Source organism: Streptomyces sp. NPDC015220, from assembly GCF_043079345.1.
Taxonomy (GTDB): Bacteria; Actinomycetota; Actinomycetes; order Streptomycetales; family Streptomycetaceae; genus Streptomyces.
Genome location: NZ_JBIBUK010000021.1, coordinates 1 through 56,327, shown reverse-complemented (window position 1 = coordinate 56,327; position 56,327 = coordinate 1). Strand labels below are relative to the sequence as shown.

General features: G+C 72.7%; 53 protein-coding genes and 1 riboswitch (1 of these 54 running past the window's edge). Of the genes, 26 read left to right on the top strand and 27 right to left on the bottom strand.

The window, feature by feature from the left end:
- The 5 genes from cobN to ACF061_RS30550 all read right to left on the bottom strand — a co-directional run.
- On the bottom strand, positions 1-2,449 hold the 5' portion of the coding sequence (gene cobN / locus ACF061_RS30570) for a cobaltochelatase subunit CobN (RefSeq protein WP_392270246.1). 1,205 nt of this gene lie to the left of the window's left edge; 2,449 of the gene's 3,654 nt are visible here — the first part of the coding sequence; it begins with the start codon at positions 2,447-2,449; its stop codon lies beyond the left edge, outside the window.
- On the bottom strand, positions 2,446-3,978 hold the full coding sequence (locus tag ACF061_RS30565) for a cobyric acid synthase (RefSeq protein WP_392270245.1): 1,533 nt from the start codon (positions 3,976-3,978) through the stop codon (positions 2,446-2,448). Before ACF061_RS30565 ends, cobN begins: the two co-directional genes overlap by 4 nt.
- Positions 3,975-4,928, bottom strand: coding sequence for a cobalamin biosynthesis protein (locus tag ACF061_RS30560; RefSeq protein ID WP_392270244.1), 954 nt, complete (start codon positions 4,926-4,928; stop codon positions 3,975-3,977). The genes ACF061_RS30565 and ACF061_RS30560 overlap by 4 nt, the downstream gene beginning before the upstream one ends.
- 120 nt (positions 4,929-5,048) lie before the next feature.
- A riboswitch (cobalamin riboswitch) is annotated at positions 5,049-5,125 on the bottom strand.
- Positions 5,126-5,342: 217 nt separating this feature from the next.
- Positions 5,343-5,573: a hypothetical protein gene (locus tag ACF061_RS30555; RefSeq protein WP_392270243.1), complete on the bottom strand. Its 231-nt coding sequence runs from the start codon at positions 5,571-5,573 to the stop codon at positions 5,343-5,345.
- 34 nt (positions 5,574-5,607) lie between these two features.
- Complete coding sequence (locus ACF061_RS30550) at positions 5,608-6,933, bottom strand: anion permease (protein WP_392270242.1); 1,326 nt, start codon at positions 6,931-6,933, stop codon at positions 5,608-5,610.
- Between the two features lie 132 nt (positions 6,934-7,065).
- On the opposite strand from ACF061_RS30550, the gene ACF061_RS30545 reads away from it, so the two are divergent.
- The 6 genes from ACF061_RS30545 (at position 7,066) to ACF061_RS30520 (ending at position 14,576) form a co-directional block, all read left to right on the top strand.
- Positions 7,066-7,767 carry a class II aldolase/adducin family protein gene (locus tag ACF061_RS30545; RefSeq protein ID WP_392270241.1) on the top strand — a complete coding sequence of 234 codons (702 nt, stop codon included), beginning with the start codon at positions 7,066-7,068 and terminating at the stop codon, positions 7,765-7,767.
- A 176-nt stretch (positions 7,768-7,943) separates the two neighbouring features.
- On the top strand, positions 7,944-9,071 hold the full coding sequence (locus ACF061_RS30540) for an alpha/beta hydrolase (RefSeq protein ID WP_392270240.1): 1,128 nt from the start codon (positions 7,944-7,946) through the stop codon (positions 9,069-9,071).
- Positions 9,072-9,726: 655 nt separating this feature from the next.
- Positions 9,727-11,016 carry a hypothetical protein gene (locus ACF061_RS30535; protein ID WP_392270239.1) on the top strand — a complete coding sequence of 430 codons (1,290 nt, stop codon included), beginning with the start codon at positions 9,727-9,729 and terminating at the stop codon, positions 11,014-11,016.
- A gap of 338 nt (positions 11,017-11,354) precedes the next feature.
- Positions 11,355-12,953 (top strand): ABC-F family ATP-binding cassette domain-containing protein, encoded by a 1,599-nt coding sequence (locus ACF061_RS30530; RefSeq protein ID WP_392270238.1) that lies wholly within the window; start codon positions 11,355-11,357, stop codon positions 12,951-12,953.
- 456 nt (positions 12,954-13,409) lie between these two features.
- Positions 13,410-13,631, top strand: a complete 222-nt coding sequence (locus ACF061_RS30525; RefSeq protein ID WP_018567695.1) for a helix-turn-helix domain-containing protein — start codon at positions 13,410-13,412, stop codon at positions 13,629-13,631.
- Positions 13,632-13,760: 129 nt separating this feature from the next.
- Positions 13,761-14,576 (top strand): enoyl-CoA hydratase/isomerase family protein, encoded by an 816-nt coding sequence (locus ACF061_RS30520; RefSeq protein ID WP_392270237.1) that lies wholly within the window; start codon positions 13,761-13,763, stop codon positions 14,574-14,576.
- A gap of 92 nt (positions 14,577-14,668) precedes the next feature.
- On the opposite strand, the gene ACF061_RS30515 is transcribed toward ACF061_RS30520, so the two are convergent.
- From ACF061_RS30515 to ACF061_RS30500, 4 genes are all read right to left on the bottom strand, one after another.
- A complete protein-coding gene (locus tag ACF061_RS30515; RefSeq protein ID WP_392270236.1) occupies positions 14,669-15,424 on the bottom strand; it encodes an SDR family oxidoreductase in 756 nt (251 codons plus the stop codon).
- Positions 15,425-15,516: 92 nt separating this feature from the next.
- A complete protein-coding gene (locus ACF061_RS30510) occupies positions 15,517-16,344 on the bottom strand; it encodes an SURF1 family protein (protein ID WP_392270235.1) in 828 nt (275 codons plus the stop codon).
- 49 nt (positions 16,345-16,393) lie between these two features.
- Positions 16,394-16,627, bottom strand: coding sequence for a hypothetical protein (locus ACF061_RS30505; RefSeq protein WP_392270234.1), 234 nt, complete (start codon positions 16,625-16,627; stop codon positions 16,394-16,396).
- Between the two features lie 78 nt (positions 16,628-16,705).
- On the bottom strand, positions 16,706-17,686 hold the full coding sequence (locus ACF061_RS30500; protein ID WP_392270233.1) for a DEDDh family exonuclease: 981 nt from the start codon (positions 17,684-17,686) through the stop codon (positions 16,706-16,708).
- Between the two features lie 413 nt (positions 17,687-18,099).
- Here ACF061_RS30500 and ACF061_RS30495 point away from each other — a divergent pair, with 413 nt between their 5' ends.
- A complete protein-coding gene (locus ACF061_RS30495) occupies positions 18,100-18,810 on the top strand; it encodes a VIT family protein (RefSeq protein ID WP_392270232.1) in 711 nt (236 codons plus the stop codon).
- Between the two features lie 153 nt (positions 18,811-18,963).
- Here ACF061_RS30495 and ACF061_RS30490 read toward each other — a convergent pair whose 3' ends face one another.
- The 3 genes from ACF061_RS30490 to ACF061_RS30480 all read right to left on the bottom strand — a co-directional run bounded on the left by ACF061_RS30490 (position 18,964) and on the right by ACF061_RS30480 (position 23,329).
- Positions 18,964-19,974, bottom strand: a complete 1,011-nt coding sequence (locus ACF061_RS30490) for a CopD family protein (protein WP_392270231.1) — start codon at positions 19,972-19,974, stop codon at positions 18,964-18,966.
- Between the two features lie 149 nt (positions 19,975-20,123).
- On the bottom strand, positions 20,124-21,509 hold the full coding sequence (locus tag ACF061_RS30485; protein WP_392270230.1) for a CoA transferase: 1,386 nt from the start codon (positions 21,507-21,509) through the stop codon (positions 20,124-20,126).
- A gap of 272 nt (positions 21,510-21,781) precedes the next feature.
- Positions 21,782-23,329 (bottom strand): S8 family serine peptidase, encoded by a 1,548-nt coding sequence (locus tag ACF061_RS30480; protein WP_392270229.1) that lies wholly within the window; start codon positions 23,327-23,329, stop codon positions 21,782-21,784.
- A gap of 263 nt (positions 23,330-23,592) precedes the next feature.
- Here ACF061_RS30480 and ACF061_RS30475 point away from each other — a divergent pair, with 263 nt between their 5' ends.
- From ACF061_RS30475 to moaA, 3 genes are all read left to right on the top strand, one after another.
- Positions 23,593-23,949, top strand: coding sequence for a DUF485 domain-containing protein (locus ACF061_RS30475; RefSeq protein ID WP_392270228.1), 357 nt, complete (start codon positions 23,593-23,595; stop codon positions 23,947-23,949).
- Positions 23,946-25,583, top strand: a complete 1,638-nt coding sequence (locus ACF061_RS30470; protein WP_392270227.1) for a cation acetate symporter — start codon at positions 23,946-23,948, stop codon at positions 25,581-25,583. Before ACF061_RS30475 ends, ACF061_RS30470 begins: the two co-directional genes overlap by 4 nt.
- Before the next feature lie 156 nt (positions 25,584-25,739).
- On the top strand, positions 25,740-26,729 hold the full coding sequence (gene moaA / locus ACF061_RS30465) for a GTP 3',8-cyclase MoaA (RefSeq protein ID WP_392270226.1): 990 nt from the start codon (positions 25,740-25,742) through the stop codon (positions 26,727-26,729).
- Positions 26,730-26,795: 66 nt separating this feature from the next.
- Here moaA and ACF061_RS30460 read toward each other — a convergent pair whose 3' ends face one another.
- Positions 26,796-27,026, bottom strand: a complete 231-nt coding sequence (locus ACF061_RS30460) for a hypothetical protein (RefSeq protein WP_392270225.1) — start codon at positions 27,024-27,026, stop codon at positions 26,796-26,798.
- Positions 27,027-27,280: 254 nt separating this feature from the next.
- Positions 27,281-27,685: a DUF3099 domain-containing protein gene (locus ACF061_RS30455; protein WP_392270224.1), complete on the bottom strand. Its 405-nt coding sequence runs from the start codon at positions 27,683-27,685 to the stop codon at positions 27,281-27,283.
- Positions 27,686-28,030: 345 nt separating this feature from the next.
- On the opposite strand from ACF061_RS30455, the gene ACF061_RS30450 reads away from it, so the two are divergent.
- Positions 28,031-28,309: a GlsB/YeaQ/YmgE family stress response membrane protein gene (locus ACF061_RS30450; protein WP_392270223.1), complete on the top strand. Its 279-nt coding sequence runs from the start codon at positions 28,031-28,033 to the stop codon at positions 28,307-28,309.
- Positions 28,310-28,373: 64 nt separating this feature from the next.
- Here the strand turns inward: ACF061_RS30450 and tyrS are convergent, their stop codons facing one another.
- From tyrS to ACF061_RS30420, 6 genes are all read right to left on the bottom strand, one after another.
- Positions 28,374-29,642: a tyrosine--tRNA ligase gene (tyrS, locus tag ACF061_RS30445; protein WP_392270222.1), complete on the bottom strand. Its 1,269-nt coding sequence runs from the start codon at positions 29,640-29,642 to the stop codon at positions 28,374-28,376.
- Between the two features lie 65 nt (positions 29,643-29,707).
- On the bottom strand, positions 29,708-31,102 hold the full coding sequence (locus tag ACF061_RS30440) for a metallopeptidase TldD-related protein (RefSeq protein WP_392270221.1): 1,395 nt from the start codon (positions 31,100-31,102) through the stop codon (positions 29,708-29,710).
- Positions 31,099-32,622 (bottom strand): TldD/PmbA family protein, encoded by a 1,524-nt coding sequence (locus ACF061_RS30435; protein ID WP_392270220.1) that lies wholly within the window; start codon positions 32,620-32,622, stop codon positions 31,099-31,101. The genes ACF061_RS30440 and ACF061_RS30435 overlap by 4 nt, the downstream gene beginning before the upstream one ends.
- Before the next feature lie 239 nt (positions 32,623-32,861).
- On the bottom strand, positions 32,862-33,059 hold the full coding sequence (locus tag ACF061_RS30430; protein WP_392270219.1) for a DUF397 domain-containing protein: 198 nt from the start codon (positions 33,057-33,059) through the stop codon (positions 32,862-32,864).
- A 362-nt stretch (positions 33,060-33,421) separates the two neighbouring features.
- Positions 33,422-33,619 (bottom strand): DUF397 domain-containing protein, encoded by a 198-nt coding sequence (locus ACF061_RS30425; RefSeq protein WP_392270218.1) that lies wholly within the window; start codon positions 33,617-33,619, stop codon positions 33,422-33,424.
- A complete protein-coding gene (locus ACF061_RS30420; protein ID WP_392270217.1) occupies positions 33,616-34,476 on the bottom strand; it encodes a helix-turn-helix domain-containing protein in 861 nt (286 codons plus the stop codon). Before ACF061_RS30420 ends, ACF061_RS30425 begins: the two co-directional genes overlap by 4 nt.
- Positions 34,477-34,643: 167 nt before the next feature.
- Here ACF061_RS30420 and ACF061_RS30415 point away from each other — a divergent pair, with 167 nt between their 5' ends.
- The 4 genes from ACF061_RS30415 to fabI all read left to right on the top strand — a co-directional run bounded on the left by ACF061_RS30415 (position 34,644) and on the right by fabI (position 37,013).
- Positions 34,644-35,117, top strand: a complete 474-nt coding sequence (locus ACF061_RS30415) for an ATP-binding protein (RefSeq protein ID WP_392270216.1) — start codon at positions 34,644-34,646, stop codon at positions 35,115-35,117.
- The gene (locus tag ACF061_RS30410) at positions 35,117-35,368 is read left to right on the top strand and encodes a hypothetical protein (protein ID WP_392270215.1); all 252 of its coding nucleotides are present in this window, start codon (positions 35,117-35,119) and stop codon (positions 35,366-35,368) included. Before ACF061_RS30415 ends, ACF061_RS30410 begins: the two co-directional genes overlap by 1 nt.
- Before the next feature lie 167 nt (positions 35,369-35,535).
- Complete coding sequence (gene fabG / locus ACF061_RS30405) at positions 35,536-36,240, top strand: 3-oxoacyl-[acyl-carrier-protein] reductase (RefSeq protein ID WP_392270214.1); 705 nt, start codon at positions 35,536-35,538, stop codon at positions 36,238-36,240.
- 5 nt (positions 36,241-36,245) lie between these two features.
- Positions 36,246-37,013, top strand: a complete 768-nt coding sequence (gene fabI / locus ACF061_RS30400) for an enoyl-ACP reductase FabI (RefSeq protein WP_392270213.1) — start codon at positions 36,246-36,248, stop codon at positions 37,011-37,013.
- Positions 37,014-37,328: 315 nt separating this feature from the next.
- Here fabI and ACF061_RS30395 read toward each other — a convergent pair whose 3' ends face one another.
- Positions 37,329-38,027: a FadR/GntR family transcriptional regulator gene (locus ACF061_RS30395; RefSeq protein ID WP_392270212.1), complete on the bottom strand. Its 699-nt coding sequence runs from the start codon at positions 38,025-38,027 to the stop codon at positions 37,329-37,331.
- Between the two features lie 91 nt (positions 38,028-38,118).
- Between ACF061_RS30395 and ACF061_RS30390 the strand changes: the two genes are divergently transcribed.
- The 4 genes from ACF061_RS30390 to ACF061_RS30375 all read left to right on the top strand — a co-directional run bounded on the left by ACF061_RS30390 (position 38,119) and on the right by ACF061_RS30375 (position 40,743).
- Positions 38,119-39,507, top strand: a complete 1,389-nt coding sequence (locus ACF061_RS30390; protein ID WP_392270211.1) for a CynX/NimT family MFS transporter — start codon at positions 38,119-38,121, stop codon at positions 39,505-39,507.
- 47 nt (positions 39,508-39,554) lie between these two features.
- Positions 39,555-39,674 carry an SGM_5486 family transporter-associated protein gene (locus tag ACF061_RS30385; protein WP_392270210.1) on the top strand — a complete coding sequence of 40 codons (120 nt, stop codon included), beginning with the start codon at positions 39,555-39,557 and terminating at the stop codon, positions 39,672-39,674.
- A gap of 238 nt (positions 39,675-39,912) precedes the next feature.
- Positions 39,913-40,119, top strand: a complete 207-nt coding sequence (locus ACF061_RS30380; RefSeq protein ID WP_392270209.1) for a hypothetical protein — start codon at positions 39,913-39,915, stop codon at positions 40,117-40,119.
- Positions 40,120-40,224: 105 nt separating this feature from the next.
- Entirely contained in the window at positions 40,225-40,743 is a 519-nt protein-coding gene (locus tag ACF061_RS30375; RefSeq protein ID WP_392270208.1) for a SixA phosphatase family protein, read from the top strand.
- Positions 40,744-40,830: 87 nt separating this feature from the next.
- Here ACF061_RS30375 and serB read toward each other — a convergent pair whose 3' ends face one another.
- Positions 40,831-42,039, bottom strand: coding sequence for a phosphoserine phosphatase SerB (gene serB / locus ACF061_RS30370; RefSeq protein ID WP_392270207.1), 1,209 nt, complete (start codon positions 42,037-42,039; stop codon positions 40,831-40,833).
- 1,547 nt (positions 42,040-43,586) lie between these two features.
- Between serB and ACF061_RS30365 the strand changes: the two genes are divergently transcribed.
- Positions 43,587-46,097 carry an FHA domain-containing protein gene (locus tag ACF061_RS30365; protein ID WP_392270206.1) on the top strand — a complete coding sequence of 837 codons (2,511 nt, stop codon included), beginning with the start codon at positions 43,587-43,589 and terminating at the stop codon, positions 46,095-46,097.
- Between the two features lie 125 nt (positions 46,098-46,222).
- Here the strand turns inward: ACF061_RS30365 and ACF061_RS30360 are convergent, their stop codons facing one another.
- Positions 46,223-46,957, bottom strand: coding sequence for a transglycosylase SLT domain-containing protein (locus ACF061_RS30360; protein ID WP_392270205.1), 735 nt, complete (start codon positions 46,955-46,957; stop codon positions 46,223-46,225).
- Between the two features lie 686 nt (positions 46,958-47,643).
- Between ACF061_RS30360 and ACF061_RS30355 the strand changes: the two genes are divergently transcribed.
- Both ACF061_RS30355 and ACF061_RS30350 read left to right on the top strand, forming a co-directional pair.
- Complete coding sequence (locus ACF061_RS30355) at positions 47,644-48,789, top strand: GAF domain-containing sensor histidine kinase (RefSeq protein WP_392270204.1); 1,146 nt, start codon at positions 47,644-47,646, stop codon at positions 48,787-48,789.
- Complete coding sequence (locus tag ACF061_RS30350; protein WP_392270203.1) at positions 48,782-49,423, top strand: response regulator; 642 nt, start codon at positions 48,782-48,784, stop codon at positions 49,421-49,423. Before ACF061_RS30355 ends, ACF061_RS30350 begins: the two co-directional genes overlap by 8 nt.
- Positions 49,424-49,541: 118 nt before the next feature.
- Here ACF061_RS30350 and ACF061_RS30345 read toward each other — a convergent pair whose 3' ends face one another.
- Complete coding sequence (locus ACF061_RS30345; protein ID WP_392270202.1) at positions 49,542-50,330, bottom strand: hypothetical protein; 789 nt, start codon at positions 50,328-50,330, stop codon at positions 49,542-49,544.
- A gap of 153 nt (positions 50,331-50,483) precedes the next feature.
- On the opposite strand from ACF061_RS30345, the gene ACF061_RS30340 reads away from it, so the two are divergent.
- The 3 genes from ACF061_RS30340 to ACF061_RS30330 all read left to right on the top strand — a co-directional run bounded on the left by ACF061_RS30340 (position 50,484) and on the right by ACF061_RS30330 (position 52,958).
- A complete protein-coding gene (locus ACF061_RS30340) occupies positions 50,484-51,281 on the top strand; it encodes an ABC transporter ATP-binding protein (protein WP_392270201.1) in 798 nt (265 codons plus the stop codon).
- 163 nt (positions 51,282-51,444) lie between these two features.
- Entirely contained in the window at positions 51,445-51,876 is a 432-nt protein-coding gene (locus tag ACF061_RS30335; RefSeq protein ID WP_392270200.1) for an NfeD family protein, read from the top strand.
- 125 nt (positions 51,877-52,001) lie between these two features.
- On the top strand, positions 52,002-52,958 hold the full coding sequence (locus tag ACF061_RS30330; RefSeq protein ID WP_392270199.1) for an SPFH domain-containing protein: 957 nt from the start codon (positions 52,002-52,004) through the stop codon (positions 52,956-52,958).
- A 160-nt stretch (positions 52,959-53,118) separates the two neighbouring features.
- Here ACF061_RS30330 and ACF061_RS30325 read toward each other — a convergent pair whose 3' ends face one another.
- From ACF061_RS30325 to ACF061_RS30315, 3 genes are all read right to left on the bottom strand, one after another.
- Positions 53,119-53,625: an HNH endonuclease gene (locus ACF061_RS30325; protein WP_392270198.1), complete on the bottom strand. Its 507-nt coding sequence runs from the start codon at positions 53,623-53,625 to the stop codon at positions 53,119-53,121.
- A 165-nt stretch (positions 53,626-53,790) separates the two neighbouring features.
- Positions 53,791-54,330, bottom strand: a complete 540-nt coding sequence (locus ACF061_RS30320; RefSeq protein WP_392270197.1) for a YbhB/YbcL family Raf kinase inhibitor-like protein — start codon at positions 54,328-54,330, stop codon at positions 53,791-53,793.
- Positions 54,331-54,392: 62 nt separating this feature from the next.
- Entirely contained in the window at positions 54,393-55,175 is a 783-nt protein-coding gene (locus tag ACF061_RS30315; protein WP_392270196.1) for a sporulation protein, read from the bottom strand.
- Positions 55,176-55,316: 141 nt separating this feature from the next.
- Between ACF061_RS30315 and ACF061_RS30310 the strand changes: the two genes are divergently transcribed.
- A complete protein-coding gene (locus ACF061_RS30310; RefSeq protein WP_392270195.1) occupies positions 55,317-55,967 on the top strand; it encodes a DNA-3-methyladenine glycosylase in 651 nt (216 codons plus the stop codon).
- Positions 55,968-56,327: the final 360 nt, after the last annotated feature.

Sequence of the window (56,327 nt, the reverse complement as noted above, 5' to 3'; positions counted from 1 at the left end):
CCAGGCCGCGGGTGGGCGAGCCGGAGGGCCCGGCCGGGACGTAACCGCCGTCCAGCGCACGCAGGACGTGCCCGATCTCGTCCGTCGTCCGGGCCAGCCGGGGCACGACCTCGGCGCAGGCGAACTCCAGCACGGCGACCGCGGCCGGGAGTTCACGGCCCAGCACCTCCCGCACCAGGGCCGCGCTCGCGTCCGTCGCCCAGCCGCGCGCCTCCAGTCCCTCCGCGAGCCGCCGGCACAGCTGCTCCAGCAGGTCGATCACGTCCGCCGCCGTACGGGCCGGACCGTCCACCAGGCCGGTCAGCTCCGCCGGCGCCTTCACCTGCGCCCCCGGCTCGGCCAGCAGCTCCTTCTCCACCAGTCCGAAGTGCTCGGCGAGCGTCGCCCGCAGCCCCGGCAGCGCGTCGGCCCGCCCGCCCCACACCTGGGAGGCGCGCAGCACCGCGAGGACCAGGTTCACCCGCGGTTCGCCGACCGGACCGCCGCCCAGGACGTGCAGACCGTCCCTGATCTGCACGTCCTTGATCTCGCACAGATAGCCGTCGATGTGCATGACGAACTCGTCGAACTCGTCGTCGTCCGGCTGCTCGGCCACGTGCAGGTCATGGTGGAGCTCGGCGGCCTTGACCAGGGTCCAGATCTGGGCCCGCACGGCCGGGGCCTTGGCCGGGTCCAGGTCGGAGACGAGCGCGTACTCGTCGAGCAGCTGCTCCAGCTTGGCCAGGTCGCCGTAGGTGTCGGCGCGCGCCATCGGCGGGACGAGGTGGTCGACGACCGTGGCGTGGCCGCGCCGCTTGGCCTGGGTGCCTTCGCCGGGGTCGTTGACGATGAAGGGGTAGACCAGAGGCAGGTCGCCGAGGACCGCGTCCGGGGCGCATCCCCCGCTGAGGCCGAGTCCCTTGCCCGGCAGCCACTCCATCGTGCCGTGCTTGCCCATGTGCACGATCGCGTCGGCGCCGAAGCTGTTCTCCAGCCACCGGTAGGCCGCCAGGTAGTGGTGCGAGGGCGGCATGTCCGGGTCGTGGTAGATCGCGATCGGGTTCTCGCCGAAGCCGCGCGGCGGCTGGATCATCACGACGACGTTCCCGAACCGCAGGGAGGCGAGCACGATGTCCTCGCCGTCGACGTACAGCGAGCCCGGCGGCTCGCCCCACGCCTCGGTCATCGCCGCCCGCAGGCCGGGGTCCAGCCTCTCGAACCAGGACCGGTAGTCGGCGAGCGGCACCCGCGCCGGGGCGGCGGCGAGCTGTTCCTCCGTCAGCCACTCCACGTCGTGGCCGCCGGCCGCGATCAGCCGGTGGATCAGCTCGTCGCCGCCGGAGGGGTACTCGGTCAGCGAGTACCCCGCCTCCCGCAGCGCGTCCAGGACCCGCACCGCGGAGGCGGGGGTGTCCAGGCCGACGGCGTTGCCGACCCGCGAGTGCTTGGTCGGGTAGGCGGTGAAGACCAGCGCGATCCGCTTCTCCGCGTTGGGCTTGTGCCTCAACCGGGCGTGCCGTACGGCGATTCCGGCGACCCGCGAGGCCCGCTCGGGGTCCGCCACGTACACCGGGACGTCGTCCGGCCCCTGCTCCTTGAAGGAGAACGGGACGGTGATCAGCCGGCCGTCGAACTCGGGGATGGCGACCTGCATCGCCGCGTCCATGGGGGACAGCGCGGCGTCGGACGCCTCCCAGGCGTCCCGCGAGGAGGTCAGGCAGAGCCCCTGGAGGACGGGCACGTCCAGGTCCGCGAGCGCGCCGACGTCCCACGCCTCCTCGTCACCGCCGGCGGACGCCCGCGAGGCGTGCGTGCCGCCGGCGGCGAGGACGGTGGCGACCAGCGCGTCGGCCCGGGACAGCAGCTCGAAGAGCGCCGGGTCGGCGCCGCGCAGCGAACCGCAGTACACGGGCAGCGCGTTGGCGCCGTGCGCCTCGATCGCGTCGCACAGGGTGTCCACGAAGGCGGTGTTGCCGCTCAGTTGGTGGGCGCGGTAGAAGAGCACGCCGACCGTCGGGCGGCCGGGCACGAGGGCACGCTCGCCGTGGACGCCGTACTCCGGCATCCGCCGCGGTTCCTCGAAGCCCTCGCCGGTCAGCAGCACCGTGTCGGACAGGAACCGGGCCAGCTCGGTGAGGTTGGCGGGGCCGCCCTCGACGAGGTAGCGCAGGGCCTCGGCCACCACGCCCGCCGGGACGGAGGAGTCGGCCATCAGCTCCGCGTCCGGCACGGCCTCGCCGCCCAGCAGGACGGTCGGCACGCCGGACGCCTTCAGCGCGGCGAGCCCGTCCTCCCAGGCGCGCTTGCCGCCGAGCAGGCGTACGACGGCGATGTCGGCGCCGGCCAGCAGCGCGGGCAGCTCGCCGGCCACGTCCACCCGGGTCGGGTTGCCGATCCGGTAGGAGGCGCCGGAGGCCCGGGCCGCCAGCAGATCGGTGTCGGCGGTCGACAACAACAACACTGTGCTCATGCGGGCGCTCCCGGTGGAATGAAGGGCAGTCCTCGTGGCGCGCCGGACTCGATGAGCCGCCACAGCGCGTCCGTGTCCGCGTGCTGTTCGATCAGGTCGCCGAGCCGGTCGAGCTGCTCCTCGCGCAGCGCGGCGAACGAGGTGTCCGGCGCAGGGGTGAAACGGCGGCCCGCGGTGGCGGCCACCACGCGCAGGAAGGCGCGCCGGAAACCGTCCGACTCCAGTGAGCCGTGCCAGTGCGTGCCCCAGACGGAACCCGCCCGGCAACCGTCCAGGCCGTGTCCGTCGCCGTCGGAGAAGAACGTCTGACCGCCGGTGACCTCGGCGACCCCGTGGTGGATCTCGTACCCCTCGACCCGCTCGCCCAGGGCCTCGCCGGACGGCCGGGCCAGGGTCTTCTCGCGGGCGAAACGGACCCGCACGGGCAGCAGGCCCAGCCCGTCGACGTGCCCGCGGCGGCTCTCGACCTCGTCCTCGATGTGCTCGCCGAGCACCTGGAAGCCGCCGCAGATGCCCAGGACGGGCCGCCCCTCGGCGGCCCTGCGCCGCAGCGCGTCGGCGAGCCCCCGCTCCCGCAGCCAGTCCAGCGCCCGTACCGTCCCCCGGGTGCCCGGCAGCACGACGAGGTCGGCGTCGGCCAGCTCCTCGGGCCGGTCCACGAACCGCACGACGACTCCCGGCTCGGCGGCCAGCGCGTCCACGTCGGTGAAGTTGGACATCAGCGGCACCGCGCAGACGGCGACCCGCAGCACGTCCTCGCCGACCGGCGGGGCGACCGCCGACTCCCTGACCGCGCCCCGCAGGGACACGCGCAGCCCGTCCTCCTCGTCGATGCCGAGCCCGTGCCGGAACGGCAGGACTCCGTAGGTGCTCCGGCCGGTCAGGCCGTGCAGCATGTCGAGCCCGGGTTCGAGCAGGGAGACGTCGCCGCGGAACTTGTTCACGAGGAACCCGGCGACCAGCTCCTGGTCCTCGGGGGACAGCAGGGCGAGCGTGCCGAAGAAGGAGGCGAAGACGCCGCCGCGGTCGATGTCCCCGACGACGAGCACCGGCAGCCGCGCCCCTCGCGCGATGCCCATGTTGACGATGTCGGTCCGGCGCAGGTTGATCTCCGCCGGGCTGCCCGCCCCCTCGCAGACCACCACGTCGTAGGTGTCCCGCAGTTCGGCCAGGCAGTCCAGCACGGTCCCGAGGAGCCGCTGCTGCCGCCCGCCGTGGTAGCCGCGGGCGCTCAGCTCGCCGACCGGCCTGCCCAGCAGCACCACCTGGCTGCTCTGCTCGCCGCCCGGCTTGAGCAGCACCGGGTTCATCAGCGCGGTCGGCTCGATCCGGCACGCCTGCGCCTGCATGGCCTGCGCCCGCCCGATCTCGGCGCCCTCACGGGTGACGAAGGAGTTCAGGGACATGTTCTGCGCCTTGAACGGCGCGACCTCGACGCCCTGACGTGCCAGCCACCGGCAGATCCCGGCCGTGACGACGCTCTTGCCCGCGTCGGAGGTGGTTCCGGCGACGAGCAGACCGCCGCTCATGACGTACGTCCCTTCGTCAGACGGTTGCGCAGGAGACCCGCGGCGGCGCACGTGCCGAGCGCGAGCCAGCTCACGCGCCGGGAGAGCCGTACGGCCCGGTCGATGTCGCCCGCCCGGACGGCGCGCCCGCCTCCGTTGAGCACCGGCCGGTGCTCCACGCGCCCCGCGTACGACAACGTGCCGCCCAGCCGCACGCCGAGCGCCCCCGCGAACGAGGCCTCGACCGGACCGGCGTTGGGGCTCGGGTGCTTGGCGGCGTCGGCGCGCCAGGCGCGCGCCGCCCCGCGCGGATCGCCGCCGGCCACGGTGGCCAGGACGGCGGTCAGCCGCGCCCCCGGCCAGCCGGCCAGGTCGTCGAGCCGGGCGGAGGCCCAGCCGTAGCGCCGGTACCTGGGCGACTTGTGCCCGACCATCGCGTCGAGCGTGTTGACGGCCCGGAACCCGAGCAGCCCCGGCACGCCCGCCAGGGCGCCCCAGGCGAGCGCCCCGACGACCGCGTCCGAGGTGTTCTCGGCGACGGACTCGACGACGGCCCGGGCGATCCCGTCGGCGTCCAGCGCCTGCGGGTCGCGTCCGCACAGGTGCGGCAGCCGCGCCCGGGCGGCCTCGACGTCGCCGGACTCCAGCGCCCGCCCGATGGCCCGGGCCTCGCGGGCGAGGGAGGTGCCCCCCACCACGGCCCAGGTGGCGACGCCGGTCAGCGCGACGGAGGCGGCGGGGAAGGCGCGTACGGCGCGCGCGGCGCCGGCGCCGAGCGCGGCGGCGCCACCGGCGCACACGACGGTGTGCAGGGCGCCCCACCCACGGTGGTCCCGCCACAGCACGCGCTCCACGGCGCCCGCGGCACGGCCGAACGCGGCGACCGGGTGCCCGTGGCGCGGATCGCCCAGGAGCAGGTCACCGAGGAGGCCGGCGGCGGCGCCGTACGCGAAGACGCGATCGGCACCCATCGGTTCAGCCGGCCGCGGGGTCGGTCACGGAGTCGCTGGGGAACCTCGGTCGGCAGCCGCGCATGGCGATATGTCCTCACTCAGGGTGTCCACGCCCTGGTTCGACGAGACCGGCGGTGAGAGTTCCTGGCTCCCGGGGAGGGTTCCTCCCCGGTCACAGTGGCGGGACCGCGCCGGATTCGCACCGGGCTTCCTCTCCTGCCGCCGTACATGGCCCCGGAAGTCCACCACGCACCGCGAACGCCCGTCAACTTGCCGTTGACCTGCGCAGGGGTACTGAGATGAGGCCCACACCGCGCTCCGCCCCGGGTCCGCGGCGCGGAACGGCGCGGAGCCCCGCGCGGGCCGTTTCACGGCGGCCGGCGCGGGGCGGGACGGGAGTGGCTGGAAGTGGCGTCCGGGGCTGAGGGGCGCTCAGCCCTTGCCGATGATCAGGTTGAGGCCGTAGGCGACGGCGGCGGCGCACGCCGCGAAGCAGAGGTAGGCGCCGGTGACCGCGAGCGCCCCGCCGCCACTGCCCTGGGCGACGGCCCGCTCCCGGCGGGAGAGGCCGGCGATGCCGAGGGTGAACAGGGCCACGAGGCCCACGGTGACCACGAGGCTGACGCCGAAGACGGAGCCGAGGGCCGCCCAGTCGATCTTCATGAGGATGCTTCCTTGGGGAACCGGGGTGCGGGACTCAGACGGCCGCGGCCGGCGGGGCCGCGGGGGTCGCCGTGGGCGTCGGGTCGATGTCGATGACGGGCGCGGACGCCGGGGCGGGGATCGTCACGGTGAGGCCGCCGGTGAGGACCGGGGCGTCGGCGAGCGGGGTGGCGGGCTCGGTGGCGGGGGCCTCGGCGGCCGGGGCGGCCGGGGGCGGGGCCACGGCGGCGATCGCCTGGGTCACCACGCCGGCCGGTTCCCCGGTGCCGTTGACGTTGGTGTGGTCGACGACCTGGCGGCGGGAGATCTTCCAGATCGCCGCGCTGGAGGCGATCAGGAACACGGCGACCAGCGCGGTGCCCCAGTCGCCGAGGCCGGTCACGGCCTCCGCGCCGGCGCCCACCAGGGCGGCGGCCGGCAGCGTCAGCACCCAGGCGACGGCCATGCGGCCCGCGGTGGACCAGCGGACCACCCCGCCCTTGCGGCCCAGCCCCGCGCCCATCACCGAGCCGGAGACGACGTGCGTGGTGGAGAGCGAGAAGCCGAGGTGGGAGGAGGCCAGGATCGCCGCGGCCGCGCTGGTCTGGGCGGCGAAGCCCTGCTGCGGCTGGAGGTCGGTCAGGCCCTTGCCCATGGTGCGGATGATGCGCCAGCCGCCGATGTAGGTGCCGAGCGCGATGGCCAGGCCCGCCGAGAGGATGACCCAGGTGGGAGGGTTGGAGCCGGGGGCGACGGCGCCGCCGGCGACCAGCGCGAGGGTGATGATGCCCATCGTCTTCTGCGCGTCGTTGGTGCCGTGGGCGAGCGAGACCAGACCGGCGGAGGCGATCTGCCCGATGCGGTGACCCTTTTCGGCCGCCCTGCCGTCCGACGTCCCGCCGATGGTGTACGACAGCCGGGTCGCGACCAGCGCGGCGACGCCCGCGACGACCGGGGCGGCGACCGCCGGGAGCATGACCTTGGTGACCAGGACGTCACCGTGCACCGCCCCGGTACCGGCGGAGGCGATGGTGGCGCCGATCAGACCGCCCATCAGGGCGTGCGAGGAGCTGGACGGGAGCCCGACCAGCCAGGTCAGCAGGTTCCAGAGGATCGCGCCCACCAGGGCGGCGAAGATGACCTCGGGACGGATGCCGGCCTCGTCGACGAGGCCCTTGGAGATCGTGTTGGCGACCTCCACCGAGAGGAAGGCGCCCACCAGGTTCAGCGCGGCGGACATGGCCACCGCGACCTTGGGCTTGAGCGCGCCGGTCGAGATGGTGGTGGCCATCGCGTTGGCGGTGTCGTGGAAACCGTTCGTGAAATCGAACGCAAGTGCGGTTACAACCACAATCGCGAGGATCAGCGAGAAGCTTTCCATTTACCCAGGCAATCGTTCGAGCGTCATTGGCTCGTTGAACGTAGGTAACCAGGGTGAACGGAAGATGAACTGAGTCGGTCGGCGTGGTGTCCGATTCCGTGTCCCGTGCCGCGCGGCTGGCAGGATCGGCGCATGGCTGAACAGCGGTGGGGCGAAACCCGGGGAAGAGGACGGCGGGACCCGTGGCAGGAGGAGACCCGGGCCTGGCGGGAACTGGTGGCGGCGGCCCGCCGCACGGTGGCGGAGGGGCTGGTGGTCGGCACCTCCGGCAACGTCTCGGTGCGCATCGGGGACACCGTGCTGGTCACGCCGTCGGGAGTGCCGTACGACCGGCTGACCCCGCGGGACGTCACCGGCGTCCGCCTCGACGGCGTGCAGGTGCTCGGCTCGCTGGTCCCCACCAGCGAGCTGCCCATGCACCTGGCGGTCTACCGCACCACCGACGCCGGCGCCGTCGTCCACACCCACGCCGTGCACGCGACCGCCGTCTCCACCCTCGTCCCCGAGCTGCCCCTGATCCACTACATGGCGGGCGCGCTCGGCGGGCCGGTACGCGTCGCCCCGTACGCGACCTACGGCAGCGAGGAGCTGGCCGAGAACATGCTGCGCGCCCTCGCCGGCCGCTCCGGCTGCCTACTCCAGAACCACGGCGCCATCACCTACGGAGCCACCCTCGACCAGGCGTACGACCGCACCGCCCAGCTCGAGTGGATGTGCCGGCTGTGGCTGACCGCGTCCGCCGTGCCCGGCCTGTCCCCGGCGCTCCTCACACCGGAGCAGCTGGCGCGGGCGACGGAACGGCTGCGCGGGTACGGCCAGGCGGCGCAGGACTGAAGGCGGCGGGCCGGCGGCCGGCGGGGGCCGACCGCGCGGGCCGACCCCGGTTCCGGCCGGTGACCGATGGCGGTCGCCCAGGGATGAAGGCGGCTCTTCCTGGAACTCGCAGGAACATGTCACCCCGACCCTTCTCCCCGCTGGCCGGTGGCCCGGTACGCCACGACACTGGTCCCGTGCGCACAGTCAAAGCGACGGCCGCGGCCGTCACCGCGGCCCTGGCGGCCGGCGCGGCGAGCGTCGCCGCCGGCCGGCTCGCCAGCGACGCCGCGCTCAAGACGACCCCGGGCCGGCCCCTGCCCACCGACCACCGGCTCACCGTGCACGGCACGGCCGCGGGACAGATCACCCTCACCCGTGACCTGGCCTCGCTGCGCCCGGGCACCTACGGACTGGCCGGCAACGGCTCCCACGCGGTCGTCGGCCCCGTCCTGGACGGCGCCCCGCACCTCCCCGACACCGTGGTACGCCGCCTCGAACGCGTCACGCACGGCTTCCTGCACCCTCGCGACAAGGTCTGGCTCACCCCCAACCTGTACGTCGGCGACCCCGGCACCGCCCTCGGTCTGCGGCACACCGACGTCGACGTCCCGGGCGAACTCGGCAACCTGCCCGCCTGGTTCGTGCCCGGTGTCCGCGAGACCTGGGTGATCACCGTGCACGGGCTGGGCACCACTCGCGAACTGCCCATGAACGTCATGGAGTTCCTGCACCGCAGACACTTCCCGGTGCTCGACCCCGCCTACCGCGGCGACCTCGGCGCGCCCCGTTCCCCGGACGGCCTGAGCCACCTCGGCCAGACCGAGTGGCGCGACCTGGAGGCGGCGATCCGCTACGCCGTGCTCCACGGGGCCGAACGGGTCGTGCTGCACGGCTGGTCCACCGGCGCCACGATGGCGCTGCGCGCCGCCCTCCACTCGGAACTGCGCGACCGGATCTCCGGGCTGGTCCTGGACTCGCCGGTGCTCGACTGGGAGACGACGCTGCGGGCACTGGCCAGGGCGCGGCACACCCCGGGCGCCCTCCTGCCGCTCGCGGTGCGCGCCGCCCAGGGCCGCACGGGCCTGCGCGACGACCGGCTCGCCGGGGCGACCGATCTGGCACGGCTCACGGTGCCGACGCTGATCTTCCACGGTCCGGACGACGAGGTCGCCCCCTGGCGGCTCTCCCGCCGCCTCGCCGGCGACCGCCCCAACCTGGTGGCCCTGCACACGGTCCGCAACGCCTCCCACGGGGCCATGTGGAACGCCGACCCCGAGAGCTACGAGGAGGCGCTGCGCCGCTTCCTCACCCCGCTGATGTGACGGGTGACGGGGGGCCGGTGACGATGTCCGGCGGCAGCCCGCCGCCGGCCCGGCGGGGCCCCACCACGGAGCGGCGGGGCCGGCCGGTGGAGCACACCGGCGGGACGGAGCGGTGCGCGCGCCGCCGGCCGGACGGCCGTCGCGGGACCGGTCGCGCGGTCCGTCGGGAGCGGGTGCGGCACGGGGGCGGCGGGAGGAGGTGCGGCACGGGGCGGCGGGGACCGGCGGGAGGTCCGGCGGCGGGACGCGCGACGGGGGTTGACGGCCGCTGCGGGGCGGTGTGGCGCAAGTGCCGCGGTCCCGCCGGGCGAGGGCGTGGCGCGGGCCGGTACGCGGGGCCCGCGGCGGTTCCGTTTCAGGGCGTGGCGGGGTGCGCGGACACCTGGCGGTCACTGGCTTGTTCCGGTCGTTTCGGCCGCCGTTGGGGCTCCTGCGTTGGCCATCCCCGTAGCCCGCCGTGACATTCCGTTTGGGTTTTCGGACCGTCAACCGGAAGACTGCCCCTGTGACGTCCCGTATCCCGCGCGACTCCAGGCTTCGACTCGTCCGCCCACGACCCCTGGCCGCCGCCCCCCGAGCAGTGAACCAGCGGCGCTCGCACCGCCCCGCTCCGCGCCCGCCGGAGGGCACCCCCGCCCCGGCGGAGCTGGCCGGAATGGCACGCTCCGGCCTGGCCGGCGCGGTCCGCGTCGCCCGCTGGGCCGACGCCGCCCTCGGCCCCGGCAGCGACCGGGCGACCGCCGACGGCAAGGCCACCCTCTCCGCGAGCACCGCCGAGCGCGCCGCCGCCGACCTGGGCCTGACCACCGCCCGGATCCGCGCCGACTGGGACACCGCCCGCCTCGCCGGCCTCGTCGAGGTGCACGGCGACAGCGCCCGCCCCGGCTGGCGGCTGCGCGCCTGGGACCGTGACGACAGCGCTGTGCTGCGGGGCTGGGTCGCCCTCTTCGACGCCTGGTCGCTCGCCTGCCCGGAGCCCGAGGGCCACGAGGCCGCCGCGGTCGCCGAGGTCGTCTCGGCCATGCCGCAGGTGCTCTCCTTCCTCCAGCTCTCGGCCGGTCCCGTCCCCGTCGAACAGCTTCTCGACCTCCTCCAGCAGCGCGTCACCGAACTGCGCACCGAACGCTGCGAGGTCCCCTACGACCGGCGGCTCGAACCCACCGGACCGGTGGCCCCCGTGGCCGCCGCGGTCCCCGCCGCCGAGTCCGCCGGGGCGGACGACGCTCCGCTCGCGCCGCTGCTCGACTGGGCCCTGCGGGCGCTCGCCTCGGTCGGCGCGCTCACCTACGGCGACGGCCAGGCCACCCTCACCCCGCTGGGCAGCTGGGCGGTCTGGGTCAAGCTGGAGCAGATCTGCGTCGCCGCCCAGAGCCCCGCCGGGAACATCGAACAGGCGGCCGAGGACATGCTCCGCGGCTGCGCCCAGCTGCGGCCCAACGCGGCCCGCGCCGAGTACCGCGCCTGGCTCGCCGCCCGGCCCGTCGGCAGCGCCGTCACCGAACTCCTCGGAGCGGCCCGCGGCGAGGACGCCCTGCTGCGCGGGCTCGCCTTCGAGGCGCTGCGGGTCGTCGGCGCTCCCGCCGAGCCCGACGTGCGTGCCGTGCTCGACGAGCCGGCGCTGCGGCCGTACGCCCTGCTGTGGCTGGCCGAGCACGACGGCGCCGACCCGGAGGACGCCCACGAGGTCCTCACCCGGGAGGAGGCGACCTGGCTGTGGGTGGACACCGCCGCCGCCGTCGCCGACCACGGCGAGGCCGCGATGCTCGTACGGCACCTGGAGGCCGCGCTGCAGCCCACCGTCCCGGCGCTGCTGGCGGAGGTGCGGGCCGTGGGACACCCGCGCACCGTGCAGGTGCTGGTCGCGCTCGCCGCCGCGCACCCCGACCCGGCCCTGGCGAAGGCGGTCCGCCGGGCGGCCTTCCAGGTCCACACCGGGGGCGACTAGCTGTCCTGTCCGGGGAGGCAGGGGGAGGGGCGCGGGGTCGGCCCTCCGTGCGCGGCGCGTACGCGCCGAAGCTCCGGACGTCGCCCCGTTGCTCGCGACCCGGCTCCGGCCGGGAATTCCGGCCCGCCGCACCGTGTGGCACCGGTCACCGGCGGCTCCCCGGCGGCGACGCGGGCGCCGCCGCCGGCGCGCGCCCGGCCCGCGCTCGTGCAAACACCCGGGAAAACCGCTTGCGCGCCCCCGTTAGACTGTTCCGCATGGCCATTCTCCTCGCGCATTAGACAAGCGGGAACGCCCTCAGCCGTCCATCCCGCCCCCACCCGCCCTGGAGTCTGTCCGTGATCTCCGCCTCCGGCATCGAGCTGCGCGCCGGCGCCCGCATCCTCATCGAGAACGCCACCTTCCGCGTCGCCAAGGGCGACCGCATCGGCCTGGTCGGCCGCAACGGCGCCGGCAAGACCACCCTCACCAAGTGCCTCGCCGGCGAGGGCATCCCCGCCGCGGGCGCCATCACCCGCTCCGGCGAGGTCGGCTACCTGCCGCAGGACCCGCGCACCGGCGACCTCGACGTGCTCGCCCGCGACCGCGTCCTGTCCGCCCGCGGTCTGGACGTGCTGATCCGCAAGATGCGGGAGAACGAGCAGCGCATCGCCAACGGCCAGGGCGCCACCCGGGAGAAGGCGCTCAGGCAGTACGAGCGCCAGGAGACCGAGTTCCTCACCAAGGGCGGGTACGCCGCCGAGGCCGAGGCCGCCACCATCGCCGCCGCCCTCAACCTGCCCGACCGGGTGCTCGGCCAGCCCCTGCACACGCTCTCCGGCGGTCAGCGCCGCCGCATCGAGCTGGCGCGCATCCTGTTCTCCGACGCGGACACCCTGCTGCTGGACGAGCCCACCAACCACCTCGACGCGGACTCGATCGTCTGGCTGCGGGACTACCTGAAGAGCTACCGCGGCGGCTTCATCGTCATCTCCCACGACGTGGACCTGGTCGAGACGGTCGTCAACAAGGTGTTCTACCTGGACGCCAACCGCGCTCAGATCGACGTCTACAACATGGGCTGGAAGCTCTACCAGCAGCAGCGCGAGGCCGACGAGAAGCGCCGCAAGCGGGAGCGCGCCAACGCCGAGAAGAAGGCCGCCGCTCTGCACTCGCAGGCCGACAAGATGCGTGCCAAGGCCACCAAGACCGTCGCCGCGCAGAACATGGCCCGCCGCGCCGACAAGCTGCTCTCCGGCCTGGAGGCGGTCCGCCAGCAGGACAAGGTCGCCAAGCTCCGCTTCCCCGAGCCCGCGCCCTGCGGCCGGACGCCGCTGACGGCCGAGGGGCTGTCGAAGTCGTACGGCTCCCTGGAGATCTTCACCGACGTCGACCTGGCCGTCGACAAGGGCTCCCGGGTCGTCATCCTCGGTCTGAACGGCGCCGGCAAGACCACCCTGCTGCGCCTGCTCGGCGGGGTGGAGAAGCCCGACACCGGCCAGGTCGTCCCCGGCCACGGCCTCAAGCTCGGCTACTACGCGCAGGAGCACGAGACCCTCGACCCGGAGCGCACCGTCCTGGAGAACATGCGTTCGTCCGCTCCCGACATGGACCTGGTCGAGGTCCGCAAGGTGCTGGGTTCGTTCCTGTTCTCCGGCGACGACGTCGACAAGCCGGCCGGGGTCCTCTCCGGTGGTGAGAAGACGCGCCTGGCGCTCGCGACCCTGGTGGTCTCCTCCGCCAACGTCCTGCTCCTGGACGAGCCCACCAACAACCTCGACCCGGCCAGCCGCGAGGAGATCCTCGGCGCGCTGCGCACCTACAAGGGAGCCGTCGTCCTGGTCACGCACGACGAGGGCGCGGTCGAGGCGCTGCAGCCGGAGCGGATCATCCTGCTGCCCGACGGCGTCGAGGACCTGTGGGGCGCCGACTACGCGGACCTCGTCGCCCTCGCCTGACGGCCGGCGCCGGGCGCGGGCACCGGCCCGGCCCGGTGCCGCACGGGCCCGTGCCGAGCGTCGGCCCGGCCCTGGCCGGGTGCCGGCCGGCCTCTGGTCAACGACATGATCAACAGCGTGGTCAACGATGTGATCAACGGCGTATGGATCATTCGGCCCATCGGTGATCCATCATCTGCGTGAGATCTCCTCGTATCGAGGTGTGTCGTACATCGATTTATCGGCCGAGCCCTTATATGCCAAGGGCTCGGCCGTTGTACGTCCCTGACCTGGCATTTCCTGAAAGAACCCGATCGGCGGTACGGACGCCACCGCATGGAATGTCCCATTCCGCTTGTGGGGACGCTCTCCTGTCGTCACAACCATGTCTCACGGACCTTGCCGAATGGGTGGCCATCACGCCCCGGAGGGGTGATCATGAGGAGACCAGAGCGCACTTCCCATGAGGAGGCACGGGTGGCCGAGACTCTGAAGAAGGGCAGCCGGGTGACCGGCGCCGCGCGCGACAAGCTCGCGGCAGACCTGAAGAAGAAGTACGACGCCGGTGCGAGCATCCGAGCGTTGGCCGAGGAGACCGGCCGCTCGTATGGCTTCGTGCACCGGATGCTCAGCGAGTCGGGCGTCACGCTCCGTGGGCGTGGCGGGGCGACGCGGGGCAAGAAGGCCGCCTCGGCCTGATCCCGGGCGGCCCATCGGCTTCGATGGTGGCCACCCGGTCGGTCAATCGGTCGGCCGGGTGGTTACTGTGCAGTCACTTACGATGCCCGTGCAGGGCATCCGGCTGACCGTACCCATCGGAGGCGCACCATGGCTTCGCCCGAGCACGACCTCGAACCAGTACTCGACGCGGTTCTCGACAAGGACGGCGTGCGGCTCACCGTCGATGACGCGCTCGCCACGGTGACGCTGACCAACCCGGCCAAGCGCAACGCGCAGAGCCCGGCTCTGTGGCGGGCGCTCACCGAGGCCGGGCGGCTGCTGCCGGGCACCGTCCGTGTCGTGCTGCTGCGCGCCGAGGGCAAGTCGTTCTCCGCCGGGCTGGACCGGCAGGCGTTCACGCCGGAGGGCTTCGACGGCGAGCCGTCCTTCATCGACCTCGCGCGCGGCGACGACGCCGAACTGGACGCGACCATCGCCGAGTACCAGGAGGCGTTCACCTGGTGGCGGCGCAGCGACATCGTGACCGTCGCCGCGGTCCAGGGTCATGCCATCGGCGCGGGTTTCCAGCTGGCACTCGCCTGCGATCTGCGCGTCGTCGCGGACGACGTGCGGTTCGCGATGCGCGAGACCGCGCTCGGACTGGTGCCGGACCTCACCGGCACGCATCCGCTGGTGGGGCTGGTCGGTTACGCCCGGGCGCTGGAGATCTGCGCGACCGGCCGGTTCGTGACCGCCGAGGAGGCGGTGAGCACCGGGCTGGCCAACATCGCCGTGCCCCGGGACCAGCTCGACGCGACCGCGGGCGACCTCGCCTCGGCGATCCTCGCCGCGCCCCGCGACGCGGTGATCGAGACGAAGGCGCTGCTTCAGGGCGCCCAGGACCGCACGTACGAGGAGCAGCGCGCGGCCGAGCGCCGGTCCCAGGCCCGCCGCCTGCGCGACCTGGCCGGCCTCGGCGAGTAGGCGGCCCGGTGAGCGGCCGGGCGCTGATTCCCCCGCGGGGGGAGGGAGGCCCGGCCGCGCCCCGGGCCCGGGCCCGGGGCGCCGTCGCGCGGTCAGAAGCCGTGCCGGAAGCCGCCGTCCACCGGCAGCATGATTCCCGTCAGGTAGGAGGCCGCCGGGGACAGCAGGAAGGCGGCGGTGCGCCCGAACTCCTCCGGCGTCCCGTACCGGCGCAGCGGGATGCGGGACTCGTTCGCGGTCCGGGTCGCCTCCGGATCCGCCGAGAGTCCGTCCAGCTCGCGCACCCGGTCGGTGTCGATGCGCGCCGGAAGCAGCCCCACGACCCGGATGCCCCGCGGCCCCAGCTCGTCGGCGAGCGACTTGGCGAACCCGGCGAGTCCGGGCCGCAGCCCGTTGGAGATGGTCAGCCCGGGGATCGGCTCGTGCACCGAGCCGGACAGCACGAAGCCGATGACACCGCCGGACTCCAGTTCCGCCGCCGCGGCGCGAGCGACCCGCACCGCCCCCAGGAACACCGATTCGAACGCGGACTGCCACTGCTCGTCGGTGTTGTCGGCGACGAAGCCGGGCGGCGGGCCGCCGACGCTGACCAGGACGCCGTCGAAGCCCCCGAAGCGCTCCCGCGCGGCGGCGATCAGCCGTGTCGCGGCCCCGGGGTCCGCGTTGTCCACGCTCACCCCGAGGGCGTTCGGGCCCAGCTCGGCCGCCGCGTCGGCGACCCGCTTCTCGTCCCGCCCGGTGATGACCACCTTCGCCCCGTCGGCGACCAGTTCGCGCGCGGCGGCGTTGCCCAGCCCCCGCGTCGCCCCGGTGACGACGTACACCCGGTCCTTCAGTCCAAGATCCATGGCTCTATCCTGCCCGCTCCTGCCCGTACGGGGCGAGGGCGGTGTTCACCGGGCCGTTCTGGTCGAACGCCCCCGGCCGGCGGGACCCGTCCCTATACGGTCGCGGGCTCGGTCTCGGTCTCGGTTTCCTTCTCCCGCGCCTCGGCCCGCTCCCGGAGCTCACGGCGGGCCAGCACCAGCCAGCCGACCGGGACGCACGCCGCGAACAGCCACCACTGGACGGCGTACGGCAGGTTGATGTCACCGATGCCGATCCAGCTGCTGTCCTCCTTCGGCGACGGGACGAGTTGGGGACTGCCGCCCCCGGGCGCGGGGGAGACCAGTTCGACGTAGCCGCCGAGCACGGCCTTGGCGGAGGTGTCGCCCGAGTCGCGCAGCAGCGTGCCGACCTGTTCGCTGTTGATCAGCATGATCTGGCGGTCCGGCAGCCCCGCGACGTTCTTGATGCCGCTGGCGGCCGTCGTCTCGTCCTGCATCAGCCGGCCGGTGACCGTGACGGCGCCCTGGGCGGGGGCCGGGATCTTCGGGAAGGAGGTCTGCGAGGCGGGTGACGGGATCCAGCCCCGGTTGACGAGGAGGGTTCGGCCGTCGTCCAGCACGAACGGGGTCAGGACGTGGTACCCGACCTGGTCGTCGCTGTTCGTACGCCGACGCACCACCAGTTCGTGCGCCGGGTCGAAGCGGCCCTTCGCGGTCACCCGACGGTAGATGTCGTCGTGCGCGACCGATCCGCCGACCGAGGTGAGCGACTCGACGGGCACCGGCTTCGCCGCCAGCGACGCGTTGATCACCTGGTTCAGCTTCTGCCTGTGGTCGTGGCGGTGCAGCTGCCAGAAACCCAGCCAGATCATCGTCGGGATGAGCAGGAGAGCCACGAGGGTCAGGATCACCCACTGGCGGGTCAACAGGAAGCGGTACACCCCACGACGGTACATCTCCGGCCGTGGGGCGCTTTCGGCAGGGGTGTCCTCAGACACGGTCGACGATTCCGACCCTCCCCTCGGCGCGGGCGCAGTGCCCGCCGCAGTACCAGTGGCCCTCGACCTCGACGCCCTGGCCGATGATCTGCACACGACAGTGCTCGCAGATCGGGGCCATGCGGTGGATCGCGCAGGCGAAGCAGTCGAAGACGTGCACCGCGCCCTGGGCGTGCACCTCGAAGGTCATGCCGTAGTCATTGCCGCATACTTCACATCTCGCCATGGGCCACAGGGTGAGCCGTGGCCGCCGCGCGGGCGAGCGGGCGGCGGGCGAGTCGTCCGGCAATCACCCGTACGCGCGTCAGTCGCCGTCCGCCGGCTCCACGTCCCTGAGCAGTTGCCCGAACGCCGCCTCGTCCACCACCGGCGTGCCGTACTGCCGGGCCTTGGCCGCCTTCGAGGTGCCCGAGTCCGGATCGTTGGTCACCAGCAGGCTGGTCAGCCGGGACAGGCTGGTGGCGACATGCAGCCCGGCCTCGGTCGCACGGTCCTCCAGCAGTTCGCGTTCGACGGAGGTGTCACCGGAGAAGGCGACCCGCATACCCTGTTTGAGGCGTTTGCCGTCTTCGTAGCGTCCTGGGTTGGGATGGGGGCATGCGGGCCTCTTGCGGGACGGACGCCAACTGCTCGCGCGGTAGCCGCCCGACTGCTGCCGGGGCACGGGCCGGTCGGACCACTCCGTCAGCGGCCGGCACTCCAGCAGCGGCAGCCGGACGCCGCCCGCCGCCGCGGCCAGCAGGCTCGGGCGGAACGCCTCCGCCAGCACCCGCGCGTCGTCCAGCGCGTGGTGCGCCCGCCGCTGTACGACGCCGAAGTGCGCCGCCAGCGACTCCAGCTTGTGGTTGGGCAGCGGCAGGCCCAGCTCCTTGGAGAGCGCGATGGTGCACAGCCGCTGCCGCACCGGCGCCTCGCGCCGGGCGCGCGCGTACTCCCGGGCGATCATCTGCCAGTCGAACACGGCGTTGTGCGCGACGAGCACCCGGTCCGCCAGCCGGGCCGCGAACTCCTCGGCGACGTCCGCGAAGAGCGGCGCGCCCGCCAGCAGTTCGTTCGTCAGCCCGTGGATCCATACCGGCCCCGGGTCCCGCTCGGGGTTGACCAGCGTGTACCAGTGGTCCTCGACCTCGCCGCGCGCGTCCAGCCGGTAGACCGCCGCGGAGATGATGCGGTCGTCCCGGGCCAGGCCGGTGGTCTCCACGTCAACGACCGCGTATCCCCGCGGATACGCGGCCGGCCACGGTGTGGGGGAGGAGGCCCCTGCGATCGTGCGGTCTTCGAGCATGGTCCATGAGGATACGGGGCAGGACCGACAACCCGGTCCCTCAGGTGCTCACCGTGCCGCCCGCGCACGCCGGCGTGCACCGCCCAACGCTTCGCAACCCGGTCCGCCGCTTCGCGGACCGGGTTGGTGCGCCTGCCCATAAATCGGGCGAAACGCACCGGAGTTCATGCCGTGGCCAACGCGAGCGGGCCGAGAGCGGCCTGACCGGCCATCGGCCGCCCCACGACCGCCCGTCGACGGTGTCCGGCCGTCTCCTCGCCGTCCGGTCCGCCGCCCGCCCGCGCGGGTGCCGGCCCGTGCGCACGCTCCTGCGCACGGGCGCGGGCCGGCCGGTGGGGCCGGTGGCCGAACGTCCTCCGACGGCCCCCTGCGCCTGGGGTCGTCCCCACCGGAACCGTGCGATCCTCCGTGCTGTGACCGAACCAACGCATGACGAGGCGCACGGCGCCGCGCTCGGCGCCCGCCTGAACTGGCTGCGGGCCGCCGTCCTCGGCGCCAACGACGGCATCGTCTCCACCGCCGGACTCGTCGTCGGAGTGGCCGGCGCGACGGACTCCCGCTCGGCCCTGCTGACCGCCGGGCTGGCCGGCCTGCTGGCCGGGTCGATGTCGATGGCGGCGGGCGAGTACGTGTCGGTGTCGACCCAGCGGGACTCGGAGATGGCCGCGCTCGCCCAGGAGAAGCAGGAACTGCGCGAGCAACCGGAGGCCGAGCTGCGGGAGCTGACCGAGCTGCTCGAGGAGCGCGGACTCTCCCGCGAGGTGGCCCGGGAGGCGGCGGAGCAGCTCACCGAGCGGGACGCGCTGCGGGCCCACGCGAGAGTGGAGCTCGGCATCGACCCCGACGAGCTGACCAACCCCTGGCACGCGGCCTGCGCGAGCTTCCTGGCGTTCACGGTCGGCGCGCTGCTCCCCCTGCTGGCGATCGTGCTGCCCCCCGCCGGGTGGCGGCTGACGGTCACGGTGCTCTCCGTCCTGGCCGCCCTCGTCCTCACCGGTTTCAGCAGCGCCCGACTGGGGGCGGCGAAGCCCGGCCCGGCGGTGGTGCGGAACGTGGCCGGTGGAGCGCTGGCCATGGCCGTGACCTACGCGGCGGGCGCTCTGCTGGGCGCGGCGGGCGTCTGACGCCGGCGCCGCTCGTCCCCCGGCCGCGGGTGTCCGGCGCCGCTCGTCCCCCGGCCGCGGGTGTCCGGCGCCGCCCACCCCCGTCGGCCGCGGGTGGCTGACGCCGCTCGCCCCGGCGGGCCGCGGGTGTCCGGGTGAGCGGCGGACCGGCCGTCAGGTCCAGCGGATCGGCAGCGGCAGCGCCGTCAGCAGTCCCGACACCGCCACCACCAGGCCCAGCACGGCGACCTCGGCGCGTGCGGGGACGCGGGCGGACAGCGGGTCGGGGGCCCGGCTGAGCCGGAACCGCGCCCACAGGGCGAGCAGGGCGACGCCGGCCACCAGGACCGCCTTGGCGAGCAGCGCGCGGCCGTACGCCGTCGCCGTCAGCTGGTGCGGCACCGTGCCCGCCGGCATCCGGCGCAGCGCGCTGCACACGCCCGTCGCGGTGATCCCGGCGAACGCCACCGCGGCCATGCGCGCGTAGCCGCCCAGCAGCGCGGCGCCCGCCTCGGCGCCGCGCCACCGCCGCAGCGTGCGCAGGGTGTGCAGCAGCCCACCCGCCCACAATGCCCCGCAGCCCAGGTGCACGAGGGTCAGGACCGAGCCGACCAGTGGATCGTTCTCGGTGCCCGGGTGCGCGCGCAGGGCCTCGGCCACGATCACCGCGGCGAGCGGCCAGGCCAGGGCCGACGGGCGGCGCGAGAGCGCGCACAGGGCCGCCATCAGGAAGGCGTCGACCTCCAGCAGGGCCAGGGCGCCGTCCCTGGTCCGGTAGAGACCGCCCACGTCGATCTCCGCCAGACCGTGCGGCACCAAGTTGCCGGTGGCCACCACCGAGGCGAGGCCCAGGGCGGCGAGGAACCCGGCGGCCGCCGCGAACAGGGACCAGCTGCGCGGTGGATCGGCGGGGGCGCCCGGGACACGGTCGGACAGCCGGTTCACGAACAACTCGCCGACCAGAACGCAGACGGCCGCGAACAGCACCGCCCGCAGCAGGGCTGTGCCGCCCACGCCGGGAGCGGCGGCCTCCCCGGTGCCGTGCAGGGCCGCGGCCGGGCCGAACAGCGGGACCAGCGCGGTGAGCGCCACCAGGACGAGGAGCGCCACCGCCCGTGCCGTCGCGGCGCGCCGCCCCGTCCTGCCGCCGTCGGCCGCCTGGGTGGACGGTCGTATCAGCGTCACCTGAAGATCTTCGCCGGACGCCGCAAACCGGGCAAGTGGGCGAAGCCGACCGGGGGAGGGCATTCCGCCCGGCGCGAGCTCACCGCCGTCCGCGGTCTGTCGTCAGCCGGCGCCGGATCACCGACCGCCACACTCCCGGCCGACCGTGCTCAGGCCCAGCCGGCCGTGTCCGTCCCCCACGGCCGGGGCGGCCGTGACCAGTCGGCGGGGCCGCCCGCGAAGGTGACCGGCGACCGCGCGTACCGCAGCCGCCCGACCCCGCTGTCCGTCTCGGCGAGCCAGGGCACCGGACCTTCGTACGGGGCGCCCGGCACGACACCGGCGGCCGCGGCGTCCCCGGCCGAGCCGGTCAGCCAGGTCGCCGTGCGCGCCAGCGCCAGCCGTACCGCCCGGCTGCCGCCCTGGTACGACTGCTCGGTCAGCGCCCGCAGCACCGCCGCCGCCAGCAGGTATCCGGTGCCGTGGTCCAGTGCCTGGGCGGGCAGCGCACCCGGACGCCGGACCGATCCCTCGACCGCGGCGATGCCGGTGGCCACCTGGACGAGGCTGTCGAAGCCCCGTCGTCCGCCCCACGGGCCGTCGTCGCCCCACGCCGACACCTGCGCCACGACCAGTCCCGGGCGGCGCCCGGCCAGCGCCTCGGGGGAGAGCCCGAACCGGTCCAGCGCGCCCGGCCGGTACCCGGTCACGACGACGTCCGCCGTGGCCAGCAGTTCCTTCAAGACGGCCCGGTCGGTCGCGAGGTCCAGCGTCGCCGAGCGTTTCCCGAAGCCGGTGTCCGCGTGGCTGTCGGCCAGTTCGGGCAGTCCGGGCGCGTCCAGGCGCAGCACGTCCGCGCCGAGCAGGGCGAGCGTGCGGGTGGCGACGGGACCGGCGAGGACCCGGGTCAGGTCCAGCACGCGCAGTCCGGCGGCGGGCAGCAGGGGAGCGTGTCCGAGGGGCGGGAGCACGCGTGCGGGCGCCTCGTCCAGTCGTGCGCGCTCGACCAGCGGACGGGCGGCCACCGCCGCGCCCTGCTCGTGCGCCGCCCACTGCGCGGGAGTGCGCAGCGCCACGGCGAGACCGCCGGCCGCGTACACGGACTCCTCGACGTCGAGGGCCCGCCGCTCGGCGAGCGCGGACTCGACGGCGGCGGCCCCGCCCCGGTTCCCGGGCAGCCCCAGTGCGCGCAGCAGCCGCTCACGGTGGTGCGGGTAGTTCGCGTGCGTGCGCACCCAGCCGTCCGACGTCCGCCAGAACCCCGACAGCGGCGCGAAGGCGACGGGCGCCCGCCCGTCGATCAGGAGGTGCCGTTCGCCGGCGAACGCCGTGGCCACCGCTCCGTCGTCCACACGCACCCGCGGCACCTCGCCGAGCCCGGCTCGACGGGCTGTCAGCTCGGCGGCGGCCAGCGCACAGGCGCCCACGCAGGCGCGTGCGAGGGCCCGCACGGGAAGGCGCGCCCCGAGCGCCCCCTCCCGCTCCACGACCGAGACCTGCGGAAGGACGGCGGGATCGCCACCCAGCGCGGACCAAGCGAACCTGATGTCAGTCATGACTGCACTATGCAGTATTGATTCAATCAATATATGGCGGTGCTCCGACGGGCGGGCCGCCCGCCGTAGCACGACGCCCCGCTCCCCCGGCTCGGCTCGGCGGGGGCGGACCCGGTGCTCGGGCCCGCCCCCGCCCCGGCGGCGAGCGGCCCGCCCACCCCCGACGGGGGTGTCCGCTACCGCCGAGGCGCGTCCGCACGCCCGCCCACTGACCGTGCGGAGGCCCCCCGGCGGGTGTCGGGAGCGTGGTCACCAAGTGCGGCGCGCGCCGGTCACTTCACCGCGCGCAGCGCGTCGACGACGCCGAAGCCGTAGAAGCCGTTGACGCGTCCGCCGCCCACGCAGGTGGCGTCCACCACCCCGTCGCCGTCCCCGTCGTACGGCCCCGCCGGGCAGCCCGGGTTCTTCGCCTGGGCCTTGAGCAGCGCCTGGAGCTGGGCCGGGGTCGCGTGCGGGTGGGCGGACTTCAGCAGCGCGGCCACGGCGGCGACGTGCGGCGTGGCCATGGACGTGCCCTGGAGGAAGCCGTACTGGTTGTTCGGCAGCGTGGACAGGATGCGGCCGTTCTTCGACGGCGTGTCCGGGATCTGGTACTTGTCGCCGCCCGGCGCCGCGACGTCGACCACGCCCGCGCCGTAACTGGAGTAGTACGCCTTGGCGCCCTTGACGCCCACCGAGGAGACGGTGACCACGCCCGGCAACTGGGTGGGCACGTCGAAGCACTTGTGCGGGTCGACCGTCCGGTTCACCGGGGTCGAGTCGTCCGGGCTGGCGTCGTCGAGGAGGGCGTCGGAGTCGAGGTCGTTGTTCGCGTTGCCGGCCGCGGCCACATTGAGCGTGCCCTTGCTCCGCGCGTAGAGCTGGGCGCGGTTCACGGCGTCGACGATGGCCTTCTGGTCCGGGTCGTCGAGGCAGTTGTACTGCCACGGGTCCACGTAGTAGCTGTTGTTGGTGATCTCCACACCGTGGTCGGCGGCGAACACGAAGGCGCAGACGACGCTCTCGGGGTAGAACAGCTGGCTCGAGTCCGGCTGGGCGACCGTGATGCCGGCCACCTTCACACCGGGCGCCACGCCCGCGACACCGACGCCGTTGCGGGCCGCGGCTATCTCGCCCGCCACATGGGTGCCGTGGTAGTGGTCGGCGTCCGCCGGCCGCCAGGAGCCGTAGGTGGTGTCGGCCTTGCCGCTGACGCAGTTCGCGGACTGGGCGGGGGAGAAGTTGGCGGCGAGGTCGGGGTGGGTGTCGTCGACGCCGGTGTCGATGACCGCGACCGTGACGTTCCGGCTGCCGGGGTTGATCCGCGAGGCCTGGTCGGCGCCGATCGCCCGCAGGTCCCACTGGTCCGCCTCCAGGGGCTCGGCGGCACCCGCCTTCGCCCCCTCGGACTTCCCGGAGGCCTGCTCGATCCTGGCGGCCTCGGCCTTGGAGAGGTACTGGACCGCGCCCTCCTCGGTCGTCCCGGCCGCGCTCAGCGGCGCGGTCCGCGTGGCGCCGGCCGACTGGACGCCGCGCACCGCGCGGATCTCCTCGCCGAAGTCCGGGTCGGCGGAGTGGACGACGATGACACCGATCCGGTCGTACGTCACGACGACCGTGCCGCCGGCCGCGGCGATGGCCCGCTGCACGGCCGCGATCGTGTGGTGTTCGGTTCTGGTGTTGACGACGTACGCGAGGGTCGGCGCGTCCGCGGTCTGCGCGGCGGACGTCGCTCGCGGTGCCGCCGAGGCCGCCGCCGGGAGGAAGCCGAGCGAGGCGGTCAGGGACAGCGCGACCGGTACGGCCAGGGCGAGTCGACGTCTCGAACGCAGATGAGCCATGGGGTCTCCACATCATCCGGGAACAGAACCAGCGCCCGAGCAGTCCGTACTGCTCGGGCGGGTACATGACGGGTGAGAACAGGCCGAAGCTATCCCGCCGCCCCACCGGCCAGCAATGACCGGGCGATGACTCGTCCAGGCCACTTGCGAAAGAACTCATAGGACTTGAACCGCTCCTCGCGTGGCGCCGTGGACCTTGGGCAGGGAGGCCGAGGACCATCGGGCCCCCGTCGCATCCGCATCCGCAACACGAGGAGACAGCCGTGGCCACCGAGACACCGCCACCCTCCAGGACCCAGGGCGCACGCCCCACGACAGAGGAGTTCGTCGCGGTGCGGGAGAGCGCGGAGTTCGGTGAACTGCGCCGCTCCCACCGCTCCTTCGCCTTCCCGCTGACCATCGCCTTCATCGCCTGGTACCTGCTGTACGTCCTGCTCTCCAACTACGCGGGCGACTTCATGGGCACCAAGCTGTTCGGCAACGTCAACGTCGCCCTCGTCCTGGGCCTCGCCCAGTTCCTCACCACGTTCCTCATCGCCTGGTGGTACGCGCGGCACGCCGCCACCAGGCTCGACCCCAGGGCCCAGGCCATCAAGTCCCGGATGGAGGGCGGAGAATGACCCCCGCAACGCACCCCGCGGCACACACCCTGCTGGCCGCCGGCGCCGCGAGCGAGCACCGGACGCTGATCATCACCCTGTTCTCGGTCTTCGTCGTCGCGACCCTCGTCATCACCGTCTGGGCCGGCCGGCAGACCAAGGACGCCGCCGACTTCTACGCCGGCGGACGGCAGTTCACCGGATTCCAGAACGGCCTCGCCGTCTCCGGCGACTACATGTCCGCCGCGTCCTTCCTCGGCATCGCCGGCGCCATCGCCCTGTTCGGTTACGACGGCTTCCTGTACTCCATCGGCTTCCTCGTCGCCTGGCTGGTCGCCCTGCTCCTGGTCGCCGAACCGCTGCGCAACTCCGGCCGCTACACCATGGGCGACGTCCTGGCGTACCGCATGCGCCAGCGCCCCGTGCGCACCGCGGCCGGCACCTCCACGATCGTCGTGTCGATCTTCTACCTGCTGGCCCAGATGGCGGGCGCGGGCGTCCTGGTCTCGCTGCTCCTCGGCATCACCAGCGACGCCGGCAAGATCGGCATCGTCGCCCTGGTCGGCGTACTGATGATCGTGTACGTCACCATCGGCGGCATGAAGGGCACCACCTGGGTGCAGATGGTCAAGGCCGTGCTGCTGATGGCGGGTGCCGTCCTGCTGACCTTCCTGGTGCTGCTGAAGTTCGACTTCGACATCTCCGACCTGCTCGGCAAGGCCGCCGACAACAGCGGCAAGGGCTCCGCCTTCCTTGAGCCCGGCCTCAAGTACGGCGCCACCGGCACCACCAAGCTGGACTTCCTCTCGCTGGGCATCGCCCTGGTGCTGGGCACCGCCGGACTGCCGCACATCCTGATCCGCTTCTACACCGTCCCGACCGCCAAGGCCGCCCGCAAGTCCGTGCTCTGGGCGATCGGCCTGATCGGCGTCTTCTACCTGATGACGCTCGCCCTCGGCTTCGGCGCCGCCGCGCTCATCAAGCCGGACGAGATCATCGCCTCCAACAAGGCCGGCAACACGGCCGCGCCGCTGCTCGCCCTCCACCTCGGCGGGGTCGACTCCAACTGGGGCGCCGTCCTGCTCGCCAGCATCTCCGCGGTCGCCTTCGCCACCATCCTCGCCGTCGTCGCCGGCCTGACCCTGGCCTCGTCGTCCTCCTTCGCCCACGACATCTACGCCAACGTCATCAAGAAGGGCACCGCCACCGAGAAGCAGGAACTCGGCGCGGCCCGCTGGGCGACCGTCGGCGTCGGCGCCGTCTCCATCGTGCTCGGCGCGCTCGCCCGCGACCTGAACGTGGCCGGCCTGGTGGCCCTCGCCTTCGCGGTCGCCGCCTCCGCCAACCTGCCCACCATCCTCTACAGCCTGTTCTGGAAGCGGTTCACCACCTCCGGCGCCCTGTGGTCCATCTACGGCGGCCTGGTCACCGCGGTCGGGCTGGTGCTGTTCTCGCCGGTCGTCTCCGGCAAGCCGACGTCGATGTTCCCGGACGTCGACTTCCACTGGTTCCCGCTGGAGAACCCGGGCCTCATCTCCATCCCGGTCGGCTTCCTGCTGGGCGTCGTCGGCACCCTGCTGTCCAAGGAGGAACCGGACACCGCCAAGTACGCGGAACTGGAGGTCCGGTCCCTCACGGGAACCGGCGCGCACTGAGGGCTCCGCACCGCCGGCCGGGTCACCGGGATCGTAGATCCCTACGACCCGGCCGTGCCCCACTCCGTCGGATCGGGCACTCCGCCCGTCGCCGTGCCGTCGCGTACGCTCGCAGGAGACGTCAAGAGACGGTCCGCGACGAGGGAGGGGGCCCACGTGCTCATCGACACCTACGGCCGGGTGGCCACCGACCTGAGGGTCTCACTGACCGACCGGTGCAACCTGCGCTGCACGTACTGCATGCCCGAGGAGGGCCTGCAGTGGCTGGCCAAGCCCGACCTGCTCACGGACGACGAGATCGTCCGCCTCGTCGGCATCGCGGTCACCTCCCTGGGAGTCACGGAGGTCCGCTTCACCGGCGGCGAACCGCTGCTGCGCCCCGGACTGGCCGGCATCGTGGAACGGGTCGCGGGCCTTCAGCCCCGCCCCCAGACCTCCCTCACCACCAACGGCATCGGCCTGGAGCGGACCGCGGCGGCGCTGAAGGCGGCCGGCCTTGACCGGGTCAACGTCTCCCTGGACACCCTGCGCCCGGACGTCTTCAAGGCCCTCACCCGCCGGGACCGTCACCACGACGTCCTGAAGGGACTCCGGGCCGCCCGCGACGCCGGCCTGACCCCGGTCAAGGTCAACACGGTCCTGATGCCGGGCCTGAACGCCGACGAGGCCCCCGACCTGCTGGCCTGGGCGATGGAGCACGACTACGAGCTGCGCTTCATCGAGCAGATGCCCCTCGACGCCCAGCACGGCTGGAAGCGCGAGGGCATGGTCACCGCGGGCGACATCCTGGCCTCCCTGCGCACCCGCTTCCACCTGACCCCCGAGGGCGCCGGCGAACGCGGCTCCGCCCCCGCCGAACGCTGGACCGTCGACGGCGGCCCGCACCGCGTGGGCGTCATCGCCTCGGTCACCCGCCCCTTCTGCGCGGCCTGCGACCGCACCCGCCTCACCGCCGACGGCCAGGTCCGTACCTGCCTGTTCGCCACCGAGGAGACCGACCTGCGGGCCGCCTTGCGCTCCGGGGCGCCGGACGAGGAGATCGCCCGCATCTGGCGGCTGGCGATGTGGGGCAAGAAGGCGGGCGCCGGCCTCGACGACCCCTCCTTCGTCCAGCCCGACCGCCCCATGTCGGCGATCGGCGGCTAGGGTCCGCACGGACAGGCCGGAACAAGGGCCTGGCCGGGCGGGCGCGGTCCGAACGGCGGGGTCCGGCTAGGCCCCGTCCCGGGCGGCCTCGGACGCTTCCCACTCCGTCAGCAGGACCACGTCCTTGAGGAAGCCGCGCACCCCCAGGAACTGCGACAGGTGCTCCCGGTGCTCCTCGCACGCCAGCCACGTCTTACGGCGCTCCGGCGTATGGATCTTCGGGTTGTTCCAGGCCAGCACCCACACGGCGGCGGCACGGCAGCCCTTGGCGGAACAGATCGGAGTCTCGTCAGTCACAGGTTCGTCCCACAGCCACGGCACAACAAGGCGACGCCGAGCAGCCACGGGGGGAGCTGCCCGGCGTCGGTCTGTCGCTCCGACGGGGGATGCGGAGCGCGTACGAAGTATGTCACGGGTGACCCGCCGCCCGGCACCGGAACAACATGATTGATCTGAGCATTTCCTGAGCTTCGGGCGGAGTGTCCTGCACGGCCCGCTCACCCCCGTTTCAGGTCCGCCCGGCGGTTCTCGTCACGCACGGTCACGACCGGTCAGGCGCCCTTGTGCGGCTCGCGTGCCGCCGCACCCGCCGCCGGGTCGGCCGCCGCGTCCTCCGGAACGGATTCCGCGGAGCCGTCCTCCGCCGTCCGCGGCGAAGTGATCATCGGCTTCGTGGGCATGGCGACGAACGTCGACGGCAGGCTCGGGGCGTTCTCCCGCCCCGCGTTGGCGATCACCACGGCGACGTACGGCAGCACCGCGCCGAGCACCAGCGCCACGATCGCCACGTACCGTTCCACGTTCCACAGCGCCACCGCGAGGAGCACCGACGCCGTACGGATCGACATCGAGATGACGTACCGGCGCTGACGGCCGCGCACGTCCTCCTGGAGGCCCGTCCGGGCTCCGGTGATCCGGAACACCTGGGCGCCGCCCCCACCATGCTGCTTCCGCATCGCATTCCACCATTCGTCCGCATCGGACAGCTCCCCGGCCCGTACCCGGTCGCCGACCGGGCCGGGACACCGCGCCCGCACAACCTCGCCCCCCACGTTACGCCGCGCCCGCACCGCCTACGAGGCCGGGGCGCGGCCCGCCTGCCCGAACGCCCCGCGTACCGTCGCCCCGGGCACCCGGCGCAGCGCCGTCTACGCGCCCCGCGCACCACCGCTCCCGCGTCCGGCGTACCCGCGCCTACGCGCCCCGCGCCTGCCACGTACGGCGCCGCCCGGCATGCGACGCACGGTCGGCCGGTCGACACTGACGGTGACGGTCACGTCGAACCGGACGAGGAGGCGGCCATGGGCTGGCTGTGGGCGATCATCGTGGGCTTCATCCTGGGGCTGATCGCCAAGGCGGTGATCCCCGGCAAGCAGCACAGTCCGCTCTGGCTGACCACCATCTTCGGCATCCTGGGGGGAATCGTCGGCAACGCGGTCGCCCGCGGGTTCGGCGTCGCGCAGACCCGGGGCATCGACTGGACCCGGCACATCTTCCAGATCATCGCCGCCATCATCATCGTCGCGATCGGCGACATGGTGTACATGGGGCTGTGGGGCAGCAGGCGGCAGCGCAGATAGCGCGCCCACGACGAAGGGCGGCACCCGCGCTCACGGGGCCGCCCCTCACCGTACGCCTGAGGGCTCAGCCGCCCGTGACCTCGACCGCCGCCAGGTTCCTCTTGCCCCGGCGCAGCACCAGCCAGCGGCCGTGCAGCAGATCCTCCCGGGCGGGGACCGCGTCCTCGGCGGCGACCTTGACGTTGTTCACGTAGGCGCCGCCCTCCTTGACCGTGCGCCGCGCGGCCGACTTGCTGGCCACCAGACCCACCTCGGCGAACAGGTCCACGACCTGGCCCAGCTCGGCGACCCGGACGTGCGGCACCTCGGTCAGGGCGGCCGCCAGCGTCCGCTCGTCCAGCTCCGCCAGCTCGCCCTGGCCGAAGAGCGCCTTGGACGCGGCGATCACGGCGGCGGTCTGGTCGGCGCCGTGCACCAGCGTCGTCAGCTCCTCCGCCAGCGCGCGCTGCGCCGCCCGGGCCTGCGGACGCTCCTCGGTCTGCCGCTCCAGCTCCTCCAGCTCCTCACGGGACCTGAAGGAGAGGATCCGCATGTACTTGGAGATGTCCCGGTCGTCCACGTTCAGCCAGAACTGGTAGAACGCGTACGGCGTCGTCATCTCCGCGTCGAGCCAGACGGCGCCGCCCTCGGTCTTGCCGAACTTGGTGCCGTCCGCCTTCGTCATCAGCGGCGTGGCCAGCGCGTGCACCTCGGCGTCCGGCTCCAGCCGGTGGATCAGGTCCAGCCCGGCCGTGAGGTTGCCCCACTGGTCGCTGCCGCCCTGCTGGAGCGTGCAGCCGTGCCGCCGGTAGAGCTGGAGGAAGTCCATGCCCTGGAGGATCTGGTAGCTGAACTCGGTGTAGCTGATGCCCTGGTCGGACTCGAGCCGCCGGGCCACCGAGTCCTTCGTCAGCATCTTGTTGACGCGGAAGTGCTTGCCGATGTCCCGCAGGAACTCGATCGCCGACAGGCCCTCGGTCCAGTCCAGGTTGTTCACCATGACCGCGGCGTTCTCGCCCTCGAAGGACAGGAACGGCTCGATCTGGTGACGCAGCTTCTCCACCCAGCCGGCCACCGTCTCCGGGGCGTTCAGCGTGCGCTCGGCGGTCGGACGCGGATCACCGATCAGCCCCGTCGCGCCGCCGACCAGCGCCAGCGGCCGGTGACCGGCCTGCTGGAGCCGGCGAACGGTGAGCACCTGCACCAGGTGCCCCACGTGCAGTGACGGCGCGGTCGGGTCGAAGCCGCAATAGAACGTGACGGGACCGTCCGCGAGCGCCTTGCGCAAGGCGTCCTCGTCGGTGGACAGGGCGAACAGCCCCCGCCACTTCAGCTCGTCGACGATGTCCGTCACGGTTCTCGCGTCTCCTAGGTGATGCTCATGGTCGTCGGGCGGTCGGGTGACAGCCGACTACGAGGTTATACGCCCTGGCTGACAGAGCTCATATTGAAATCGGGGACCCGCAGCGACGGCATCGCGGCCCGGGTGAACCAGTCGCTCCACTCGCGCGGCAGGGTCTTCTCGGTGCGCCCGGCCTCCGTCGCCCGGCCCAGCAGGTCCACCGGCGACTCGTTGAACCGGAAGTTGTTCACCTCACCGGTCACCTCGCCGTTCTCCACCAGGTACACCCCGTCCCGGGTCAGCCCGGTCAGGAGCAGCGTCGCCGGGTCCACCTCGCGGATGTACCACAGGGAGGTCAGCAGCAGCCCGAGCTCGGTGTCCGCGACCATCTCCGCCAGGGAGCGGTCGTCGCCGCCGTCCAGGATCAGGTTCCCGGCGGTCGGGGCGACGGGCAGCCCGGTCAGGGCCGCGGTGTGCCGGGTGGTCAGCAGGTGCCTGAGCTCGCCGCCGGCGATCCACTCGGTCGGCCGGACGGGCAGTCCGTTGTCGAACACCGACTGGTCGGCGCCGGAGGAGTGCGCGACCACGAACGGGGCCGACTCCAGACCGGGCTCGTCGGGGTCGCTGCGCAGGGTCAGCGGCAGCCCGGTCAGCTTGGCGCCGACCCGGGTGCCGCCGCCCGGCCTGGAGAACACCGTGCGCCCCTCGGCCGCGTCCCGGCCCGAGGCCGACCACATCTGGTAGATGAGCAGGTCCGCCACGGCGGTCGGCGGCAGCAGCGTCTCGTACCGTCCCGCCGGCAGCTCGACCCGCCGCTCGGCCCAGCCGAGCCGTACGGCCAGCTCCGCGTCGAGCGCCGCCGGGTCCACGTCCGTGAAGTCCCGCGTGGACCGCCCGGCCCACGCCGAACGCGTGCGGTCGGGGGACTTGGCGTTCAGCTCCAGCGTGCCGTTGGGCTGGTCGTGGCGCAGCCGCAGGCCCGTGGACGTCCCCAGGTAGGTGGAGACCAGCTCGTGGTTGGCGAAGCCGTACAGCTCGCGGCCGCCGGCCCGCGCACGGGCGAAGGACTCGCCGAGCGCCGGAGCGAAGTCGGCGAACACCGCCGAGGAGGTCTCGGCGGGCGCGTCGGTGAAGCCGGGAGACTCGGGCACGCCCGTGACCAGCGGCTGCGCGTCCTCGGCGGGACCGGCGCCGCGGGCGGCCGCCTCGGCGGCCCGCACCAGCGGCTCCAGCTCGTCCGCGGTCACCGCCGACCTCGACACCACTCCCGAGGCGGTGCCCTCCCGGCCGTCCACGGTCGCGATCACGGTGAGCGTGCGCCCGCGCGTGACACCGTTCGTGGTGAGCGCGTTGCCCGCCCAGCGCAGGTTCGCGGTCGACTCCTCGTCCGCGATCACGACGCAGCCGTCGGCCCGGGACAGTTCGAGGGCGCGTTCGACGATCTCGTGCGGCTTGCTGGTACGCGGGCTCATCGACCGGCCTCCTGGGTGGTGTTCAAGATGTTGACGCCCTTGAAGAGGGCCGAGGGACAGCCGTGGGAGACGGCCGCGATCTGGCCCGGCTGGGCCTTCCCGCAGTTGAAGGCGCCGCCGAGGACGTACGTCTGCGGGCCGCCGACGGCCGCCATGGAGCCCCAGAAGTCGGTCGTGGTCGCCTGGTAGGCGACGTCCCGGAGCTGCCCCGCCAGCCGCCCGTTCTCGATCCGGAAGAACCGCTGCCCGGTGAACTGGAAGTTGTAGCGCTGCATGTCGATGGACCAGGACCGGTCCCCGACGACGTAGATGCCCCGTTCGACGCCCCCGATCAGGTCCTCGGTGGACATCCCGGCCGGGTCCGGCCGCAACGACACGTTGGCCATGCGCTGCACGGGCACATGGCCGGCGGAGTCGGCGAAGGCGCACCCGTTGGACCGCTCGAAGCCGGTGAGCCGCGCGATCCGGCGGTCGAGCTGGTACCCGACCAGCGTGCCGTCCCTCACCAGGTCCCAGGACTGCGCCTCGACACCCTCGTCGTCGTAGCCGACGGTCGCCAGGCCGTGCTCGGCGGTGCGGTCGCCGGTGACGTTCATCAGCTCCGAGCCGTAGCGCAGCTTGCCGAGCTGGTCGAAGGTGGCGAAGGAGGTGCCGGCGTAGGCCGCCTCGTACCCGAGCGCCCGGTCCAGCTCGGTGGCGTGCCCGATGGACTCGTGGATGGTCAGCCACAGGTTGGAGGGGTCCACGACCAGGTCGTACACGCCCGGGTCGACGCTGGGCGCGCGCATCTTCTCGGCGAGCAGCGCGGGGATCTGTTCGAGCTCGCCGTCCCAGTCCCAGCCGGTCCCGGTCAGGTACTCCCAGCCGCGTCCCGCCGGCGGGGCGAGCGTGCGCATGGAGTCGAACTCCCCGCTCGACTCGTCCACCGCCACCGCCGTGAGCTGCGGATGCAGCCGCACCCGCTGCTGGGTGGTCACGGTTCCGGCGGTGTCCGCGTAGAACTTGTTCTCGTGCACGGTGAGCAGCGAGGCGTCCACATGGCTGACGCCGTCGGCCGCCAGCAGCCGCGCGCTCCACTCGGCGAGCAGCCCGGCCTTCTCCTCGTCCGCGACGGAGAACGGGTCGATCTCGTACGACGACACCCACGTCCTGTCGGCGTGCACGGGCTCCGCGGCCAGCTCGACCCTCTCGTCCGACCCGGCCGCCGCGATCACCTGCGCGGACAGTTTCGCCATCGCCACCGCCTGCGCGGCCACCCGCGCGGCCGCGTCCATCGTCAGATCGACCCCGGAGGCGAACCCCCAGGTGCCGCCGTGCACCACCCGCACCGCGTACCCGAGGTCGGTGGTGTCCGACGACCCGGCCGGCCGGGCGTCCCGCAGCCGCCAGGACGCGTTGCGCACGCGCTCCAGACGGAAGTCCGCGTGCTCGGCCCCCAGCGCCCGCGCGCGGGCCAGCGCGGCGTCGGCGAGGCTCCGTAGGGGGAGTGCCAGGAATGATTGATCGACTTCGTGGGGCACGGGCGGATCCTTCCGGCGCTTGCCTGTGGTGACCTTCCGAGGCAGTGAATCACGTCTCACCGCCCGCGATCACGGGAGAAGACGCCCACTATTCGCCCGGAGCGGATGGTGGTGCTGGCCCGAGCCGCCCACCGCGGAAGACGTCGCCCCGCTCGCCCGCCGCCCTGCGGGCACAGACCGGCGGGCGGGCACGGGAACGACTCCCGTGCCCGCCCGCCGGCGTTGCGTACGACGTGGACTCAGCCGTCCAGGGAGGCGGCGGCGAGTGCCGCGAACGCCGACCAGGCGGTCGGCGCGACGACGAGAGGACGGATGCGCTTGTCCTTGGAGTCGCGGACGTGGACGGCCCCGGGGCGCACGGCGACCTCGACGCAGTTGTCACCCTCGCCTCCGCTGTAGCTGCTCTTGAACCAGCGCAGCTGATCAGTGGTGCTCATAGCGCTCCTCGCATCTGTTCCAGGAGGTTCACCGTAGCCCGGCAATTCAGGGCTTGGGAACGCAGCTTGCCATAGCGCTGATGGAGGACACTCACATCCTCGGGCGCGGAGATCAGGCTGCTCGATCGCTGGCTTCGGTGTAGCCGAGCCACTGATGAGCGGTTGTCTCCGCGAGGTACATCTGACCGTCGATGCCGCAGTGGTTCTCCTGGACGGTGGCCATGAGCTGAACGCGGTCGGGTCCGAGCCGCCCACTGCGCGAGACGTCGCCCTGCTCGCCCGCCGACCTGCGGGCACAGACCGGCGGGCGGGCACGGGAACGACTCCCGTGCCCGCCCGCCGGCGTTGCGTACGACGTGGACTCAGCCGTCCAGGGAGGCGGCGGCGAGTGCCGCGAACGCCGACCAGGCGGTCGGCGTGACGACGAGAGGACGGATGCGCTTGTCCTTGGAGTCGCGGACGTGGACGGCCCCGGGGCGCACGGCGACCTCGACGCAGTTGTCGTTCTCGCTGCCGCTGTAGCTGCTCTTGAACCAGCTCAGCTCGTGGGCGGTGGTCATAGCGCTCCTCGCATCTGTTCCAGCAGCGTCACGGTAGCCCGACAGTCCAGGGCTTGGGAACGCAGCTTGCCATAGCGCTGGAGCAGGACACTCACATCCTTGGGCGCGGAGATCAGACTGCTCGATCGCTGGCCTTCGGTGTAGCCGAGCCACTGATGAGCGGTTGTCTCCGCGAGGTACATCTGACCGTCGATGCCGCAGTGGTCCTCCTGGACGGTGGCCATGATCTGGATCTCGACATTGCGGCGCGTGCTCATCTCAAGGAGGCGGTCGATGACGTGCCTGGTGACATCGCGTCCTCCCATCCGCCGTGCTACGACGCTCTGTTCGATGACGAAGCTGAACGCGGTGCTCTGGTTGGCGGAGATGAGCTGTTGCCGTTCCAGCCGAGACGCGACCTCACGTTCGATCTGCTCCTCAGACGCAGGCGGCAGTCGCCGGTCGAAGATTGCCCGGATGTACGCCTCAGGTTGTAGCAGTCCTGGAATCGCTCGGCACTCGTAGGCGTACAGAGAGACCGCGTCCTCCTCGATCTCCGCCCATTGTCGAAACCAGGAAGCCAACACAGCCCTCCGCGTCAAACTCTTCGCCGCCGCCGTGAGGACCTTGACCGCGACCGGCCCGAGCACCTCCTCCGCCCGCGCGGGCAGGTCCGCCGGCGGGAACCGCTTCCCCTGCTCGATCTTGGCGACGTACGCGGCCGAGTACCGCACCCGCTGCGCGAACTCCTCCTGTGTCAGGCCGGATTCCTCGCGCAGGGCCTTGAGGACCGCGCCGAAGGTCTTGAGACTGTCGGAGAGCTCCGCCTCCGTACCGTTCGCGCCGCCGTTCCCGCCTCCGCCGTGCTCCGCCCTCATCGCCCCGTGCCTCCCGTGTCCGCGCTTTCACGCCTCGCTCAACCCCGCCCGGCCCGCCCAGGGTCACGGGGAGTTACCCACCCAGTCCAGAGTGTGCACCGATACAGTCACGCCTGTATGGGCGTCGTCCCTGTTGGGGGCCGGAAGGGCGCCGAAACGCTGGGCGCATGCCAGCACCACGCGCCCAAGAGGCCGTAACCGTAAGTGTGTTCGCCCAGCGCTTCTCCGCCACGCGTCGCGGCGCACGACTCGCCCGCAGACTCGCCACGCACCGGCTCGACCTGTGGCAGTTGCCGTACGGCAGCCCGGCCTCCGACACCGTCACCCTCGTCGTGGCCGAACTCTCCGCCAACGCGGTTCTCCACGGCCGCGTCCCGGGACGCGACTTCGAGCTGCGGCTCACCTACGACCGCACCGCGGGACTCGTCCGCGTCGAGGTGTCCGACACCCACCCCGGGCACCCGGAGATCCCCGGGCCGCCGGGCCGGTCCTCCGCTGACACCGACGGTGGGAGAGGTCTGCTCCTGGTGGAAGCCGTCGCCGACCGCTGGGGCGTGACCGGGCGCACGGGGCCGGGCAAGACCGTGTGGGCGGAGTGCGCGGTCCGGGTCCCGGACGACCCGTGTCCCGTTCGGCCGTAGTGGACGCCAGGTTCAAGGCTGGACCGCAGCGGGGCGACCTGTACCAGATGACCGCCTACTGCGTACGCCTCGGTCTCGCCGGGGGGCATCCCGTCCACGCCGGGCGCCTGCGCACGCTGGACGCGATCCATGTGGCCGGCGCCCTGGCACTGCGGGACGATCTGACCGCGTTGGTGACGTACGCCCGCAGGATGCTTGAGACGGCTCGCGCCGAGGGCCCGCCCGCTCACGCACCCGGCATGGCGGACTGACCAAGGTGTTCCGACTGTAGGAACCCGACAGGAGCCGCGATGCGCCACTGTCGAGGCCCGATCGCCCGCCGCGACGGCCGGACCGATAGGTTTTCGGTGAAGCCGCCTGTTCACCGTGGTGTCCGGGTGCGCTGTCGACCGTACAGACGCAATGAAAGGGTGATCCGTTGAGCCGCTCGGTTCTCGTCACCGGAGGCAACCGGGGCATCGGCCTCGCCATCGCCCGCGCGTTCGCCGACGCCGGCGACAAGGTCGCGATCACATACCGTTCGGGGGAGCCGCCGGCCGGCTTCCTCGCCGTCAAGTGCGACATCACCGACCCCGAGCAGGTGGAGCAGGCCTACAAGGAGATCGAGGCCCAGCACGGCCCGGTCGAGGTCCTGGTCGCCAACGCCGGCGTCACCAGGGACCAGCTCCTGATGCGCATGTCCGAGGAGGACTTCACCTCGGTCATCGACACCAACCTCACCGGCACCTTCCGGGTCGTCAAGCGCGCCAACCGCGCCATGCTGCGCGCCAAGAAGGGCCGCGTCGTCCTGATCTCGTCCGTCGTCGGCCTGCTCGGTTCCGCGGGACAGGCGAACTACGCCGCCTCCAAGGCCGGTCTCGTCGGCTTCGCGCGCTCCCTCGCCCGCGAGCTGGGCTCGCGCAACATCACCTTCAACGTCGTCGCCCCCGGCTTCGTCGACACCGACATGACCCGGGCGCTCAGCGACGAGCAGCGCCAGGGCATCGTGTCGCAGGTGCCGCTCGGCCGGTACGCGCAGCCGGAGGAGATCGCCGCCGCGGTGCGGTTCCTCGCCTCGGACGACGCCTCGTACATCACTGGAGCCGTCATTCCCGTTGACGGCGGACTGGGAATGGGTCACTGATCACCATGAGCGGAATTCTCGAGGGCAAGCGCGTCCTGATCACCGGTGTGCTGATGGAGTCCTCCATCGCCTTCCACACCGCCAAGCTGGCCCAGGAGCAGGGCGCCGAGATCATCCTCACCGCCTTTCCGCGGCCCACGCTGACCGAGCGCATCGCCAAGAAGCTTCCCAAGCCCACCAAGGTCATCGAGCTCGACGTCACCAACGACGAGCACCTCGGGCGCCTGGCCGACGTCGTCGGCGAGGAGCTCGGCGGCCTCGACGGCATCGTGCACTCCATCGGCTTCGCCCCGCAGGACGCGCTCGGCGGCAACTTCCTCAACACGCCCTTCGAGTCCGTCGCCACCGCCATGCACGTCTCCGCCTTCTCCCTGAAGTCGCTGACCATGGCCTGCCTGCCGCTGATGCAGAACGGCGGCTCGGTCGTCGGCCTCACCTTCGACGCCTCCTTCGCCTGGCCGCAGTACGACTGGATGGGCCCGGCCAAGGCCGCCCTGGAGGCCACCAGCCGCTACCTCGCCCGTGACCTGGGCAAGCAGAACATCCGCTGCAACCTCATCTCCGCCGGCCCGATCGGCTCCATGGCCGCCAAGTCCATCCCGGGCTTCGGCGAGCTGGCCTCCGTCTGGGACACCCGCGCCCCGCTGGAGTGGGACCTGAAGGACCCCGAGCCGGCCGGCCGCGGTGTCGTGGCGCTGCTGAGCGACTGGTTCCCGAAGACCACCGGCGAGATCGTGCACGTCGACGGCGGTCTGCACGCCATCGGCGCGTGAGCGCCACCGCCTGACCCGCCTGACACCGCAGGGCCCGCCTCCCGGGAGAACGCCGGGGAGGCGGGCCCTGCGCGCGTCGCGCCGCCCGGCCCCGCGTCCTCGCCACCACCCGATCGGCGCAGCCGGCCGGGCGGGCGGCCCGGGGCCCGCGCACCCTGTTCCGTCCGGCCCGGGAGCGACCGCCCGGCCCCGCGGGTCGAGTGCGCCGGTGGTGGGACTCCGACAACGACGGCGCCGCGGCGGCCGGTCGGCCGCTCGCCCGCGCGGACCGGGGGCGAGCGGCCGCCGCCGGAAGGAGACGGCGCTCGGCGCGGATCAGTCGCCGGCCGGCGGACCGAAGCCCAGCCGGCCCGGACGGCACAGGAAGGGGTAGCTCGCGGCCTCGGCGGCGGCCGCCTCCGCGTCGCCCGTGCGGATCGCGTCGACCAGCCGCGTGTGGTCCATGTGCGTGTCGGGGGTGAGCTCCGCGCCGACGTCCGCGCGCAGCCAATCCCGCATCACCTCGCCGAGGTCCGCGTACATCGCGGTCATCACGTCGTTGTGGGACGCGGCCACCACGGCCAGGTGGAAGGTGGCGTCCGCGCTCACGAAGGCCTCCGCGTCGCCGGACTCCCAGGCCTCCTCCCGCCGCACGAGCAGCGCGTCGAGCTGCTTGAGGTCCTTCTCGCCGCGCCGCTCGGCGGCCAGCTTCGCCGCCGCCGACTCCAGGGTGGAGCGCAGCTCGGCGATGTGCCGCGGATCGGCCCCGGAGAACCGGCGGTGCATCACGCCCGCCAGCTCGCTGGTCGCCACGACGTACGTGCCGGAACCCTGGCGGATGTCCAGCAGACCGTTGTGGGCGAGCGCGCGCACCGCCTCGCGGACGGTGTTGCGGGCGACGCCGAGCTGCTCCACCAGCTCGGGCTCCGTCGGGATGCGGGATCCGACCGGCCACTCGCCCGAGGTGATCTGGTTCCGCAGCGCGGCGATGACCTGCTCGGACAGCGCCGACCGGCGCGGATGGCTCAGGGGCATGGCACACCTTCGCACACGGGACCCGGAGGCCGGCTCCCGAACCGTTGACTCTCTGGACAGTCAATCATCCCATGATTCTATGATGGGCTTCATGGCAAGCGAGGAAACGACCCGGACGACGTCACCGACCGAGCAGCAGGCCCCGGCCGCGACCGCCGCCCCCGGGGGGACCGGGGCGCTCCCAGAACCCCGGACGGCCGCCACGCGCGCGTGGACGACGCGTCTGGTCGTCGTCGGCATCGTGCTGTCCGCCCTGAACCTCAGGCCCGCGATCACCAGCCTCGGAGCGCTCCTCGAAGAGGTGCGCGACGGGCTCGGGATGAGCGGCAGCGTGGCCGGACTGCTCACCTCCGTGCCCCCGCTGTGCTTCGCCGTCTTCGGCGTCATGGCCCCCCGCCTCGCGCGCCGCTTCGGACCGGCCGCGGTGGTGTGCGCGGGCATGGCCGCCATCGCCGCGGGGCTGCTGATCCGGCCCTACGTCGGGAACACGGCCGCCTTCCTGGCCGCCAGCGCCCTCGCCCTCATGGGCATCGCGGTCAGCAACGTCCTGATGCCGGTCATCGTCAAGCGCTGGTTCCCGGACCGGGTCGGCTCCATGACCGGCCTGTACTCGATGGCCCTCGCCCTCGGCACATCGACCGCCGCAGCGGTCACCGTGCCGCTGACCGGCGCGCTCGGCGACAGCTGGAAGTCGGGGCTCGCCGTGTGGGCGGTCCTCGCCGTGGCGGCCGTGCTCCCGTGGCTGCCGCTGGTGCGGGACCGCGGCACGGCGCGGGAATCCGCCGCGCCGGCGCCGGCCACCCGGACGCCCGCACGGCAGGACGGCGCGGCGACCGGGTCCGCCCAGCGGGAAGACGTACGCCCGGAGGCCCCGCGCGAGGAGCAGGCGCCCGCCCTGCGGATCACCCGCAGCCGCACCGCCTGGGCGCTGGCCGTCTTCTTCGGGCTCCAGGCCACCGCCGCCTACATCACGATGGGCTGGATGGCACAGATCTTCCGGGACGCGGGCGTGTCCGCCGGCACGGCCGGACTGCTGCTGGCCGTCACCATGGTGATGGGCGTGCCGCTGGCCTTCGTCATCCCGCGTCTGGCCACCCGGCTGCCCCACCAGGGCCCGATCGTGCTCGTGCTCGGCGTCTGCGGCCTGGCCGGCTACGCCGGCCTGTACCTCGCGCCCGCCGCCGGGGCCTGGGCCTGGGCCGTCCTGCTCGGCGTGTCCAACTGCGCCTTCCCGCTGGCGCTCACCATGGTCGGCATGCGGGCCCGGACCGGCGCGGGCGTGGCCCAGCTCTCGGCGTTCGCCCAGAGCACCGGCTACCTGATATCCATCCCCGGGCCGCTGCTGGTGGGCGTCCTGTACCAGAGCAGCGGCGGCTGGGGCCTGCCGATCGCGCTGATGACCGCCTTGATGATCCCGCAGATGGTGGTGGGCTGCCTGGCGGGCCGCGACCGCACGGTGGAGGAAGAGGCGACGCGCTGAACCGCCCCGGGGCGCCCGCCGTGGGCCCGAGGTGCGAAACTGGGGCCATGCAGCCTGTGCTCGACCCGAACCCGCCGAACGGCCAGAAGAAGATGCTGATCGTCTTCGGCGCGTTCTTCGCCATCTTCGTGATCATCGGCATCGTCGCGACCATCGCCTCCCCCTGACCCTCCCGGACCCCCTCGGCCGCACGGCCACCACCTCCCCGGTGTCCGCGCCGTCCGCCGGGCGGGGACGGCCCGCCCCCTGGGTAGGGGGTGGGGACAACCCCCCATCCCCTAGGGGGCGGGGGTCAGGGTCAAGTGGGTGGATCACCGGATGTGCGGGGGCGCGCCGGTTCCGTAACTTCGAGGTACGACCGCGAGAAGCGGTCCGCGGACCACTCGAAGACCAGCGGAGGCGAACATGCCGGCCCGAACGCACACCCGGCCCCACCCGGCGACCACGGGCGGCGTCGACGTCCGGCTGCGCTGGTGGGTCCTGGCCCTGCCGGCCCTCGCCTTCGCCGCGCTGCTCGCCCTGATACTCAACCCGTCGGACGCGAACGCGGCCGCCGGTGACCCCGCGATGACCCAGCTCTTGCAGCGGGCCCAGGAGCTGCTGACCCGCTGACGCGCCCGGCCCTGACCGCGGGCCGCCCGGCACGCGCCGTGTCCCCGTGAACGCGCATGTCAACTCCCTGAGCCCTGTGGCCTGTTTCATGCGAAGCTGGGTGCCATGAGCGTCGCAGAACCCCGCAGGATTGTCCTCTTCCGGCATGCGAAAGCCGACTGGCCGCAGGTGACCGACCATGAACGACCGCTCACCGAGCGGGGCCGCAAGGACGCCGCGGTGGCCGGCCGCAAGCTGGCCGACACCGGTGTCGCCTTCGACCTGGCCCTGTGCTCCACCGCGACCCGGACCAGGGAGACCTGGAAGCTCGCCGTCCACGAGCTGCCGCACCGGCCGAAAACCGTCTACGAGGAGCGGATCTACGAGGCCTCGCCCGGTGAGCTGATCGCCGTGCTCAACGAGACGCCGGACGATGTGCGCAACCTCGTCCTGATCGGCCACAACCCGGGTGTCCAGGGACTGGCCGAGGTGCTGTCCGGCTCGGCCGAGGACGACGCCCGCGAGCGGATGGGCCGCCGGGGCTTCCCGGCCGCGGCCTTCGCCGTCGTGACGTTCGACGGCTCCTGGAAGACCCTGGAACCCGGCGCGGCCACGCTGCGCGACTACTGGGCGCCGTCGGAGTGACCCGCTGAGACCGTGCGAGGGGCCCGGCAGCCGGGACGGGCGTGCCGGGCCCCTCGGCCTCCGCGTCCGGGACGTCCGCGCGAAGGCTCAGCTCTCCTCGTGCGCGTCGGCCGCCTCGACCTCTTCGCGGGTGACACCGAGCAGGTACAGGACCGTGTCGAGGAAGGGCACGTTCACCGCGGTGTGCGCGGCCTCCCGCACCACCGGCTTGGCGTTGAAGGCGACCCCGAGCCCGGCCGCGTTCAGCATGTCCAGGTCGTTCGCGCCGTCACCGATCGCGACGGTCTGCGCCAGCGGAACGCCCGCCTCGGCGGCGAACCGGCGCAGCAGCCGCGCCTTGCCCGCCCGGTCGACGATCTCGCCGGTGACCCGGCCCGTCAGCTTCCCGTCGACTATCTCCAGCGTGTTGGCCTGCGCGAAGTCCAGCCCGAGCCGGTCCTTGAGATCGTCCGTGACCTGCGTGAAGCCGCCCGAGACGACACCGACCTGGTAACCCAGCCGCTTCAGCGTACGGATCAGGGTGCGGGCGCCCGGCGTCAGCCGCACCTCGCTGCGCACCTTGTCCACCACGGAGGCGTCCAGCCCCGCCAGCAGCGCCACGCGGGCGTGCAGCGACTGCTCGAAGTCCAGCTCCCCGCGCATCGCGGCGGCCGTCACCTCGGCGACCTTGTCCTCGCAGCCGGCGTGCGCGGCGAACAGCTCGATGACCTCGTCCTGGATGAGCGTCGAGTCGACGTCCATGACGACCAGGCGCTGCGCGCGCCGGTGCAGGCCCGCCGCGACCACCGCGACATCGACACCCAGCGCCGCCGCGTCCGTCGCCAGGGCGGTGCGCAGCGGTTCCGTCGCCACCCCGGACACCGCGAACTCCACCGCCGTCACCGGATACTTGGCCAGCCGGAAGATGCGGTCGATGTTGCCGCCGGCCTTGGTGATCCGCGCCGCGATCTGGGCGGTCGCCTCGGCCGTGAGGGGGTGACCGAGCACGGTGACCAGGGAGCGGCCGAGGCCGCGCGGCATGTTGTCGCCCCGGCCGGAGAGGATCTCCGCCTGCATCTTCATCGACTCGGCCCAGCTGTGCACGGTGGCCCGCAGATCGCCCTCCAGCCCGGCGGGCGGCTGGGTGACGAGCGCGCACAGCACCATTCGGCCACGGGTGACGACCTGCTCGATGTCGACCACGTCGACGGAGTAGGCCGCGAGGGTGTCGAAGAGGCCGGCTGTGATACCCGGCCTGTCCTTCCCGAAGATCTTGACGAGAAGGGTGAGGTCATCGGAACTCTGCGAAGCGCTCATGGTGCTTCCACCGTATCCGGCACGCAGTGCCTACTGCCGCTCCGGTCCGCCTGGCGGACAGCGAACACTGGGTGTCGATCGGATGGCGCCCACCGGACGATCCGCCCACGACACAGGGTGCCGGGCGCACCGGCCCGTCGAGCGAGCCAGGCCGGGCGGCACCCGTCCGCCCACGGCGCGGGCCGCTGTGCGCAGGGCGCGGGCCGGTGCGCGCAAGGGTGCGGGCCGATGCGGGCCCGGTGGCGCGGCGGGCCCCGCGGCCACGAGAGCCAGGCGCGGCACGGAGCCCGGCGGCGTCGGCCGACGACACGGGGGCCCTGGTCACGGCGCGGGCGCGGGCCGCGATCCCGTGTGCGGACCGCGTCGGTCGGCCGACCGCGCGATCCCGTCGACCGCGCGATCCCGTCGATCGCGCGATCCCGTCGATCGCGTCAGTTCGCCGGTGGCGGCGGGGCCGCCGTCCGGTGAGGGGCCGACGCCAGGCCGGGCGTCCTCCGGACGGCGCGGTCCGCAGGGCAGGCGGATGCAGGGGTCGGTGTTGGTGCCGGGGCCGGCCGGCCGGTACGGCTTGGCGAGGGCGAGGGCGAGGGAGCGGGGGCCGTAGCCCGCAGGACCGCGTACGTCCGCCCCGGACCGCGTACGTCCGCCCCGGACCGCGTACGTGCGCCGGACGGCGTACGCCCGCTGCCGTCGCGCCGCCCGGCCCAGTCCCGGAGCCCCCTGCCCTCTCCGCTCGCCCCAGTCCCGGAGCCCCCTGCCCCCTGGCCTCCCCGCGGCACCCAGTGCCAAAGGCACCGCCCGACGGCCCACTCCCGGCGCCGAGCCTCCGTCGACCGTGACGACGCCGTGGCGCACCCGTGAGCCCGCCCGGCGTCGTCACGACCACCGCGCCCACCGCGCCCGCCGCGGGCGGCAGTTCGGCCGGGGCGGTCACAACTCCGGCCGCCCGCACGGACCGTAGGGAACCAGGACAGCGGCAGCGCCCCGACCAGGCCCACACCCAGTGGCGTGATCTGGACGGCGGTGTGTGCCCGCGCGCCCTTCGAGCCGAACGCGGAAACGCCACCGGACGGCTTCACCGGAGGGCTCCACCGCACCACCGGCCCCCAACGCCACCACGGCGGCGGACATCGGGCCGGGCGAACCGGCGGAGTCCGCCCGCGGCAGACGCGGACCGAGTGCGGCCGTGCCCGCCAGGCCGGCCGACGCCCAGCTCACGCACGCGATCGCGGACGGCGGCACATCGGGCCGCGGCACGTGCGCACCGCGCCCACCGGTCGCGGCCCGTCCGGCGGCGCTCATGGCGGACCCCCGGTCAGTGACGCGGCACGACCGCCGCCACACAAGTCCCCCTCGGGTGGGAATGGCACGCTCCGACTGGGTTTCGACACCCACTGCCGCAACGGATGTGAGCGCGCGTTACGTACTCATGACAAGGCCTGGGTTTCGGTCAGGGGGCGGAGCCTGAAATAGTTCCCCACGATGTTCGACATCCCTACACTCCCTGTGACGGGGGTAACTCGGGGGACAACTCAGTGGGGCATGGAGTGCCGGAACTCGTACTGGAAACCAATGGACGGACCTGGACGCTGGATCCGTCCAGGCCTTACACCCTGGGACGCAATCCGCAGGGTGACATCGTGTTCGACGACGCAAGGGTCTCCTGGCGTCACGCCACGGTCAGTTTCGACGGCCGCGGTTGGGTCATCGAGGACCACGGCAGCACCAACGGCACGTTCGTGCAGGGCCAACGAGTCCAGCAGACGGAGATCGGCCCGGGTGCGGAGGTCCGCCTCGGCAACGCGACCGACGGACCGGGCCTGAACCTCTCGGCCGCCGCACCGCAGGTCCAGCCCCAGCAGCAGCCCTACGCCGCGCAGGCCGCGAACGCCGGATGGGCCCAGCAGGCGCCGTCCGTACCGCAGCAGCACGGCCCGCGGGCCGACTGGCAGGAGCCGGCGAAGGCGCCGTCGATCCCGCAGCAGCAGGTCGGCCCCGGCGGTGGCGCGGGGGCGCCGCCGGTCCACGGCGACCGCAGCCCGACCACGTTCCACCAGTTCTCCCTGGGCCGTGTGATGCGCATCGGCCGTGCCCTGGAGAACGACCTGGTCGTCTCCGACCTCCAGGTCTCCCGCAACCACGCGGAGTTCCACGCCACGCCCGACGGCCGGTTCGAGATCCGCGACCTCGGCTCGCACAACGGCACGTACGTCAACGGCCAGCCGATCCCCAAGGGCGGCTCGGCGGTGCTCGGCCCGAGCGACATCGTCGGTGTCGGCCACTCGACGTTCCGGATCGTCGGCGACCGGCTGGAGGAGTTCGTCGACACCGGTGAGGTGTCCTTCTCCGCCCGCCACCTGACCGTCACGGTCGACGGCGGCAAGCAGATCCTCAAGGACGTCTCCTTCGGCGTCCCCGAGAAGTCGCTGATCGCGGTCATCGGCCCGTCCGGCTCCGGAAAGTCCACCCTGCTCAAGGCGCTCACCGGCTACCGGCCCGCCGACCAGGGCGAGGTTCTCTACGACAACCGGAACCTCTACAAGCAGTTCGCCGAACTGCGCCAGCGCATCGGCCTGGTTCCGCAGGACGACATCCTGCACAAGGAGCTGACCGTCAAGAAGGCCCTCAAGTACGCGGCCAAGCTGCGCTTCCCGGCCGACACCACGGCCGCCGAGCGCGAGGCCCGCATCGACGAGGTGCTGCGCGAACTGAAGCTGGACGTCCACAAGGAGAAGAAGGTCACCTCCCTCTCCGGCGGCCAGCGCAAGCGCGTCTCGGTGGCCCTGGAACTGCTCACCAAGCCGTCGCTTATCTTCCTGGACGAGCCGACCAGCGGCCTCGACCCGGGCATGGACCGCGACGTCATGCAGCTGCTGCGCGGCCTGGCCGACGACGGCCGCACCGTCCTGGTCGTCACCCACTCGGTGGCCGAACTGGCGATCTGCGACAAGCTGCTGGTGATGGCGCCCGGCGGCAGCGTCGCCTACTTCGGTCCGCCGGAGGAGGCGCTGAACTTCTTCGGCTACGAGAGCTGGGCCGACGTCTTCTCCGCCTTCGAGAGCTACCGCGACTACGACTGGGCGGGCCGGTGGAAGGGCTCGCAGCACTACCAGATGTACGCCGCGGACATCGACGCGGTCGCCCCGCAGTCCGTACCCGTGGCCCCGCCGCAGGCCCTCAGGCCGCCCAAGCCGCAGGGCTGGGGATCGCAGCTGCTGACCCTGGTCCGGCGGTACGTGGCGGTCATCGCCTCCGACAAGGGCTTCCTGGCGCTGACGGTGATCCTGCCGGCGGTGCTCGGCGCGGTCAGCCTGCTCATCCAGCACGACAAGGGCCTGCTGGTCAACCCGGGGATCAACCCGAAGACGGGCACCCACGCCCCGAACGGCACGGCCACCACGGTGCTGCTGATCCTCGCGGTCGGCGCGTGCTTCGCGGGCGCAGCCAACTCCGTCCGTGAGCTGATCAAGGAACGGGTCATCTACGAACGGGAGCGCGCGACCGGCCTGTCCCGTTCGGCGTACCTGATGTCCAAGGTCGTCGTCCTCGGCCTGGTCACCATGGCGCAGGGCCTGCTGGTCGGCGTGATCGGCTTCGCCAGCCGGGAGATCCCCGACGAGGGCCTGATCCTGCGCAACGGAACCCTGCTGGAGCTGTGCCTGCCGATCATGGTGCTCGGCTTCACCTCGATGATGTTCGGCCTGGTCATCTCCTCGCTGGTGAAGACCGCCGAGAAGACCATGCCGCTGCTGGTGATGTTCGCGATCATCCAGGTGGTGTTCACCGGCTGCCTGTTCACGCTGCACGGCACGGTCGGCGTCAACGAGTTCTCGTACCTGATGCCGTCCCGCTGGGCGGTCGCCGCCGCCGGCACCACGCTCGACTTCAACGACATCGCCCCGAACACCGACGACCCGACCAGCACCGACCCGCTGTGGAACCACGAGGTCTCGGCCTGGGGGATGGACATGGTCGTGCTGATCGCGCTGGGCGTCGCCTGCGGCCTCCTGGTGGCGCGCTTCCTGCGCCGCCACGAGCCGGAGGTCATGCGCAAGTAACGGCGGTCACCGTAGCGCCCGTACCGCGAGGGCTACGGCACGAGGACCGCTCGTGGGTACAGCGAGGGCGGCACCCCGCACGGGGTGCCGCCCTTCCGCGTCTCTTGAAGAGGTCCGCGCCGACCTCAGTACGCGCTGTTGACGTTGTCGATCGAGCCGTAGCGGTGGGCCGCGTAGTTGGCGGCGGCGGTGATGTTGGCCACCGGGTCGTAGATGTTCTTCGACGTGCCCGCGACGTGGTACGTGTTGAAGGTCGGGTCGATCACCTGCAGCAGGCCCTTGGAGGGGATGCCGTTGCGGGCGTTGATGTCCCAGCCGTTGATGGCCATCGGGTTGCCCGAGGACTCCCGCATGATGTTGCGGTGCAGGCCGTTGTAGGAGCCCGGGATGTTGTGCTGCTTCATGATGTCCAGCGACTGGCGGATCCAGCCGTTGAGGTTGTTGCCGTAGCTGGTGGAGACGGCGACCGTCTGCATCCGCGGGCGCTGCGCGGACCGGCTCGCGGTCTGCTCGGCGTGGTGGGCGGCCTCGGCCTTGCGCTCGGCGGCGGCCTTCTTGGCGACGGCGGCCTTCTCGTGGGCGGCGGCCTGCTTCTTGGCCGCGATGGCCTGGATCTTCACGCTGTCGCCGGCGAGCTGGTCGGTGACGCTGGCCTGGACGGTCTTGGCCGGCTGCGAGCTCATCGCGACCGGGGCCGCGGCGGTGGCGGCGTCGGCGGAGACGGCCGTGTGGGCCTCACCGGGCACGGCGGCCGAGACGGCGATGGCGGCGGCGCCGAGGGTGGCGGCACCGGCGAAGGCGACCTTCTGGGTCTTGGTCAGGGATCGACTGTTTCGGATGAAGCGGAAGTTCGCGGACATAAGAAATAGACCTCTTCGAGTAGCGCGGAGGTCGCTCTCCGGACTGCGGGAGGGGGTCTCACCCACACGAACGCCGCGAGCGGAAACCCGCGGCGCTGAGCGACGAGAGCAATTCTTAGCTGCCGCAAAATTCGGTTGCAAAGGTGTGACGTACGAAGCCGGATAGTGGATCAGGGACAGGCAAAACGGGACGAACAGGGCTGTTCTCCCCGTTCATAGGGCACCCGTCGCCTCCTATGTCCGTTCGTACGTGACCTGCGTCCTATGCGCGTCCTCACATCGGAGGGCAGGCCCGCTCACCAAACGTTGCCGTAGCAACGCTCTGCGTCAGCGGCTTTCGTCGGGGTCCAGGAGCGCTCGTCGCCACCCTCGTGCCGCCGGCCCACCCACCGGCCCGCCCCCTCACCCCATGGACAGCCGCGCCGACCCCACGGGCCCGCCCCCTCACACCTGACGCGTCACACCTGACGCGTCGCACCTGACCCCCCAGGCCCGGCCCCCGAGGCCTGACCCCCCGAGGCCCGGCCCCGCGGGGTGGCCGCTGTCACCGGGCCGCCCGGACAGACGTCCAGTCCGCCATCCCCTTCCGACCGGCGGACCGGGCCCGTGGACCTCGGGCGGGCGCCCCGGACGGCGCCGTAACGGGCCCGATCCGGACCGTCGCGCCCCGCCGGTACCGTGAGGACATGAGTCAAGGACCCCGGTCCGGCCTCGCCGCGGTGAGTTCCGCGCTGCTGGCCATGAGCAGGCACCTGGAGGTGCGCGACGTACTCAAGACGATCGTCGCCTCGGCCCGCGAGCTGCTCGACGCGCAGTACGCCGCCCTCGGCGTCCCGGACGACCACGGGGGCTTCGCCCAGTTCGTGGTCGACGGGGTCACCGAGGAACAGTGGCGCGCCATCGGCCCGCTCCCGCGCCAGCACGGGATCCTCGCCGCGATGCTGCACGAGGCCAGGGCCGAGCGCCTGGCCGACGTGCGCGAGGACCCGCGCTTCGAGGGCTGGCCGGCCGCGCACCCCGAGATGTCCGACTTCCTCGGCCTGCCGATCCGGGACGGCGACGAGGTCATCGGGGCGCTGTTCCTGGCGAACAAGCGCTGCTCCGAGCCGAGGGTCGGCTGCGGCTTCACGGAGGAGGACGAGGAACTGCTGGCCATCCTCGCCCAGCACGCCGCGATCGCCCTCACCAACGCCCGCCTGTACGAGCGCAGCCGCGAGCTGACCATCGCCGAGGAGCGTTCCCGCCTCGCCCACGAGCTGCACGACGCCGTCAGCCAGAAACTGTTCTCCCTGCGCCTGACCGCCCAGGCCGCCGCCGCCCTGGTCGACCGGGACCCGGTGCGCGCCAAGGGCGAACTGCAGCAGGTGGCCGCGCTCGCCGCCGAGGCCGCCGACGAACTGCGCGCCGCCGTGGTGGAGCTGCGCCCCGCCGCCCTGGAGGAGGACGGCCTGGTCGCCGCCCTCCGCACCCAGATCCAGGTCCTCGACCGCGTCCACAGCGCGCGGGTCACCTTCGCCGCCGGCGGCTTCAGGGCCCTGCCGGCCGCGCAGGAGGAGGCCATGCTCCGCGTCGCGCAGGAGGCCCTGCACAACGCGCTGCGCCACTCGGGCGCCGGGCACGTCGCCGTCACCCTGGAGCGCCGGGGCTGCGGAGCCGTCCTGCGCGTCACCGACGACGGCAGCGGCTTCGACCCGATGAAGGTGCGCCGCGCGGGCCGCCACCTGGGCCTGGTCTCGATGCGTGACCGGGCCGACGGGGCCGGCGGCACACTGACCGTGGAATCGGCGCCCGGCAAGGGCACCACGATCGAGATGGAGACTCCCGGTGGCTGACCCGATCAAGGTGCTGGTCGTCGACGACCACCAAGTGGTACGCCGGGGCCTGCGCACCTTCCTGGAGGTGCAGGACGACATCGAGGTCGTCGGCGAGGCCGCCGAAGGCGCCGAGGGCGTCGCCCGCGCCGAGGAGCTGAGGCCCCACGTCGTCCTCATGGACGTCAAGATGCCCGTCATGGACGGTGTCGAGGCCCTGCGCCGGCTGCGCGACCTCGGCAACCCCGCACGCGTGCTGATCGTGACCAGCTTCACCGAACAGCGCACGGTGATCCCGGCGCTGCGCGCGGGCGCCGCCGGCTACGTGTACAAGGACGTGGACCCCGACGCGCTCGCCGGCGCCGTCCGCTCGGTGCACGCCGGCCACATCCTCCTCCAGCCGGAGGTCGCCGACGCCCTGCTGTCCCAGGAGGAAGCCAACTCGGGCCAAGGGCGGAGCACCTCCCTCACCGAACGGGAGCGCGAGGTCCTCGGCCTGATAGCGGACGGCCGCTCCAACCGCGAGATCGCCCGCGCCCTGGTGCTGTCCGAGAAGACCGTCAAGACCCACGTGTCGAACATCCTGATGAAACTCGACCTGGCGGACCGTACCCAGGCCGCGCTGTGGGCCGTACGCCACGGGGTGACCGGCTGACCGCCCCGCCCGAGGAGACACGGAGCGTTCTCCCCCCGCCCAGTGCCGCGACCGCGCCCGGCGAGGTCCGGGCGGGGAGCTCGCGGCCCGGCCCGCACGTCGCAGGGCCGCACCCCCCTCAGCGCACCCTCTTCTCCCGCTCCTCGACCACGGAGTTGTACGCGGCCACCTGCGCCCGCCGAGCCGTACGCTCCACCGGCCGCAGCGCGGCGCCCCGCGCCGCCATCTCCGACGCGCTCACCGCGCCCCCGTGCCCGTTCTCGTACGCCAGCGAGATGAGCAACCCCACCCGCTGCGCCAGTTCCAGCACCCGCACCGCCCGCGGCGGATAGCCCGGGGCCAGCACCTCACGCCCCCGCTCGGCCCGCGCCCGGTACGCGTCGACGGCGGCCTCCGCCACCGGCCCCGACCCGGCGACGTCCAGCCGCGCCAGCACCTCCGTGGCCTCCCGCAACGCCTCCGCCAGCTCCCGCTCGGCCTCGCCCAGCGACGGCACGTCGGCGGGCGGCGCCTCCCGCACGGGCAGCACCTGCCACACCACCTGGACGTGCACATCGCCGGCCGGCCCGGCCTCGGACACCTCCGGCACCAGACCGAACGCGGCGCCGTGGCAGACAACCGCCTCCTGGGCGTCCAGCGCCCGCGCGTTGAACTCCGGCGGCCCGCTCAGCCCCAGCGGATGCCCCGGCGCGGGCAGCGCCACCCGCAGCGCGCCCACCCCGAGCGTCCGCAGCCGCCCCAGCGCGAGCGTGAGCCCGACGGGCTCCGATTCGCCGGGCAGCCCCACCACCCGATGGACGGCGTCCTCACCCACGATGGCGAGCACGGCGTCATCAGGCGGGACAAGTCCGGCCAAAAGGGCATTTCCCCAAGCGGCGAGGCGTCCAGAGCGCGGTTCCGAGAGCATGCCCCCCAGCCTAAGGACCGGACCGATGGAACGCCCCGCCCATCCCGTGGCGTAGATTCGTTGGGGGCTGCGCCCACCGGCGCGGCGGACCGAGCCACAGGCGTACGCGACAGCCGAGACCGGCGGCACACTGCAAGGGGAGACAACGCGCTCATGAGCGATGTTCTGGAGCTTCAGGACGTATCCGTGGTCCGCGAGGGCCGGGCTCTGGTGGACCAGGTCTCCTGGTCGGTCAAGGAGGGCGAGCGCTGGGTCATCCTCGGTCCGAACGGCGCCGGCAAGACCACCCTCCTCAACGTCGCCTCCAGCTACCTCTACCCCAGCAAGGGCACCGCCACCATCCTCGGCGAGACCCTCGGCAGGCCCGGCACCGACGTCTTCGAGCTGCGCCCCCGCATCGGCATGGCCGGCATCGCCATGGCCGAGAAGCTCCCCAAGCGCCAGACCGTACTGCAGACCGTGCTGACCGCCGCCTACGGCATGACCGCCGGCTGGCAGGAGGAGTACGAGGACGTCGACGAGCAGCGCGCCCGCGCCTTCCTCGACCGCCTCGGCATGACCGAGTACCTCGACCGCCGTTTCGGCAGCCTGTCCGAGGGCGAGCGCAAGCGCACCCTGATCGCCCGCGCCTTGATGACCGACCCCGAGCTGCTGCTCCTGGACGAGCCCGCTGCCGGCCTCGACCTCGGCGGCCGCGAGGACCTCGTCCGCCGCCTCGGCCGGCTCGCCCGCGACCCCATCGCCCCCTCGATGATCATGGTCACCCACCATGTCGAGGAGATCGCCCCCGGCTTCACCCACGTCCTGATGATCCGCCAGGGCCGGGTCCTCGCCGCGGGCCCCCTGGAGCTCGAGCTCACCTCCCGCAACCTCTCCCACTGCTTCGGCCTGCCGCTCGTCGTCGAGCAGGTCGGCGACCGCTGGACCGCCCAGGGCCTCCCGCTGTCCTGAGCCCCCCGCGGCGGACCCGGACAGCGGGACCCTGCCCGGGTCCCGCCGCCGGCCCGCGCCCGGGACGCCGGCCTCCCGTCCCGGGCCGGCACCCTCGGCCCCTGCCCTGAGCCGCCCCCCGTGCGCCCTGTCCGCGACAGGGCCGCGGACCTACCATGACCATGTGAACGACATCGACGCATGGGTGTGGTGGCTCGTCGGCGCGGCGGCGCTCGGAATCCCGCTCGTGGTGACCGCGATGCCGGAGTTCGGCATGCTCGCGGTCGGCGCCGTCGCCGCCGCGGTCGTCGCGGGCTTCGGCCTCGGCGCCGTCGCGCAGGTACTCGTCTTCGTCGTCGTCTCGGTCGCCCTGATCGCCGTGGTCCGGCCCATCGCCGCCCGGCACAGCCGGCAGCGTCCCCAACTCGCCACCGGCGTCGACGCGTTGAAGGGCAGGCAGGCCGTCGTACTCGAACGCGTCGACGGCGCCGGCGGCCGGATCAAGCTCGCCGGGGAGATCTGGTCGGCCCGCTCGCTCGACACCGACCACGCATACGAAGTGGGCGCGCACGTCGACGTCGTGGACATCGAGGGAGCCACCGCGATCGTCATGTGACCTCAACCGAACACCCCACGGGGCACACGACGGTCTGTCAGACTCGACAGCAAGATCTTCAACAGCCGAGAAGCCCATAAGATCTTCCGAAAGCGCCGAGGCGGAGAAGGGTACGGGGAGCAACGATGGCACCGGTCATCATCGTCCTGATCGTTCTGGTGGTGTTGGTCTTCATCGCCCTGATCAAGACGATCCAAGTCATCCCGCAGGCCAGCGCCGCCATCGTGGAGCGCTTCGGCCGCTACACGCGGACGCTGAACGCGGGCCTCAACATCGTCGTCCCGTTCATCGACACCATCCGCAACCGCATCGACCTGCGCGAGCAGGTCGTGCCGTTCCCGCCGCAGCCGGTCATCACCCAGGACAACCTGGTCGTCAACATCGACACCGTCATCTACTACCAGGTGACCGACGCCCGGGCCGCGACCTACGAGGTCGCCAGCTACATCCAGGCCATCGAACAGCTCACCGTCACCACGCTGCGCAACATCATCGGCGGCATGGACCTGGAGCGCACCCTCACCTCCCGCGAGGAAATCAACGCGGCGCTGCGCGGCGTCCTCGACGAGGCCACCGGCAAGTGGGGCATCCGCGTCAACCGCGTCGAGCTGAAGGCGATCGAGCCCCCCACCTCCATCCAGGACTCGATGGAGAAGCAGATGCGCGCCGACCGCGACAAGCGCGCCGCCATCCTCCAGGCGGAAGGCGTCCGGCAGTCCGAGATCCTGCGCGCCGAGGGCGAGAAGCAGTCCCAGATCCTGCGCGCCGAAGGTGAGGCCAAGGCGGCGGCCCTGCGCGCCGAGGGCGAGGCCCAGGCCGTCCGTACGGTGTTCGAGGCGATCCACGCCGGCGACCCCGACCAGAAGCTCCTCTCCTACCAGTACCTCCAGATGCTCCCGAAGATCGCCGAGGGCGACGCCAACAAGCTCTGGATCGTGCCCAGCGAGATCGGCGACGCCCTCAAGGGCCTCTCCGGCGCCATGGGAAACTTCGGCTCCCTGGGCGGCAATTCCGGCGGCGGCAACGGCAACTCGACGGGCGACTCCGGCACCGAACGCCGCGAGAAGCCCCGGATCGACTGAGGACGCCTTCTCGACGGGCGCGCCCCGCGCCGGCCCCCAGGGGCGTGCGGGGCCCCGCCGGCACGCGGTCCGGGCGCGGCGCGACCGGCCACGAACTCCGTCCCGCGGCCGAAGCACCGCGCGAGCACCCGCGGATCCACGGGGGATTCAAGGGGAACGGTCAGGCGGCGTCCCGGGCCAGCCACTCCGGCAGAGCGGCGAGATCCTCCTGGCCCAGGGCCAGGAGCATCGCATCCGCCGGAGTCGGCTCGAACGGCTCGCGCAGCAACGGCATCCCCGCCTCCTCCGGAGTGCGGTCCGCCTTGCGGTGATTGTCCTCCGAGCACGAGGCCACCGTGTTCAACCAGGTGTCCCGCCCGCCCTGCGACCTCGGCACCACGTGGTCCACGGTCGTCGCCCGCCGCCCGCAGTACGCGCACCGGTGCCGGTCCCGTACCAGCACCCCCCGCCTCGACCACGGCGCTTGTCTTCGGAAAGGCACCCGCACGTACCTGCACAACCGGATCACCCGGGGCGCCGGTATGTCCAACGCGGCTCCGCGCATGCGCAGTTCGGGGTGGGCCTGCTCGACGACGGCCTTGTCCTGGAGCACCAGAACGACGGCTCGGTTCAACGTCACAGTCGACAGCGGCTCGAAGCTCGCGTTCAGCACCAGCGTGTCCCGCATCCGGCCCACCTCCCATGTGCACCCGCCCGCCCCCCGGCGGGCTCGGATCAACTCTGGACGGGCGCGCCGAGATGGACAACGCAATAAAAATGCCCGCCTCCGATCACTTCCAAGACCAGAGGCGGGCAAACGTTCAGTGAACGTCACACCGGGAGGCGGGTACGTTCAGCTCCCGGCGGGAACCTCGTACTCACCGATCAGCTGGGCACGCGCCAACGTGTGGAACCGCAGGTTGAAGCCCACCACCGCGGGCGAGGCGTCCGAGTCCGGACCGAGCCTGTCCTGGTCGACGGCGTACACCGTGAAGACGTAACGGTGCGGCCCGTCCCCGGGCGGCGGAGCGGCACCGCCGAAGTCCTTGGTCCCGTAGTCGTTGCGCGCGTGCACGGCGCCCTCGGGCAGCCCCTCGAACTTCCCGCCGCCCGCTCCGGCCGGCAGCTCCGTCACCGAGGCCGGGATGTCGAACACCACCCAGTGCCAGAACCCGCTGCCCGTCGGGGCGTCCGGGTCGTAGCAGGTCACGGCGAAGCTCTTTGTCCCGGACGGGAAGCCCTCCCAGCGCAGCTGCGGCGAGCTGTTCCCCGCGGACTGGACCTGAGCGTCCTTGAGCGTCGCCCCCTCCCGCACGTCGTCGCTCGTGACCGTGAACGACGGCACGGGCGGATGGAAGTCGTGGGGGAGCGGCCGCCTCTTGAGCTCGGTCACCTCGGTACCTCCTGATCGGTTGCGTCGTGATCCCCTGTCGGCGGAATCACCGGTTCCAGAGCCTAGAACCAACTGCGCTTGCTGCCGACCTCGGCGATCCACTGGTGGAGGTACGCCGCCCAGTCGGTCGCCTGGTAGTCGTGCAGGCCCACCTGGAAGGAGCGGTAGGTGTCGCTGCCCTCGCTGAACAGACCAGGCTTCTTGTCCATCTCCAGCACCACGTCCATCGCGTTCTCGTCGGCGACGAAGCTCAACTCGACCTCGTTCAGACCCCGGTACTCCGACGGCGGCTGGAACTCGATCTCCTGGTAGAACGGCAGCCGCTGCCGCGTCCCGCGGATGTGCCCGCGCTCCATGTCCGCGTGCTTGAAGCGGAAGCCCAGCTGGATGAACGCGTCCAGGATCGCCTTCTGCGCCGGAAGCGGGTGCACGTTGATCGGGTCCAGGTCGCCGGAGTCCACGGCACGCGCGATCGCCAGTTCCGTGGTCACTCCGATGTGCATGCCGCGCAGCGCCTGCCCGTCGATCATCGTGACCGGCGTCTCCCACGGGATCTCCAGCCCGAACGGCACCGCGTGCACGGCCCCGGCCTGCAGCTCGAACGCCCCGCCGAGCTGCACCTTGGTGAACTCGATGTCCTGCTTGTACTCCTCGTCCCCGCTCTCCACCTCGACCTTGGCCTGAAGACCGACCGACAGCCCCTCGATCCGCTGGTTCACGGACCCGCCCTGGATCCGCACCTCGCCCTGGACCACCCCGCCCGGCACGACGTTGACCTCGTGCAGCTCCGTCTCCACCGACGCCCCACCGGCCCCGAGACTCGCCAGCAACTTCTTGAACGCCATGACACTCCCTCTACGCAGTGGGCTCTTGCCCTACCTACAAACGCGACCCGGCCGCGACCGGTTCCGCGCCCACACCCTGACAAGCAGGGGAATCTTTGACCAGTCCTTGAAACCCACCCGACTGGACTACGCTCGGAAGCCATGATCGCGCCCTCGGACCGTACGCCCCTGCCCAGAGAGTTCTTCGACCGCCCCGTCCTGGACGTCGCCCCCGACCTCCTGGGCCGCGTCCTGGTCCGTACGACCCCGGACGGCCCGATCGCCCTGCGCCTGACCGAGGTCGAGGCCTACGACGGCCCGAACGACCCCGGCTCCCACGCCTACCGCGGCCGGACCACCCGCAACGGCGTGATGTTCGGCCCGCCCGGCCATGTGTACGTTTACTTCACCTATGGCATGTGGCACTGCATGAACCTGGTGTGCGGCCCGGAGGGTCGGGCGAGCGGAGTCCTGCTCCGCGCCGGCGAGATCGTCGAGGGCGCCGAGCTGGCCCGCCTCCGGCGGGTCTCGGCCCGCAACGACAAGGAACTGGCCAAGGGCCCGGCCCGGCTGGCCACCGCCCTGGGCGTGGACCGCTCCCTGGACGGCACGGACGCCTGCGCACCGGGCGACACCCCGATACGGGTCCTCAGCGGCACGCCCGTCCCCGCCGGCCAGGTGCGCAACGGCCCGCGCACCGGCGTCGCCGGCGAGGGCGGTGACGGCGAGGCACACCCGTGGCGCTACTGGGCCGCCGACGACCCGACCGTGAGCCCGTACCGTGCCCATGTGCCGAGGCGGCGGCGGAGTTGACTCGGGATGGGAAGGTGCGTAATGTAGCCCGAGCCGCTGAACCGGGTACGGCGATCGCCTGCAGCCGGAGCGGCCAACCCACTACCTGACGAGCACCCCTTCAGCGGGGTCGACAGTGACGTGTCCGCACGTCCGAATTCGAACCCGCGAATCCTGATTATGAATCGGGGCGGGAATCGGATAGCGTAGTGAAAGTCAAAAGGCCGACAGGCGAAAGCCGACAAGCCTTGGACATCCCGCCGACCGGGAATCGGAACAGAAGAGTTCTGATAGAGTCGGAACCGCCGGAAAGGGAAACGCGAGAGCGGGAACCTGGAAAGCACCGAGGAAATCGGATCGGAAAAAAGATCTGATAGAGTC

Bases quoted from the DNA above. Each gene is read 5' to 3' on its own strand.
- ACF061_RS30565 (WP_392270245.1), bottom strand. From the start codon at position 3,978: ATGAGCGGCGGTCTGCTCGTCGCCGGAACCACCTCCGACGCGGGCAAG.
- ACF061_RS30560 (WP_392270244.1), bottom strand. From the start codon at position 4,928: ATGGGTGCCGATCGCGTCTTCGCGTACGGCGCCGCCGCCGGCCTCCTC.
- ACF061_RS30555 (WP_392270243.1), bottom strand. From the start codon at position 5,573: ATGAAGATCGACTGGGCGGCCCTCGGCTCCGTCTTCGGCGTCAGCCTC.
- ACF061_RS30550 (WP_392270242.1), bottom strand. From the start codon at position 6,933: ATGGAAAGCTTCTCGCTGATCCTCGCGATTGTGGTTGTAACCGCACTT.
- ACF061_RS30545 (WP_392270241.1), top strand. From the start codon at position 7,066: ATGGCTGAACAGCGGTGGGGCGAAACCCGGGGAAGAGGACGGCGGGAC.
- ACF061_RS30535 (WP_392270239.1), top strand. From the start codon at position 9,727: ATGGCACGCTCCGGCCTGGCCGGCGCGGTCCGCGTCGCCCGCTGGGCC.
- ACF061_RS30520 (WP_392270237.1), top strand. From the start codon at position 13,761: ATGGCTTCGCCCGAGCACGACCTCGAACCAGTACTCGACGCGGTTCTC.
- ACF061_RS30515 (WP_392270236.1), bottom strand. From the start codon at position 15,424: ATGGATCTTGGACTGAAGGACCGGGTGTACGTCGTCACCGGGGCGACG.
- ACF061_RS30505 (WP_392270234.1), bottom strand. From the start codon at position 16,627: ATGGCGAGATGTGAAGTATGCGGCAATGACTACGGCATGACCTTCGAG.
- ACF061_RS30500 (WP_392270233.1), bottom strand. From the start codon at position 17,686: ATGCTCGAAGACCGCACGATCGCAGGGGCCTCCTCCCCCACACCGTGG.
- ACF061_RS30485 (WP_392270230.1), bottom strand. From the start codon at position 21,509: ATGACTGACATCAGGTTCGCTTGGTCCGCGCTGGGTGGCGATCCCGCC.
- ACF061_RS30480 (WP_392270229.1), bottom strand. From the start codon at position 23,329: ATGGCTCATCTGCGTTCGAGACGTCGACTCGCCCTGGCCGTACCGGTC.
- ACF061_RS30470 (WP_392270227.1), top strand. From the start codon at position 23,946: ATGACCCCCGCAACGCACCCCGCGGCACACACCCTGCTGGCCGCCGGC.
- ACF061_RS30455 (WP_392270224.1), bottom strand. From the start codon at position 27,685: ATGCGGAAGCAGCATGGTGGGGGCGGCGCCCAGGTGTTCCGGATCACC.
- ACF061_RS30450 (WP_392270223.1), top strand. From the start codon at position 28,031: ATGGGCTGGCTGTGGGCGATCATCGTGGGCTTCATCCTGGGGCTGATC.
- ACF061_RS30440 (WP_392270221.1), bottom strand. From the start codon at position 31,102: ATGAGCCCGCGTACCAGCAAGCCGCACGAGATCGTCGAACGCGCCCTC.
- ACF061_RS30430 (WP_392270219.1), bottom strand. From the start codon at position 33,059: ATGAGCACCACTGATCAGCTGCGCTGGTTCAAGAGCAGCTACAGCGGA.
- ACF061_RS30425 (WP_392270218.1), bottom strand. From the start codon at position 33,619: ATGACCACCGCCCACGAGCTGAGCTGGTTCAAGAGCAGCTACAGCGGC.
- ACF061_RS30420 (WP_392270217.1), bottom strand. From the start codon at position 34,476: ATGAGGGCGGAGCACGGCGGAGGCGGGAACGGCGGCGCGAACGGTACG.
- ACF061_RS30415 (WP_392270216.1), top strand. From the start codon at position 34,644: ATGCCAGCACCACGCGCCCAAGAGGCCGTAACCGTAAGTGTGTTCGCC.
- fabI (WP_392270213.1), top strand. From the start codon at position 36,246: ATGAGCGGAATTCTCGAGGGCAAGCGCGTCCTGATCACCGGTGTGCTG.
- ACF061_RS30395 (WP_392270212.1), bottom strand. From the start codon at position 38,027: ATGCCCCTGAGCCATCCGCGCCGGTCGGCGCTGTCCGAGCAGGTCATC.
- ACF061_RS30390 (WP_392270211.1), top strand. From the start codon at position 38,119: ATGGCAAGCGAGGAAACGACCCGGACGACGTCACCGACCGAGCAGCAG.
- ACF061_RS30385 (WP_392270210.1), top strand. From the start codon at position 39,555: ATGCAGCCTGTGCTCGACCCGAACCCGCCGAACGGCCAGAAGAAGATG.
- ACF061_RS30380 (WP_392270209.1), top strand. From the start codon at position 39,913: ATGCCGGCCCGAACGCACACCCGGCCCCACCCGGCGACCACGGGCGGC.
- ACF061_RS30375 (WP_392270208.1), top strand. From the start codon at position 40,225: ATGAGCGTCGCAGAACCCCGCAGGATTGTCCTCTTCCGGCATGCGAAA.
- serB (WP_392270207.1), bottom strand. From the start codon at position 42,039: ATGAGCGCTTCGCAGAGTTCCGATGACCTCACCCTTCTCGTCAAGATC.
- ACF061_RS30360 (WP_392270205.1), bottom strand. From the start codon at position 46,957: ATGTCCGCGAACTTCCGCTTCATCCGAAACAGTCGATCCCTGACCAAG.
- ACF061_RS30355 (WP_392270204.1), top strand. From the start codon at position 47,644: ATGAGTCAAGGACCCCGGTCCGGCCTCGCCGCGGTGAGTTCCGCGCTG.
- ACF061_RS30345 (WP_392270202.1), bottom strand. From the start codon at position 50,330: ATGCTCTCGGAACCGCGCTCTGGACGCCTCGCCGCTTGGGGAAATGCC.
- ACF061_RS30340 (WP_392270201.1), top strand. From the start codon at position 50,484: ATGAGCGATGTTCTGGAGCTTCAGGACGTATCCGTGGTCCGCGAGGGC.
- ACF061_RS30330 (WP_392270199.1), top strand. From the start codon at position 52,002: ATGGCACCGGTCATCATCGTCCTGATCGTTCTGGTGGTGTTGGTCTTC.
- ACF061_RS30325 (WP_392270198.1), bottom strand. From the start codon at position 53,625: ATGCGGGACACGCTGGTGCTGAACGCGAGCTTCGAGCCGCTGTCGACT.
- ACF061_RS30315 (WP_392270196.1), bottom strand. From the start codon at position 55,175: ATGGCGTTCAAGAAGTTGCTGGCGAGTCTCGGGGCCGGTGGGGCGTCG.
- ACF061_RS30310 (WP_392270195.1), top strand. From the start codon at position 55,317: ATGATCGCGCCCTCGGACCGTACGCCCCTGCCCAGAGAGTTCTTCGAC.